Annotated in this window: 49 protein-coding genes and 4 tRNA genes; 2 read left to right on the top strand and 51 right to left on the bottom strand. The window is 64.0% G+C overall.

Features of this window, described 5'->3' with window-relative positions; translation table 11 throughout:
- Positions 1 to 168: 168 nt before the first annotated feature.
- Complete coding sequence (locus ACVOJ1_RS17735) at positions 169 to 1,560, bottom strand: class II 3-deoxy-7-phosphoheptulonate synthase (RefSeq protein ID WP_053519755.1); 1,392 nt, start codon at positions 1,558 to 1,560, stop codon at positions 169 to 171.
- A gap of 219 nt (positions 1,561 to 1,779) precedes the next feature.
- Between ACVOJ1_RS17735 and ACVOJ1_RS17730 the strand changes: the two genes are divergently transcribed.
- Positions 1,780 to 3,906, top strand: a complete 2,127-nt coding sequence (locus ACVOJ1_RS17730; protein WP_346480714.1) for a TonB-dependent receptor — start codon at positions 1,780 to 1,782, stop codon at positions 3,904 to 3,906.
- Between the two features lie 64 nt (positions 3,907 to 3,970).
- Here the strand turns inward: ACVOJ1_RS17730 and ACVOJ1_RS17725 are convergent, their stop codons facing one another.
- The 47 genes from ACVOJ1_RS17725 to ACVOJ1_RS17495 form a co-directional block, all read right to left on the bottom strand.
- A complete protein-coding gene (locus ACVOJ1_RS17725) occupies positions 3,971 to 4,477 on the bottom strand; it encodes a disulfide bond formation protein B (RefSeq protein ID WP_053519753.1) in 507 nt (168 codons plus the stop codon).
- Between the two features lie 231 nt (positions 4,478 to 4,708).
- Positions 4,709 to 5,092, bottom strand: a complete 384-nt coding sequence (gene rplQ / locus ACVOJ1_RS17720) for a 50S ribosomal protein L17 (protein ID WP_053519752.1) — start codon at positions 5,090 to 5,092, stop codon at positions 4,709 to 4,711.
- Between the two features lie 191 nt (positions 5,093 to 5,283).
- The gene (locus ACVOJ1_RS17715) at positions 5,284 to 6,282 is read right to left on the bottom strand and encodes a DNA-directed RNA polymerase subunit alpha (RefSeq protein WP_004145453.1); all 999 of its coding nucleotides are present in this window, start codon (positions 6,280 to 6,282) and stop codon (positions 5,284 to 5,286) included.
- A gap of 55 nt (positions 6,283 to 6,337) precedes the next feature.
- Positions 6,338 to 6,967, bottom strand: coding sequence for a 30S ribosomal protein S4 (gene rpsD, locus ACVOJ1_RS17710; protein WP_004145446.1), 630 nt, complete (start codon positions 6,965 to 6,967; stop codon positions 6,338 to 6,340).
- 15 nt (positions 6,968 to 6,982) lie between these two features.
- The gene (rpsK, locus tag ACVOJ1_RS17705; protein ID WP_004145443.1) at positions 6,983 to 7,372 is read right to left on the bottom strand and encodes a 30S ribosomal protein S11; all 390 of its coding nucleotides are present in this window, start codon (positions 7,370 to 7,372) and stop codon (positions 6,983 to 6,985) included.
- A gap of 11 nt (positions 7,373 to 7,383) precedes the next feature.
- Complete coding sequence (rpsM, locus tag ACVOJ1_RS17700) at positions 7,384 to 7,740, bottom strand: 30S ribosomal protein S13 (protein WP_004154500.1); 357 nt, start codon at positions 7,738 to 7,740, stop codon at positions 7,384 to 7,386.
- Positions 7,741 to 8,087: 347 nt separating this feature from the next.
- Positions 8,088 to 9,455, bottom strand: a complete 1,368-nt coding sequence (secY, locus tag ACVOJ1_RS17695) for a preprotein translocase subunit SecY (RefSeq protein ID WP_005415420.1) — start codon at positions 9,453 to 9,455, stop codon at positions 8,088 to 8,090.
- Positions 9,456 to 9,462: 7 nt separating this feature from the next.
- Entirely contained in the window at positions 9,463 to 9,906 is a 444-nt protein-coding gene (gene rplO, locus ACVOJ1_RS17690) for a 50S ribosomal protein L15 (RefSeq protein ID WP_053519751.1), read from the bottom strand.
- A gap of 6 nt (positions 9,907 to 9,912) precedes the next feature.
- A complete protein-coding gene (gene rpmD, locus ACVOJ1_RS17685) occupies positions 9,913 to 10,104 on the bottom strand; it encodes a 50S ribosomal protein L30 (RefSeq protein ID WP_004145412.1) in 192 nt (63 codons plus the stop codon).
- Positions 10,097 to 10,639: a 30S ribosomal protein S5 gene (rpsE, locus tag ACVOJ1_RS17680; protein WP_005408213.1), complete on the bottom strand. Its 543-nt coding sequence runs from the start codon at positions 10,637 to 10,639 to the stop codon at positions 10,097 to 10,099. The genes rpmD and rpsE overlap by 8 nt, the downstream gene beginning before the upstream one ends.
- Before the next feature lie 160 nt (positions 10,640 to 10,799).
- Positions 10,800 to 11,153, bottom strand: a complete 354-nt coding sequence (rplR, locus tag ACVOJ1_RS17675) for a 50S ribosomal protein L18 (protein ID WP_053519749.1) — start codon at positions 11,151 to 11,153, stop codon at positions 10,800 to 10,802.
- Between the two features lie 31 nt (positions 11,154 to 11,184).
- Positions 11,185 to 11,709 (bottom strand): 50S ribosomal protein L6, encoded by a 525-nt coding sequence (rplF, locus tag ACVOJ1_RS17670; RefSeq protein WP_053519748.1) that lies wholly within the window; start codon positions 11,707 to 11,709, stop codon positions 11,185 to 11,187.
- A gap of 18 nt (positions 11,710 to 11,727) precedes the next feature.
- Complete coding sequence (gene rpsH / locus ACVOJ1_RS17665) at positions 11,728 to 12,126, bottom strand: 30S ribosomal protein S8 (RefSeq protein WP_005415417.1); 399 nt, start codon at positions 12,124 to 12,126, stop codon at positions 11,728 to 11,730.
- A gap of 256 nt (positions 12,127 to 12,382) precedes the next feature.
- Complete coding sequence (rpsN, locus tag ACVOJ1_RS17660; protein ID WP_053519747.1) at positions 12,383 to 12,688, bottom strand: 30S ribosomal protein S14; 306 nt, start codon at positions 12,686 to 12,688, stop codon at positions 12,383 to 12,385.
- 18 nt (positions 12,689 to 12,706) lie between these two features.
- Positions 12,707 to 13,249: a 50S ribosomal protein L5 gene (gene rplE, locus ACVOJ1_RS17655; RefSeq protein WP_053519746.1), complete on the bottom strand. Its 543-nt coding sequence runs from the start codon at positions 13,247 to 13,249 to the stop codon at positions 12,707 to 12,709.
- A gap of 11 nt (positions 13,250 to 13,260) precedes the next feature.
- Positions 13,261 to 13,578, bottom strand: a complete 318-nt coding sequence (gene rplX, locus ACVOJ1_RS17650; protein ID WP_053519745.1) for a 50S ribosomal protein L24 — start codon at positions 13,576 to 13,578, stop codon at positions 13,261 to 13,263.
- Between the two features lie 16 nt (positions 13,579 to 13,594).
- On the bottom strand, positions 13,595 to 13,963 hold the full coding sequence (gene rplN, locus ACVOJ1_RS17645) for a 50S ribosomal protein L14 (protein WP_010483978.1): 369 nt from the start codon (positions 13,961 to 13,963) through the stop codon (positions 13,595 to 13,597).
- 12 nt (positions 13,964 to 13,975) lie between these two features.
- Entirely contained in the window at positions 13,976 to 14,245 is a 270-nt protein-coding gene (rpsQ, locus tag ACVOJ1_RS17640) for a 30S ribosomal protein S17 (RefSeq protein ID WP_053519744.1), read from the bottom strand.
- Positions 14,246 to 14,256: 11 nt separating this feature from the next.
- On the bottom strand, positions 14,257 to 14,442 hold the full coding sequence (gene rpmC / locus ACVOJ1_RS17635) for a 50S ribosomal protein L29 (protein WP_004154487.1): 186 nt from the start codon (positions 14,440 to 14,442) through the stop codon (positions 14,257 to 14,259).
- Positions 14,442 to 14,855, bottom strand: a complete 414-nt coding sequence (rplP, locus tag ACVOJ1_RS17630; RefSeq protein WP_053519743.1) for a 50S ribosomal protein L16 — start codon at positions 14,853 to 14,855, stop codon at positions 14,442 to 14,444. The genes rpmC and rplP overlap by 1 nt, the downstream gene beginning before the upstream one ends.
- 5 nt (positions 14,856 to 14,860) lie before the next feature.
- Positions 14,861 to 15,595, bottom strand: coding sequence for a 30S ribosomal protein S3 (gene rpsC, locus ACVOJ1_RS17625; protein WP_004145350.1), 735 nt, complete (start codon positions 15,593 to 15,595; stop codon positions 14,861 to 14,863).
- An 18-nt stretch (positions 15,596 to 15,613) separates the two neighbouring features.
- Positions 15,614 to 15,949: a 50S ribosomal protein L22 gene (rplV, locus tag ACVOJ1_RS17620; RefSeq protein ID WP_080375339.1), complete on the bottom strand. Its 336-nt coding sequence runs from the start codon at positions 15,947 to 15,949 to the stop codon at positions 15,614 to 15,616.
- A gap of 12 nt (positions 15,950 to 15,961) precedes the next feature.
- Entirely contained in the window at positions 15,962 to 16,231 is a 270-nt protein-coding gene (rpsS, locus tag ACVOJ1_RS17615; RefSeq protein ID WP_005415413.1) for a 30S ribosomal protein S19, read from the bottom strand.
- A 6-nt stretch (positions 16,232 to 16,237) separates the two neighbouring features.
- On the bottom strand, positions 16,238 to 17,065 hold the full coding sequence (gene rplB / locus ACVOJ1_RS17610) for a 50S ribosomal protein L2 (RefSeq protein ID WP_065182869.1): 828 nt from the start codon (positions 17,063 to 17,065) through the stop codon (positions 16,238 to 16,240).
- Positions 17,066 to 17,075: 10 nt separating this feature from the next.
- Positions 17,076 to 17,375: a 50S ribosomal protein L23 gene (rplW, locus tag ACVOJ1_RS17605; RefSeq protein ID WP_004145338.1), complete on the bottom strand. Its 300-nt coding sequence runs from the start codon at positions 17,373 to 17,375 to the stop codon at positions 17,076 to 17,078.
- Positions 17,372 to 17,977, bottom strand: coding sequence for a 50S ribosomal protein L4 (gene rplD / locus ACVOJ1_RS17600; protein WP_053519740.1), 606 nt, complete (start codon positions 17,975 to 17,977; stop codon positions 17,372 to 17,374). The genes rplW and rplD overlap by 4 nt, the downstream gene beginning before the upstream one ends.
- Positions 17,978 to 17,989: 12 nt before the next feature.
- On the bottom strand, positions 17,990 to 18,640 hold the full coding sequence (gene rplC / locus ACVOJ1_RS17595) for a 50S ribosomal protein L3 (protein WP_004145336.1): 651 nt from the start codon (positions 18,638 to 18,640) through the stop codon (positions 17,990 to 17,992).
- Positions 18,641 to 18,651: 11 nt separating this feature from the next.
- A complete protein-coding gene (gene rpsJ, locus ACVOJ1_RS17590; protein WP_005408208.1) occupies positions 18,652 to 18,963 on the bottom strand; it encodes a 30S ribosomal protein S10 in 312 nt (103 codons plus the stop codon).
- Between the two features lie 333 nt (positions 18,964 to 19,296).
- On the bottom strand, positions 19,297 to 20,487 hold the full coding sequence (tuf, locus tag ACVOJ1_RS17585) for an elongation factor Tu (protein WP_065176003.1): 1,191 nt from the start codon (positions 20,485 to 20,487) through the stop codon (positions 19,297 to 19,299).
- A 52-nt stretch (positions 20,488 to 20,539) separates the two neighbouring features.
- A complete protein-coding gene (gene fusA / locus ACVOJ1_RS17580; RefSeq protein WP_049470847.1) occupies positions 20,540 to 22,681 on the bottom strand; it encodes an elongation factor G in 2,142 nt (713 codons plus the stop codon).
- 138 nt (positions 22,682 to 22,819) lie between these two features.
- Positions 22,820 to 23,293 (bottom strand): 30S ribosomal protein S7, encoded by a 474-nt coding sequence (gene rpsG, locus ACVOJ1_RS17575; RefSeq protein ID WP_053519957.1) that lies wholly within the window; start codon positions 23,291 to 23,293, stop codon positions 22,820 to 22,822.
- A gap of 12 nt (positions 23,294 to 23,305) precedes the next feature.
- Positions 23,306 to 23,680, bottom strand: coding sequence for a 30S ribosomal protein S12 (gene rpsL / locus ACVOJ1_RS17570; RefSeq protein ID WP_004145320.1), 375 nt, complete (start codon positions 23,678 to 23,680; stop codon positions 23,306 to 23,308).
- Between the two features lie 333 nt (positions 23,681 to 24,013).
- Positions 24,014 to 28,237 carry a DNA-directed RNA polymerase subunit beta' gene (gene rpoC / locus ACVOJ1_RS17565; protein ID WP_053519956.1) on the bottom strand — a complete coding sequence of 1,408 codons (4,224 nt, stop codon included), beginning with the start codon at positions 28,235 to 28,237 and terminating at the stop codon, positions 24,014 to 24,016.
- A gap of 89 nt (positions 28,238 to 28,326) precedes the next feature.
- Complete coding sequence (rpoB, locus tag ACVOJ1_RS17560; RefSeq protein WP_053519955.1) at positions 28,327 to 32,481, bottom strand: DNA-directed RNA polymerase subunit beta; 4,155 nt, start codon at positions 32,479 to 32,481, stop codon at positions 28,327 to 28,329.
- Positions 32,482 to 32,802: 321 nt separating this feature from the next.
- Positions 32,803 to 33,171, bottom strand: coding sequence for a 50S ribosomal protein L7/L12 (gene rplL, locus ACVOJ1_RS17555; protein ID WP_053519954.1), 369 nt, complete (start codon positions 33,169 to 33,171; stop codon positions 32,803 to 32,805).
- A gap of 63 nt (positions 33,172 to 33,234) precedes the next feature.
- On the bottom strand, positions 33,235 to 33,765 hold the full coding sequence (gene rplJ / locus ACVOJ1_RS17550; protein ID WP_053519953.1) for a 50S ribosomal protein L10: 531 nt from the start codon (positions 33,763 to 33,765) through the stop codon (positions 33,235 to 33,237).
- 388 nt (positions 33,766 to 34,153) lie between these two features.
- On the bottom strand, positions 34,154 to 34,852 hold the full coding sequence (rplA, locus tag ACVOJ1_RS17545; protein WP_004154350.1) for a 50S ribosomal protein L1: 699 nt from the start codon (positions 34,850 to 34,852) through the stop codon (positions 34,154 to 34,156).
- Between the two features lie 4 nt (positions 34,853 to 34,856).
- Entirely contained in the window at positions 34,857 to 35,285 is a 429-nt protein-coding gene (gene rplK / locus ACVOJ1_RS17540; RefSeq protein WP_004145248.1) for a 50S ribosomal protein L11, read from the bottom strand.
- 231 nt (positions 35,286 to 35,516) lie between these two features.
- Positions 35,517 to 36,080: a transcription termination/antitermination protein NusG gene (nusG, locus tag ACVOJ1_RS17535; protein ID WP_053519952.1), complete on the bottom strand. Its 564-nt coding sequence runs from the start codon at positions 36,078 to 36,080 to the stop codon at positions 35,517 to 35,519.
- A gap of 10 nt (positions 36,081 to 36,090) precedes the next feature.
- Positions 36,091 to 36,504 carry a preprotein translocase subunit SecE gene (secE, locus tag ACVOJ1_RS17530; RefSeq protein ID WP_053519951.1) on the bottom strand — a complete coding sequence of 138 codons (414 nt, stop codon included), beginning with the start codon at positions 36,502 to 36,504 and terminating at the stop codon, positions 36,091 to 36,093.
- A gap of 48 nt (positions 36,505 to 36,552) precedes the next feature.
- Positions 36,553 to 36,628, bottom strand: a tRNA-Trp gene (locus ACVOJ1_RS17525).
- Positions 36,629 to 36,731: 103 nt separating this feature from the next.
- Positions 36,732 to 37,922 (bottom strand): elongation factor Tu, encoded by a 1,191-nt coding sequence (gene tuf / locus ACVOJ1_RS17520; protein ID WP_065176003.1) that lies wholly within the window; start codon positions 37,920 to 37,922, stop codon positions 36,732 to 36,734.
- A gap of 39 nt (positions 37,923 to 37,961) precedes the next feature.
- Positions 37,962 to 38,037 (bottom strand) — tRNA-Thr (locus ACVOJ1_RS17515).
- A 48-nt stretch (positions 38,038 to 38,085) separates the two neighbouring features.
- Positions 38,086 to 38,159: transfer RNA gene (locus ACVOJ1_RS17510), tRNA-Gly, on the bottom strand.
- A gap of 25 nt (positions 38,160 to 38,184) precedes the next feature.
- Positions 38,185 to 38,270, bottom strand: a tRNA-Tyr gene (locus tag ACVOJ1_RS17505).
- Positions 38,271 to 38,407: 137 nt separating this feature from the next.
- Positions 38,408 to 39,424, bottom strand: a complete 1,017-nt coding sequence (locus tag ACVOJ1_RS17500; RefSeq protein ID WP_065182867.1) for an isoaspartyl peptidase/L-asparaginase family protein — start codon at positions 39,422 to 39,424, stop codon at positions 38,408 to 38,410.
- An 88-nt stretch (positions 39,425 to 39,512) separates the two neighbouring features.
- The gene (locus ACVOJ1_RS17495; protein WP_053520321.1) at positions 39,513 to 40,535 is read right to left on the bottom strand and encodes a cyanophycinase; all 1,023 of its coding nucleotides are present in this window, start codon (positions 40,533 to 40,535) and stop codon (positions 39,513 to 39,515) included.
- Between the two features lie 169 nt (positions 40,536 to 40,704).
- Here ACVOJ1_RS17495 and ACVOJ1_RS17490 point away from each other — a divergent pair, with 169 nt between their 5' ends.
- On the top strand, positions 40,705 to 43,443 hold the full coding sequence (locus tag ACVOJ1_RS17490) for a TonB-dependent receptor plug domain-containing protein (RefSeq protein WP_346480713.1): 2,739 nt from the start codon (positions 40,705 to 40,707) through the stop codon (positions 43,441 to 43,443).
- A 74-nt stretch (positions 43,444 to 43,517) separates the two neighbouring features.
- Here the strand turns inward: ACVOJ1_RS17490 and ACVOJ1_RS17485 are convergent, their stop codons facing one another.
- The 3 genes from ACVOJ1_RS17485 to pth all read right to left on the bottom strand — a co-directional run bounded on the left by ACVOJ1_RS17485 (position 43,518) and on the right by pth (position 46,597).
- Positions 43,518 to 44,213: a hypothetical protein gene (locus ACVOJ1_RS17485; RefSeq protein ID WP_193396241.1), complete on the bottom strand. Its 696-nt coding sequence runs from the start codon at positions 44,211 to 44,213 to the stop codon at positions 43,518 to 43,520.
- A 611-nt stretch (positions 44,214 to 44,824) separates the two neighbouring features.
- Entirely contained in the window at positions 44,825 to 45,916 is a 1,092-nt protein-coding gene (gene ychF / locus ACVOJ1_RS17480) for a redox-regulated ATPase YchF (RefSeq protein WP_053520317.1), read from the bottom strand.
- A 102-nt stretch (positions 45,917 to 46,018) separates the two neighbouring features.
- The gene (pth, locus tag ACVOJ1_RS17475; RefSeq protein WP_053520316.1) at positions 46,019 to 46,597 is read right to left on the bottom strand and encodes an aminoacyl-tRNA hydrolase; all 579 of its coding nucleotides are present in this window, start codon (positions 46,595 to 46,597) and stop codon (positions 46,019 to 46,021) included.
- Positions 46,598 to 46,693 lie beyond the last annotated feature (96 nt).

Genomic DNA, 46,693 nt, shown 5'->3' with positions numbered 1-46,693 from the left:
GTGTCGTAGTGCGGGGTGTCAGCCGCATGGATGCGGCTGCCAAGCCTCCATGGACGGATTCACGGCGTCCCCGCACTCCGACACTGCCCCGCCATCCCAAGGAATGCCCGCATTTGACGTCGACGTTGACTCCGCAGGTGCAGGGCTGCAAGCCCTGCCGAAAAACCCTTAGCGCACCTGTTCCTGCTTGCGCACGATCGCCATCGCGATCTCCAGCGACTGCTCGTAGTTCAGCCGCGGATCGACCGTGGAACGGTACGCGCGCTCAAGATCACGCTCGGTGAGCTCGCGCGCGCCACCGGTGCATTCGGTCACGTCCTCGCCGGTCAGCTCCAGGTGCACGCCGCCCAGGCGCGTACCTGCCGCGGCGTGCAGATCGAACGACAACTCCACCTCGCGGCGCACGTTGTCAAAGCGGCGCGTCTTGAAGCCATTGGCGGTGCTCTCGGTGTTGCCGTGCATGGCATCGCACACCCACAGCACGCGGCGGCCATCGCGCTTGACCGCTTCCAGCAGCGACGGCAGCTTTTCGGCTATCTGCGTCGCGCCCATGCGGTGAATGAAGGTCAGGCGCCCGGGCTCGTCGTCCGGATTGAGTACATCGATCAGGCGCAGCAGCTGGTCCGGCGAAACCGACGGCCCCACCTTGATCGCGATCGGATTGCGCACGCCCCGCAGGTACTCCACGTGCGCGCCGTCGAGCGCCGCCGTGCGCATGCCGATCCAGGGATAGTGCGTGCTCAGGTTCAACCAGCCCTGCTGGCGCGGCACCTGCCGGGTCAGCGCCTGCTCGTAGGGCAGCAGCAGGGCCTCGTGCGAGGTGTAGAAGTCGATGCGGTTGAGGTTGTGCACCCGGGCACCGGCCAGGGTTTCCATGAAGTGCACGGCATCGCCGATCGATGCCACCATCTTCTGGTACTCGGCGGCGAGCGGCGAGTGCCGCACCCAGTCCAGGTTCCAGTACTCGGGGTGGTGCAGGTCGGCGAAGCCGCCATCGATCAGCGCCCGCACGAAGTTCATCGTCATCGCCGAATGCGCGTGGGCCTGCAGCATCCGCTTCGGGTCGGGCAGGCGCGCGGCTTCGGTGAAGGCCGGCGCATTGATCACATCGCCCCGGTAGCTGGGCAGCGTCACCCCATCACGGGTCTCGGTATCAGCCGAGCGTGGCTTGGCGTACTGGCCGGCGAAGCGGCCGACGCGGATCACCGGCTGGCGCAGGCCATGCACCAGTACCAGGCTCATCTGCAGCAGCACCTTCAGCCGATTGGAGATGGTGCCGGACTCACAGTCGCTGAAGTTCTCGGCGCAATCGCCGCCCTGCAGCAGGAAGCGCTTGCCCTCCTGCGCCTCCGCCAGCTGCTGCTTCAGCGCCAGGATCTCCCACGAGGTCACCAGAGGGGGTAGCCGCTTCAGCTCATGCAGGGCAGCATCCAGCGCCACCGGGTCGGGATAGGTCGGCATCTGCAGTGCGGTCTTGCCGCGCCAGCTCTCCGGCGACCAGGCAGCACCCGCAGCGGTTGCGGCAGGATCGGGAACCGGTGAAACGGCGGACAGGCTCATTGCAGACTTCCGGGGTGGGGGACGGTCATGGTCGCAGAGCCGGCCGCCGCCGCAAAGGGCCAGCCCTTCCGGCCCGATGCCTGAACGCCAGGGAAAGCACGCGCCGAGCAGCCACAGACCGCATGGTCGGCGGCGCCGCCAGAGGCGCATGATCTGTTACGGAGTAACACTCACCGTCATGGACCGGCCCCCTCCCCGCCCCAGGCCCTGCTCTCTCCCATGAAGCCCTCACGCCTCGCTACCAGCATCACCTTCGCCCTGGCCCTGGCCAGCACGCCCCCCCTTGCCGCAGCCGCGGATGACGCCGGGCCCGCAGTGAAAAACCTGGATGCGGTCACCGTCAGCGCCCACCTCGACCAGGCCCGCAACGCGCTGTCGCCGGACATCGGCAGCAGCCAGTACCAGATCACCGCCGAGGACATCCAGAAGCAGCCGCTCGGCGCCTCCGCCGCACTCAGCCAGGTGCTGCTGCAGGCCCCGGGCGTGGTCCAGGACTCCTACGGCGGTGTCCATGTGCGTGGTGATCACGCCAACCTGCAGTACCGCATCAACGGCGTGCTGCTGCCCGAATCGATCTCCGGCTTCGGCCAGACCCTGGATGCGCGAACCATCAGGAGCATCCGGCTGATGGATGGCGCACTGCCGGCGCAGTTCGGCGAACGCACCGCCGCAGTGGTGGACATCACCACCCGCAGTGGCGCCGAACTGGGCAACGGCGGCAGCGCCGGACTGACTGCCGGGTCGTTCGGCAAGGTCAATCCCAACGCCTCCTGGTGGGGCAACCAGGGACGCTGGAGCTGGTTCCTGACCGGCAACTACGACCAGAACGAGGTCGGCCTGGAGAACCCGACGAACTCGCGCCGGCCGCTGCACGACGACACCCACCAGGGCAAGGCGTTCGCCGACCTCACCTATCTGCTGGACGAGAACACGCGCGTGAGCGTGTTTGCCGGCATTGCCAACAACCGCTTCCAGATTCCGGTGAACCCGGGCCAGACACCGCAGTTCGGCTACCTCGATACCTCCACGTTCGACTCCAGCCAGCTGGATGAGACCCAGCGCGAGACCACGCGCTTCGGCATGCTGGTGCTGCAGGGGACGCTGGGCGCCAGCGCGTACCAGCTGTCGGCCGGCCAACGCTACAGCGATGTCGGGTTCAATCCCGATGTGGCGGGCGATCTGGTATTCAGCGGTGTTGCTTCACAGGTCCAGCGCAGCAACCGCGCCAACACCGTGCAGGCCGACGTTTCCACCCCGCTGGGCAGCGATCACACGCTGCGCTATGGCCTGTACGGCAATCATGAGACCGCGCGGGCCCACAGCAGCAGCTGGGTGTTCCCGGTTGACGACGCCGGCCAGCAGGCCAGCACCACGCCCCTGCTGATTCCCGACCGCAGTGCTTTCCACGCCAGCACGCTGGCGCTCTACGTGCAGGACGAGTGGAAGATCGGAGACAACTGGACGGTCAACTATGGTCTGCGCGGCGACCGCTACACGGCCTTCGGGCGGACCGAAGGCCAGCTCAGCCCGCGCCTGGGCGTGGTCTGGAATGCCGGCGACAGCACCACCCTGCACGCAGGCTATGCGCGCTACTTCACACCACCGGCCAGCGAGCTGATCGCCTCCGACGACATCGCGCTGTACGACGGCACCAGCAACCAGCAGCCCAGTGATGGCAACGCCACGCCACTGGCCGAGCGCAGTGACTACTACGACCTCGGCATCTCGCAGCAGATCGGCGAGCACCTGACACTCGGCGTGGATGCGTATGACCGGCGTGTCGCCCGCCTGCAGGATGAAGGCCAGTTCGGCGCCGCCTACCTCTATTCAACGTTCAACTATCGTCGCGGCCACATCCGCGGCCTGGAGTTCAGCGCCGACTACAGCGACGGACCGTTCAGCGCGTACTTCAACGCTGCATACAACAAGGCGATCGGCACCCAGGTGATCACCGGCCAGTACAACCTCGACCCGGACGCCCTGGCCTACGTGGCCGACCATTGGATCCACCTGGACCACGACCAGAAGCTGACCTCGTCGGGCGGCGTCAGCTATGCCTTCGCCGGACACAACCGGATCGGTGCCAACTACGTGTTCGGCAGTGGCCTGCGCTCGGACACCGAAAGCGTACCCAATGGGGGCGAGCTGCCGTCCTACCTGCAGGTGAACCTCAGTGCTGGCCACGATTTCAACGCCGACAGCGGCCATCCGCTGCATGCACAGCTGGCGTTGATCAACGCGCTGGATCGCAGCTATCAGCTGCGTGATGGCGGCGGCGTAGGCGTGTTCGCCCCGCAGTGGGGCCCGCGACGCGGCGCCTATCTCAGCCTGCAACAGGATTTCTGATCGATGTCGCCGCCCCCCGGCAGAGCCGAGCCCATGCCCGGCTCTGCCGGGGCGCGTCAGTTACTCAGCGCCTGACCCTGCGCAGCGGCACCAGCAGTGCCCACAGCCCCAGCAGCACGAACCACACGCCCGACCACATCGGCATGGTCAGTCCGAGGAAGGTCCAGTCGATGTTGCCGCAGTTGCCGGTACCGGTCAGCACCGTGCGGAACACCTCGAACGGGCCCATGGTCTCGCGCAGGAAGCTCAGCGGTGGGCCACAGGTGGCACCCATTTCCGGCGGCAGCATCTGCACGTAGACATGGCGCGCGGCGATGCCGACGCCGACGGCGGCCGCAATAAAGGCAAGGATGCCGTACGTCACCCGTCCCGGCCGGTTCGACGGGCCGTGCAGTGCGCCCAGCAGGAACAGCAGGCCGAGCGCGGCAAAGGCCAGCCGCTGGAAGATGCACAGCGGGCACGGCTCCAGCCCCATCTTCAGCTGCAGGAAAATCGCATAGCCCAGCAGGCCCACGCAGATCAGGAAGCCCAGCAGGAACTGGGCGCGGAAGGGCCAGCGCAGAGGATTCATCGTGAATGCTCGAATGGATCAGGCGCCAAGCGTAACCGACCGCGCCTGCCATTCGAACCGCTGCCGGTGACGCTCGTCGGAACGGTGCGGGCCACTTCCCTTCGCAGGTAGCGCCGGGCCATGCCCGGCGAGTGCAGCGGAAACGTAAACGCCGGGCATCGCCCGGCGCTACCAGAACGCAAAAGCCCGGCAGATGCCGGGCTTTCACTGTGTCGCGTTGGAGCGGTCCGATTACTCGGCCACTTCCTCGGCCACGGCCGGACGGTCGACCAGCTCGACGTAGGCCATCGGAGCATTGTCGCCGGCGCGGAAGCCGCACTTCAGCAGACGCAGGTAGCCGCCCGGACGGTTCGCGTAGCGCGGGCCCAGGATGGTGAACAGGTTGCCCACGGCTTCGTTGTCACGCAGGCGGGCAAAGGCCAGACGGCGGTTGGCAACGGAATCGACCTTGGCCAGGGTGATCAGCGGCTCGGCGACGCGGCGCAGTTCCTTGGCCTTCGGCAGGGTGGTCTTGATCAGCTCGTGCTTGAACAGCGAGGCGGCCATGTTCTTGAACATCGCTTCGCGATGGGCGCTGGTACGGCTGAACTTACGGCCAGACTTCTGGTGACGCATGGTGATGTTCCTTGGTTAATGATGTGGCTGTGTGGATCGTTGTCGCCATCCTGGCGTTGCTGCACGGACTGCGGATGGTCCTGGCCGCCCGTCCTGGACGACCTGCCCGCGAACCTGCGGTTCGTCATGGCATCTTGCGGTGAAGGCTCCACCGCTGACGGTGGAGCCTTCGGGTACAGCAGGAGGCTTTATCAGCCCAGCATGCCGTGGCTGGCGACGCCGGCCGGCGGCCAGTTCTCCAGCTTCATGCCAAGCGACAGGCCACGCTGGGCCAACACTTCCTTGATCTCGGTGAGCGACTTCTTGCCCAGGTTCGGGGTCTTCAGCAGCTCCACTTCGGTCTTCTGGATCAGATCGCCGATGTAGTAGATGCTTTCAGCCTTCAGGCAGTTGGCCGAACGCACGGTCAGCTCCAGATCGTCGATCGGGCGCAGCAGCACCGGATCCACGCCGTTGTTGGCCGGCTTGGCCGCACCGCGGTCGCGGTGGGTGAAGTCACCGAACACCGACAGCTGGTCGCTGAGGATGTCGGCGGCGGTGCGCACGGCTTCCTCGGCATCGATGGTGCCGTTGGTCTCGATATCGATGACCAGCTTGTCCAGGTCGGTACGCTGTTCGACGCGGGCCGCTTCCACGGCATAGGCGACGCGGCGGACCGGCGAGAACGAGGCATCCAGGACCAGGCGGCCGATGGCACGGGTTTCTTCGTCCGGACGACGACGCGCAGCAGCCGGCTGGTAGCCGAAACCACGCTCGATCTTCAGACGCATGTTCACTGCCGTATCCTTGGTCAGGTGGCAGATCACATGGTCGCCGTTCAGGATCTCCACATTGTGGTCGACCTTGATATCGGCAGCGGTGACAACGCCCGGGCCCTGCTTGGACAGGGACAGGGTGGCGCTGTCGCCGGAGTGCATACGGATGGCCACGTCCTTCAGGTTCAGCAGGACTTCGAGCACGTCCTCCTGCAGACCTTCGACCGTGGTGTACTCATGCAACACGCCGTCGATTTCGACTTCCGTGATGGCGAAGCCCGGGATGGACGACAGCAGCACGCGACGCAGGGCGTTGCCCAGCGTATGCCCGTAACCCCGCTCCAAAGGTTCGATAACGACCTTTGCACGGGTGTCGGTAAGGCGTTCGATCTGCGGACCGCGAGGACGCAGAACCTGGTTGGCGGTAACCGTCATGTTGCGGGTTCTCCTAGTGAACCCCCGGCCGTCGCCGGGGGCTCTCCAATGTGAATTACTTCGAATACAGCTCGACGATCAGCGCTTCGTTGATGTCCGCAGGCAGATCCGAACGATCCGGAACCGCCTTGAAGATGCCGGTGAACTTGCCGGAATCCACTTCAACCCACGACGGGCTCAGGTCATGCTGTGCGGCGACGGTCAGGGCTTCCTGGACGCGCAGCTGCTTGGCAGCCTTCTCGGACAGCGCGATGGCATCGCCAGCCTTGACCTGGTACGAAGCCAGGTTGACCGACTTGCCATTCACGGTGACGCCGCGGTGCGACACCAGCTGGCGGGCAGCCGGACGGGTCACGGCGAAGCCCATGCGGTAGACGACGTTGTCCAGGCGGGTTTCCAGCAGCTGCAGCAGGTTCTCGCCGGTGTTGCCCTTCTTGGTCGAGGCCTTCTTGTAGTAGTTGCGGAACTGACGCTCCAGCAGGCCGTAGATACGCTTGACCTTCTGCTTTTCACGCAGCTGGGTGGCGTAGTCGGACAGCTTGCCCTTGCGGGCAGTGGCGCCATGCTGGCCGGGCTTCTGCTCCAGCTTGCACTTGGAGTCCAGCGCACGCGCCGGGCTCTTCAGGGACAGGTCGGCGCCTTCGCGGCGGGCGAGCTTACAGGTAGGACCGATATAACGAGCCATTTCTTATCGCTCCCTTTAGACGCGACGCTTCTTCGGCGGACGGCACCCGTTGTGCGGGATGGGCGTCACGTCGATGATGTTGGTGATCTTGTAGCCGACGTTGTTCAACGAACGCACGGCCGACTCACGGCCCGGACCCGGGCCCTTGATGCGGACTTCCAGCGACTTCACGCCGTAGTCCAGCGCAGCACGACCGGCCTTCTCGGCAGCCACCTGGGCAGCGAACGGGGTCGACTTGCGCGAACCGCGGAAGCCAGCGCCACCGGAGGTCGCCCACGACAGAGCATTGCCCTGGCGGTCGGTGATGGTGACGATGGTGTTGTTGAACGAAGCGTGGACGTGGGCAACGCCGTCAGTGACGACGCGCTTGATCTTCTTCTTGGTCTTAGCAGCGGGCTTAGCCATTTCTCAGTCCCTTACTTCTTGATCGCCTTGCGCGGACCCTTGCGGGTGCGGGCGTTGGTACGGGTGCGCTGGCCACGCAGCGGGAGGCCACGACGGTGACGCAGGCCGCGGTAGCAGCCCAGGTCCATCAGGCGCTTGATCGCGATGCCGATCTCACGGCGCAGATCGCCTTCCACGATGTACTTGCCGACTTCGGCGCGCAGGCGCTCGATTTCCGGCTCCGACAGATCGCGGATCTTGGTGGTCGAAGCGACGCCTGCGACTTCGCAGACCTTCTTCGAACGGGTACGGCCGATGCCGTAAATGCTTTGCAACCCGACCCAGACATGCTTCTGGGCTGGCAGGTTGACGCCTGCAATACGCGCCATGACGCGGTTCTCCAGCTGAGTGATGGCCGACAGCGCGCCTCGGGCACGCCAATCCGGCAGGATGGATCAAAAAAGTGAACTAGCGATATTAACAAGGTTCCGGTTTACATGGAAGCCCGTGAAACCAGAGGTTTCATGAACCCGGCCTGGGGAGTGTGCCCAGGCTCCGGCGCCGGATGGGGTTGATCCCGGGAGGTCTCCCGGGGCCGCCCGCGCTACTCCTGCGCGGGACCACCTCATCACACCCCCACCCGGAACCGCTGCGGGGGCCGCCCTTCGTTTGTGTGGCCGGAGTCCGCGAAGCGGAGGGACCATCACGTCAGGAAGACGAAAGTATAACAGGCGAATCAGCCGCGGGCAAAACCGCCGCGGTTGCCACCCTTCAGGTTGGCCTTCTTCAGCAGGCTCTCGTACTGGTGGGACATCAGGTGCGCCTGCACCTGGGCGATGAAGTCCATCACCACCACCACCACGATCAGCAGCGAGGTACCGCCAAAGTAGAACGAGGCGTTCAGCTGCGTGCGCATCAGTTCCGGCAGCAGGCAGACGATCACCAGGTAGGCCGAGCCGGCTGCGGTCAGGCGGGTCAGCACGCCGTCGATGTAGTCGGCAGTGGCCTTGCCCGGACGGATGCCCGGAATCAGCGCGCCCGACTTCTTCAGGTTGTCGGCGGTTTCCTGCGAGTTGAACACCAGCGCGGTATAGAAGAACGCGAAACCGGTGATCAGCGCAGCGAACACGATCATGTGCAGCGGCTCGCCCGGACCCAGCGCGTTGGCGACCTTCTGCAGGACCTGGCCGAAGCTGCTCTGGTTGGCCGCCTGGCCGGACCACATGGCCAGGGTGGCCGGGAAGGCCAGCAGGCTCGAGGCGAAGATCGCCGGGATGACGCCGGCCATGTTGAGCTTCAGCGGCAGGAACGAGGTCTGGTTCATGTACGCATTGCGACCGCCCTGGCGGCGCGCGTAATTGACCGTGATCCGGCGCTGGCCGCGCTCGACGAACACCACGAAGAAGGTGAAGGCGAGAACGACGATGGCGATCAGCAGCAGCTGGATGAACTGGATGTTGCCGTCGCGGTAGGCATCGAAGGTATGGATGACCGCGCCCGGCAGGCCCGCCACGATACCGGCGAAGATGATCAGCGACACGCCGTTGCCGATGCCGCGCTCGGTGACCTGCTCACCGACCCACATCAGGAACATGGTGCCGGCGGTCAGCGCGACCACGGCGGTGAGCACGAAGCCCATGCCCGGCGCGTACACGACCGGAGCGCCCGACGGCGAGACCTGGCCCTGCAGGGCCAGAGCGATCGAACCGCCCTGCACCACTGCCAGCAGCACGGCGCCGATGCGCGAGTACTGGGTGATCTTGCGGCGACCGGACTCACCTTCCTTCTGCATCGCCTTCAGGGCGGGGAAGATGTGCACGGCCAGCTGCATCACGATCGATGCCGAGATGTACGGCATCACGTTCAGCGCGAAGATGCTGAAACGGTGCAGGGCGCCGCCCGAGAACATGTTGAACATGTCCACGATGCCGCCGCCCTGCTGCTGCATCATGGCAAGCATGGCATCGGGATTGACGCCCGGCACCGGCACGTAGCAGCCGATGCGATAGACGATCAAAGCCCCGACGACGAACAGCAAACGTTGGCGAAGTTCAGTGAACTTGCCCATTCCGCCCGCGAGGTTACCGATGCCAGCTTGCGCCATGATTTTCTTACTCCGTTACGCTGCCGCCGGCAGCTTCGATCGCAGCCTTGGCACCGGCCGTGGCAGCAACACCCTTCAGGGTGAACGCCTTGGTCACTTCGCCCTTGACGACGACCTTGGCCTTCTTGGCAGTGCTCGGGACCAGCTTGGCGGCACGCAGGGCGGCGAAGTCGATCTCGCCGGCCGGCAGCTTGTCCAGCTGGTACAGCAGCACTTCAGCGGTGTCCTTGGCGATCGGCGAACGGAAGCCGATCTTCGGCAGACGACGCTGCATGGGGGTCTGGCCGCCTTCGAAGCCGGCCTTGATCTTGCCGCCACCCTTGCGGGCGAACGAACCCTTGTGGCCGCGGCCGGCAGTCTTGCCCAGGCCCGAGCCGATACCGCGACCGACGCGGGTGCGCTCGGTACGGGCGCCCGGTGCCGGGCTCAGTTCATTGAGACGCAGAGTCATGATCGATTACTCCTCAACCTTGACGAGGTAGTGAACGGTATTGATCAGGCCGCGAACCTGCGGGCTGTCCTTCAGTTCACGCACATCGTTGAGCTTGTTCAGACCCAGGGCACGCACCGACAGGCGGTGACGCGACTGAGCACCACGCAGGCCGCGCACCAGGCGCACCTTCACAGTCTTGTTGGACTCATTAGCCATGGTTGAGTTCCTCCACCTTCTTGCCGCGCTTGGCCGCGATGCGGGCCGGCGACTGCGCTGCAGACAGGCCCTTCACGGTGGCACGCACCAGGTTGATCGGGTTGCGCGAACCGGTGGCCTTGGCCAGCACGTTCTTCACGCCAACCGCTTCCAGGACGGCGCGCATGGCACCGCCGGCGATGACGCCGGTACCTTCCGAAGCCGGCTGCATGAACACGCGGGCTGCGCCATGACCATCCTTGATGGTGTGCCACAGGGTGCCGTTGTTCAGGTCAACGCTGACCAGGTTCTTGCGGGCCTGTTCCATCGACTTCTGGATGGCGACCGGCACTTCGCGGGCCTTGCCATAACCGAAACCGACCTTGCCTTCGCCGTCGCCGACCACGGTCAGGGCGGTGAAGGTGAACTGGCGACCACCCTTGACGGTCTTGCTGACGCGGTTGACCGCGACCAGCTTTTCGATCATGCCGTCGTCGATCTTCTCTTCGCGGTTACGGTCGCGATCGCGACCCCGCTGCTGACGCTCTTCTGCCATGTTGATTCCTTGGTTGTTGGGTATGTACGGCTCAGGGCCGCTTATGGTTGTGGAATGACGCGTCGTTCCGGTGGGCCACTACAGAAGAATGGCGCCGTCCAGCCTCGCTCAGGCTGGCGAGCAGGCGGACAGGGGGCCATCGGCCCCCTGCCCCGATCCCTTAGAACTGCAGGCCGGCTTCGCGGGCAGCCTCTGCCAGGGCCTTGATACGGCCGTGGTAACGGTAACCCGAACGATCGAAGGCAACCTTCTCGACGCCGGCGGCCTTGGCACGCTCAGCGACGATGCGGCCAACCTTGGCGGCGGCATCGACATTCTTGCCGCTCTTCAGGCCTTCCTTGACGTCGGTCTGGGTGGTGTTGGCGGCAGCCAGCACCTTGGAACCGTCGGCGGTGAAGACCTGGGCATACAGGTGCTGGCCGGTGCGCAGCACCGACAGGCGGGCGACGCCGAGCTCACGGATGTGGGCGCGGGTCGACTTGGCGCGACGCAGGCGGGCGATGTTCTTGTTCATGATGTTTTTCCTATGAAAGCGGAAGCGCCTATTAGGCCTTCTTGGCTTCCTTACGGATGATGACTTCGTCGGAGTACTTCACGCCCTTGCCCTTGTACGGCTCCGGCTTGCGGAACGCACGGATCTTGGCGGCAACTTCACCGACGGCCTGCTTGTCCGCGCCCTGGACCAGGATCTCGGTCTGGGTCGGGGTGGACAGCGTGATGCCTTCCGGCGCCACGAACACGACCGGGTGCGAGAAGCCCAGCGACAGGCTCAGGTCCTTGCCCTGCATGGCAGCGCGGTAACCCACGCCGACCAGCTCCAGCTTGCGCTCGAAGCCTTCGGACACGCCCTTGACCATGTTGGCCAGGATCGCACGCACGGTACCGGTCAGTGCGACCAGTTCGACGTTCTCGGTGCTCAGGGTGGCAACGCCGTTGTCGACGTTGATGGCAATACCGGCCGGCTTGGCCAGCGACAGGGTGCCCTTCGGGCCCTTGGCGGTGACGCTTTCCGACTGGACGTTCAGTTCAACCTTACCCAGGTCGATCGGCTTCTTGGCTACGCGGGACATAGTTCTACTCCTTTCGCCTTAGGCCACGAAGCACAGGACTTCGCCGCCGACGCCCAGCTGGCGCGCCTGCGCATCAGTCATGATGCCCTTGGAGGTGGAAATGATGGAGATGCCCAGGCCGTTCATGACCTTCGGCAGCTCGCTCTTGCCGCGGTACTGGCGCAGGCCCGAACGCGAGAAGCGCTTCAGGGTCGCGATGACCGGCTTGCCTTCGAAATACTTCAGCACGATTTCCAGCTCGGCCTTGTTGTTCTCCAGCTGGGTAACGCGCAGGTCGGTGATGTAACCCTCGTCCTTCAGGACCTGGGCGATCGCAACCTTGATCTTGGACGACGGGGCTTTCACCGTCTGCTTGCCAACCGCGGCCGCATTCTTGATGCGGACCAGCAGGTCGGCGATGGGATCAGTCATGCTCATATGAGTACCTTTGAGTGCACCGATATCCGCTTTCGCGAAAATCTGTTGTCTCCTGGAAACGGGCCAGGTCCCTTGATGCAGCGGACCTGTGGCCCGCCCTACAACCCCGTCTGCACAGGGCAAGACGCGGGAGTATACGCCAAAAGAGCCCGACTTGCGTCGGGCTCTTCGGGTTTTTTGCGAAAGGGAGGCTGAATGCCTCCCCTCCCCGGTTCAGGAACCCCCGGGGGGCGCCTGATCGCAGGACCGGCTGGGATTACCAGCTGGCCTTGCGCAGACCCGGGACGTCGCCACGCATGGTGGCTTCACGCAGCTTGTTGCGGCCCAGGCCGAACTTGCTGTAGACGCCACGCGGACGGCCGGACAGTTCGCAGCGGTTGCGCTGGCGGCTCGGCGACGAATCGCGCGGCAGCTTGGCCAGCTTGGCAGCAGCTTCGATCTTCTCGTCGTAGCTCGCGTCCACCGAGGACACGATCTTCTTCAGAGCAGCACGCTTCTCAGCGTACTTCTTGGCCAGCTTTTCCCGCTTGATGTCGCGGTTGACCATGGAGGTCTTTGCCATTTCGGTTTCCTCGACGGATCAGTTACGGAACGGGAACTTGAACGCTGCCAGCAGCGCCTTCGCTTCCGCGTCGGTCTTCGCAGTGGTGGTGATGGCGATATCCATACCGCGGATCGCGTCGACAGCGTCGAAGTCGATTTCCGGGAAGATGATCTGTTCCTTCACACCCATGTTGAAGTTGCCGCGACCGTCGAAGGAACGACCAGAGACACCACGGAAGTCGCGCACGCGCGGCAGCGAGATGTTGATCAGGCGATCCAGGAACTCGTACATCTTGTGGCGACGCAGCGTGGTCTTGCAGCCGATCGGCCAACCATCACGGATCTTGAACGACGCAACCGAAATACGCGACTTGGTGACAACCGGCTTCTGGCCGGAAATCTTGGTCATGTCGCCGACGGCGTTTTCCAGGATCTTCTTGTTGGTGGCCGCTTCGCCGACACCCATGTTCAGGGTGACCTTGACGAGCTTCGGCACTTCCATCGGATTGGTGTAGCCGAACTGCTTCATCAGCGCCGGCACCACTTCGTCCTTGTAGAACTTTTCGAGACGGGAAGTCATCTTCTCATTCCTCAGGCGTCGAGCGCCTCACCGCTGGAGCGGAACACACGCAGTTTGCGTCCATCCTCCAGCACCTTGAAGCCAACGCGTTCGCCCTTGCCCGAAGCCGGGTTCAGCACATTCACGTTGGAGATATGGATCGAAGCTTCACGCTCGACCACGCCGCCGGCAACGCCTGCCTGCGGGTTCGGCTTGGTGTGGCGCTTGACGATGTTCACGTTGGCGACGACCACACGGTCGCCGTCGACGCGGACGACTTCGCCCTGCTTGCCCTTGTCCTTGCCGGTGTTGACGACGACCTGGTCGCCCTTCTTGATACGGTTAGCCATGATTATCTCCTGTCGCTCACAGCACTTCGGGAGCGAGCGAGACGATCTTCATGAACTTCTCCGAACGAAGTTCACGGGTCACCGGCCCGAAGATACGGGTACCGATCGGCTCCTGCTTGTTGTTCAGCAGGACGGCAGCGTTGCCGTCGAAGCGGATCAGCGAGCCGTCGGCGCGACGCACACCCTTGCGGGTACGCACCACGACGGCGTCATACACTTCACCCTTCTTGACCTTGCCGCGCGGAATCGCATCCTTCACGGTGACCTTGATGATGTCGCCGATGCCGGCGTAACGGCGCTTGGAACCACCCAGCACCTTGAAGCACATCACCTGCTTGGCACCCGAATTGTCCGCGACGTCAAGGTAGCTCTGCATCTGGATCATGATTCAGACTCCTTATTCAGCCGCACGCGTGATGACTTCCACCACGCGCCAGTTCTTGGTCTTGGACATCGGAGCAATCTCGGTCACGCGGACGACATCGCCTTCCTTGCAGGCGTTGTCGGCATCGTGGGCGTGCAGCTTCGTCGAGCGCTTGATGTACTTGCCGTACAGTGCGTGCTTGACCTGACGCTCAACCAGGACGGTAACCGTCTTGTCCATCTTGTTGCTGACGACACGGCCTTCGACCGTGCGCAGCGTCTTGTTTTCAGTATTGTCGCTCATAGCGGCCATCCTTACTTCGTGCTGCCGAGCAGGGTCTTGACGCGAGCAATCTCGCGACGGACCCGGCGGATGTCGTGGGTCTTCGGCAGCTGGCCGGTGACCTGCTGCATACGGACAGAGAACTGTTCCTTACGCAGGTCGATCAGGTGGGCCTTGAGTTCGTCAGCCGACTTTTCACGGAGAGTTTTGATATCCATCAGCGCACCGTACGGGTCACGAAAGTGGTGGTGACCGAGAGCTTGGCGGCGGCCAGGCGGAACGCCTCGCGAGCCACTTCCTCGGAAACACCCTCGATTTCATAGATCATGCGGCCGGGCTGGATCTGGGCCACCCAGTATTCCACGTTACCCTTACCCGAACCCATTCGAACTTCGATGGGCTTCTTGGTGATGGGCTTGTCGGGGAACACGCGGATCCACATCTTGCCGCCGCGCTTGACGTAGCGGCTGATCGAGCGGCGAGCCGCTTCGATCTGACGCGCGGTCAGCTGACCGTGTGCGGTTGCCTTCAGGCCGTATTCGCCGAAGCTGACAGCGTTGGCGCTCCAGCTCAGGCCTTCGTTACGGCCCTTGTGTACCTTGCGGTACTTGGTTCGCTTGGGTTGCAACATTGTCGTTACCTCGCTTCACGGGCCGGGCGCTGACGGTCACCACGGTCGCCGCGATCGTGACGATCGTTGCGCGACGGGGTGTCGTCCTGCTTTTCCTGGCCAACCTGGGAGAAATCGAAGACCTCGCCCTTGTAGATCCAGACCTTGATGCCGATGATGCCGTAGGTCGTCTTGGCTTCAGCGAAGCCATAGTCGATGTCGGCACGCAGGGTGTGCAGCGGCACGCGGCCTTCGCGGTACCACTCCGAACGGGCGATTTCAGCACCGTTGAGGCGGCCACCCACGTTGACCTTGATGCCCAGGGCACCCAGGCGCATCGCGTTGCCCACCGAGCGCTTCATTGCGCGGCGGAACATGATGCGACGCTCCAGCTGCTGGGCGATCGACTCGGCAACGAGCTGCGCGTCCAGTTCCGGCTTGCGCACTTCGGTGACGTTGATGTGCGCCGGAACGCCCATCATCTCGCTCACTTCCTTGCGCAGCTTCTCGATGTCCTCACCACGCTTGCCGATCACCACGCCCGGACGGGCGGTGTGGATCGTCACGCGCGCGGTCTTGGCCGGACGCTCGATCAGGATCTTGCTGATGCCGGCCTGAGCCAGCTTCTTGCGCAGCATTTCGCGAACTTTCAGGTCGGCTGCCAGGTAACCAGCGAACTCGGCCTTGTTGGCGTACCACTTGGAGTTCCAGTCCTTGGAAATACCGAGACGGATACCAATCGGATGAACTTTATGACCCATGGTCTTTTCCTTATCCGCTTACTTGCCGGCGCCCACAACCACAGTGATGTGGCTGGTGCGCTTGAGGATGCGGGTACCGCGGCCTTTCGCCCGCGCCATGAAACGCTTCAGGGTCGGACCTTCATCAACCATGATGGTCTGAACCTTCAGCTCGTCGACGTCGGCGCCCTGGTTGTTCTCGGCGTTGGCAATAGCCGACTCCACCACCTTCTTGATCAGGTGGGCAGCCTTCTTGTCCGAGAACTTCAGCAGATTGACCGCACGTTCGGCCGGCAGACCGCGCACCTGGTCAGCGACCAGGCGAGCCTTCTGCGGGGAGATGCGCGCAGTGCGCAGGATGGCTTTCGCTTCCATTGTCATCTCTCCTTACTTGCCCGACTTCTTGTCACCACCGTGACCCTTGAAGGTCCGGGTGATGGCAAATTCGCCGAGCTTGTGGCCGACCATGTTCTCGTTGACGAGAACCGGGATGTGGTTCTTGCCGTTATGCACGGCAATGGTGATGCCTACCATGTCAGGCAGGATCATCGAACGGCGCGACCAGGTCTTGATCGGCTTCTTGCTGCCCGCAGCGGCCTCCACCTTCTTGACGAGGTGGTGATCGACGAACGGGCCCTTCTTGAGTGAACGTGCCATGGTCGATTAGCCCCTACGATCGCGGACGATGAACTGCTGAGTGCGCTTGTTATGGCGCGTCTTGTAACCCTTGGTCGGGACACCCCACGGGGTGACCGGATGCGGGTTACCCTGGCCGGCCTTGGCCTCACCACCACCGTGCGGGTGGTCAACCGGGTTCATGGCAGCACCACGAACGGTCGGGCGGACGCCGCGCCAGCGCTTGGCACCGGCCTTGCCCAGCTTTTCCAGGCTGTGCTCGTCGTTGCCGACTTCGCCGATGGTGGCGCAGCACTCGACCGGAACCTTACGCATTTCACCCGAGCGCAGACGCAGGGTGGCGTAGACGCCTTCACGGGCGACCAGCTGCACGGCAGCACCTGCAGCGCGGGCGATCTGAGCGCCCTTGCCCGGCTTCAGCTCGATGCAGTGGATGGTGGTACCGACCGGGATGTTGCGCAGCGGCAGGGTGTTGCCCGCCTTGATCGGGGCATCCGAACCAGCGATCACCTGATCACCGGCCTTCAGACCCTTCGGGGCGATGATGTAGCGACGCTCGCCGTCGACGTAGCACAGCAGGGCGATATGGGCGGTGCGGTTCGGATCGTATTCGATGCGTTCCACGCGCGCCGGGATGCCCAGCTTGTTGCGCTTGAAGTCGATGATGCGGTAGTGCTGCTTGTGGCCACCACCGACGTGACGGGTGGTGATGCGGCCGTGGTGGTTACGACCACCCGAGCGGCTCTGCGACTCGACCAGCGCAGCGTGCGGAGCACCCTTGTGCAGGTCGGGCGTAACCACGCGCACGGCCGAACGGCGGCCGGGGGAAGTGGGCTTGAATTTCATCAATGGCATGGGATGTACCTCAGGCCTTGGCCGTTACATCGATCGACTGGCCATCGGCCAGGCGAACGTACGCCTTGCGCCAATCGCCGCGGCGGCCAGCACGGTTACGGAAGGACTTGTTCTTGCCCTTGACGTTGACCACGTTGACGGCTTCGACCTTGACGTCGAACAGCTGCTCAACCGCGGCCTTTACATCGGCCTTGGTGGCTTCGTTCGAAACTTCGAAGACATACTGGTTGGAGAGTTCCTGCAGGCGCGCGGTCTTTTCGGAGACACGCGGGGCACGCAGCACGCTGAAGATTTTTTCGTTGCTGTTCATGCCAGCCACTCCTCGACCTTCTTGACCGCGTCAGCGGTGATGACGACCGTGTCGGCACCGACCAGCGACACCGGGTCCAGGCCCTGCACGTCACGCACCTGCACGTACGGCAGATTGCGGGCGGACAGGTACAGGTGCTCGGAGGCTTCCTCGGTGACGATCAGCGGGCGCTTGCCCACTTCCAGGCCGGCCAGCTTGGCGATCAGACCCTTCGTGCTGGTCGCTTCGACATCGAAGGCCTCCACGATGGTCAGACGGCCCTGACGGTTCAGCTCGGACAGGATCGCGCACATGGCGGCACGGTACTGCTTACGATTGACCTTCTGCTCGAAGCTGCGCGGCTTGGCCGCGAAGGTGACACCGCCGCCGACGAAGATCGGAGCCGTCAGTGCGCCATGACGCGCGCCGCCGCCCTTCTGCTTCTTCGACTTCTTGGTGGTACCAGCCACTTCGGAGCGAGTCTTCTGTGCCTTGGTGCCGGCGCGACCGGCGTTGCGGTAAGCAACGACGACCTGGTGGACCAGATCTTCGCTGAAATCGCGACCGAACACGGCGTCGGAGACCGAGACCTTGTTGTTGCTACCCGTGATAACGAGTTCCATCGTCATCTCTCCTTATGCCTTGCTCGCCGGACGGACGATCACATCGCCACCCGCCGCGCCAGGAACGGCGCCGCGAACCGCAATCAGACCGCGCTCGACGTCGACCTTGACCACTTCCAGGTTCTGGGTGCTCTGCTGCACCGCGCCCATGTGGCCCGACATCTTCTTGCCCGGGAAAACGCGACCCGGGGTCTGGCGCTGACCCAGCGAACCCGGCGCGCGATGCGACAGCGAGTTACCGTGGGTTGCATCGCCCATACGGAAGTTGTGGCGCTTGATGGTGCCCTGGAAACCCTTACCCTTGGTGACACCCTGGACGTCGACGATCTGGCCGACTTCGAAGATGTCCGCCTTGACTTCGCCGCCGACGGCGAAATCGCCGAGCTGCGCGTCTTCAACGCGGAATTCCCACAGGCCACGACCCGCTTCCACCTTCGCCTTGGCGAAGTGGCCGGCTTCCGGCTTGTTGACCAGGGCAGCGCGACGCGCGCCGACGGTCACCTGCACGGCGCTGTAGCCGTCGGTTTCGACGGTCTTGATCTGCGCGATGCGGTTCGGGGTGGCTTCGATCAGGGTCACCGGGATGGAACGACCATCTTCGGTGAACACGCGGCTCATGCCGGCCTTGCGGCCCACGAAGCCCAACGAATACTTCTTCGTCATGGTCGTAGTCCTCAGGTCAGCTTGATCTGAACGTCGACGCCGGCAGCCAGTTCGAGCTTCATCAGCGCGTCCACGGTCTTGTCATTCGGGTCAACGATATCGAGCACGCGCTTGTGCGTGCGGGTCTCGTACTGGTCACGCGCGTCCTTGTCGACGTGCGGGGAAACGAGAACGGTGTAACGCTCGATCTTGGTCGGCAGCGGGATCGGGCCACGCACTTGCGCGCCGGTCCGCTTTGCCGTTTCAACGATCTCGCTGGCCGAACGGTCGATCAGACGATGATCGAACGCTTTCAGCCGGATCCGGATCTTTTGGTCCGCCATGGCGGTAGGTTCCTTCGTTAAAAGAGCGACAGACAAAGCCTCTGGGTTGCTTTGCCCCATGAAATTCCTGCATACGGACGGCCCGCACTCCTGCAGGCCGACAAGGTCAATCCGTAGACCTCAAAAACGTAGGCAGACCAGTTTCCCAGCCTGCCCAGACGTAGAAGCATAATGGCACGCCAGGCAGCTGTCAACAGTCTCCTGTTGACGCCGCCTGAATGGCCTTGACCCTTCCTGGTCCGGGGAACACAAGGCACATCCTGTGCCTGCTTTCCCATTTTGATACGCCCCGATGCCCTACCCAGGCAACATCGGGGCGCAGAGTCTAACAGATTACTTGATGATCTTCGAGACCACGCCGGCGCCGACGGTGCGGCCACCTTCGCGGATGGCGAAGCGCAGGCCTTCGTCCATCGCGACCGGGTTGATCAGGGTCACGGTCATCTTGACGTTGTCACCCGGCATCACCATTTCCACGCCTTCCGGCAGCTTGGCAGCGCCGGTGATGTCGGTGGTGCGGAAGTAGAACTGCGGGCGGTAACCGTTGAAGAACGGGGTGTGACGGCCGCCCTCGTCCTTCGACAGCACGTACACTTCGCCTTCGAACTCGGTGTGCGGGGTGATCGAACCCGGCTTGGCCAGAACCTGGCCACGCTCGACGTCGTCACGCTTGGTGCCGCGCAGCAGCAGACCGGCGTTGTCACCTGCCTGGCCCTGGTCCAGCAGCTTGCGGAACATTTCCACGCCGGTCACGGTGGTCTTCTGGGTCGGACGGATACCGACGATTTCGATTTCGTCACCAACCTTGATCACGCCGCGCTCGATACGACCGGTCACCACGGTGCCGCGGCCCGAGATCGAGAACACGTCTTCCACCGGCATCAGGAACGGCTTGTCGATCGCACGCTCCGGCTCCGGAATCCAGGTGTCCAGCGCGTCGACCAGCTTCAGGATCGCCGGCACGCCGATCTCGCTCTGGTCGCCTTCCAGCGCCAGGCGGGCCGAACCCGAGATGATCGGGGTGTCGTCGCCCGGGAACTCGTACTTGCTCAGCAGTTCGCGCACTTCCATTTCGACCAGCTCGAGCAGCTCGGCGTCGTCGACCATGTCAGCCTTGTTCAGGAACACCACGATGTACGGCACGCCGACCTGACGCGACAGCAGGATGTGCTCGCGGGTCTGCGGCATCGGGCCGTCAGCGGCCGAGCACACCAGGATCGCGCCGTCCATCTGGGCAGCACCGGTGATCATGTTCTTGACGTAGTCAGCGTGGCCCGGGCAGTCAACGTGGGCGTAGTGACGGGTCGGGGATTCGTATTCGACGTGCGCGGTCGAGATCGTGATACCACGAGCCTTTTCTTCCGGTGCGGCGTCGATGGCGTCATACGCCTTGAACTCGCCACCGAAGCGCTCGGCGCCGATCTTGGTCAGCGCGGCGGTCAGCGTGGTCTTGCCGTGGTCGACGTGACCGATGGTGCCGACGTTGACGTGCGGCTTGGTGCGCTCGAACTTACCCTTTGCCATTGTTATATACCTTGATTGTTCGTAAGTGGTTTCAAGAGAGGCTGAGCGAGGCTCAGCCCTTCTTCATGACGGCTTCGGCGATGTTGGTCGGAGCCGGCTCGTAGTGATCGAATTCCATGGTGAAGGTGGCGCGGCCCTGGGTCTGCGAACGCAGCGCAGTGGCGTAGCCGAACATTTCACCCAGCGGGATCATCGCGTTGATGATGCTGGCCGAACCGTCACCGGTGGTGTCGGAACCCTGCAGCACGCCGCGACGACGGCTGACGTCGCCCATCACGTCACCCTGGTAATCCTCCGGGGTCACGATCTCGACCTTCATGATCGGCTCCAGCAGCACCGGCTTGGCCTTGGCGAAGCCCTGCTTGAAGGCCATCGACGAAGCCAGCTTGAACGCCATTTCCGAGGAGTCGACGTCGTGGTACGAACCGAACACCAGCTTCACCTTGACGTCCACGACCGGGAAGCCAGCCAGCGGGCCACTGGTGATGGTTTCGCGCAGGCCCTTCTCGACCGACGGAATGAATTCCTTCGGGATCACGCCGCCGGTGATGTCGTTGATGAACAGGAAGTCGTCCTTGATGGCCGGAGCCAGCTTCGGATCGGCACGGTCTTCAGCGGTGATCGGCGACAGCTCGATCACGACGTGACCGTACTGACCCTTACCACCGGACTGCTTGGCGTGCTTGTAGTCCGACTTGACGTCGGCCAGGGTGATCGTTTCGCGGTAGGCCACCTGCGGCGCACCGACGTTGGCTTCAACGTTGAACTCGCGCTTCAGGCGGTCGACGATGATGTCCAGGTGCAGCTCGCCCATGCCGGAGATGATGGTCTGGCCGGATTCTTCGTCGGTCTTGACGCGGAACGACGGATCTTCCTGCGCCAGACGACCCAGGGCCAGACCCATCTTTTCCTGGTCCGACTTGGTCTTCGGCTCGACGGCCATCGAGATCACCGGCTCCGGGAACGTCATGCGCTCCAGGATGATCGGGGCGTCCACGGCGCACAGGGTGTCACCGGTGGTGGTGTCCTTCAGGCCCACGGCCGCAGCGATGTCACCCGCCAGAACTTCCTTGATTTCCTCGCGGTTGTTCGAGTGCATCTGCAGGATGCGGCCGATGCGCTCCTTCTTGCCCTTCACCGAGTTCAGCACGGTGTCACCACCGTTCAGCGTGCCCGAGTAGACGCGGAAGAAGGTCAGCGCGCCGACGAACGGGTCGGTGATGATCTTGAAGGCCAGCGACGAGAACGGCGCCTTGTCGTCCGACTTGCGGGTCATCTCGACGGTATCGTCGTCGACGTCCACGCCCTTCACGTCCGGCACATCGACCGGCGACGGCAGCAGCTGGATCACGCCGTCCAGCATGGCCTGCACGCCCTTGTTCTTGAACGCCGAGCCGCAGTACATCGGCACGATCTCGGTGGCCAGGGTGCGGGTACGCAGCGCGTTGATGATTTCAGCCTCGGCCAGCTCTTCGCCGCCCAGGTACTTCTCCATCAGCTCTTCGCTGGCTTCGGCAGCGGTCTCGACCATGAACTGGCGGGCTTCTTCAGCAGCCGCCTGCAGTTCAGCCGGGATGTCGCTGTACTCGAACTTCATGCCCTGCGAGGCTTCATCCCAGTGGATGGCCTTCATCTTCAGCAGGTCGACGACGCCCTTGAAGTTGTCTTCAGCGCCGATCGGCAGCTGCATCGGCACGGCAACCGCGCCCAGCTTGGCCTTCAGCTGGCCGACGACCTTCTGGAAGTTGGCACCGGTACGGTCCATCTTGTTGACGAACGCGATGCGCGGCACGTGGTACTTGTTGGCCTGACGCCACACGGTTTCCGACTGCGGCTGCACGCCACCGACGGCACACAGCACGAACACCGCACCGTCGAGCACGCGCAGCGAGCGCTCCACTTCGATGGTGAAGTCGACGTGCCCGGGGGTGTCGATGATGTTGAAGCGATGCTCCGGCAGGGACTTGTCCATGCCCTTCCAGAACGCGGTGGTGGCAGCGGACTGGATCGTGATGCCACGCTCCTGCTCCTGCTCCATCCAGTCCATGGTGGCGGCGCCGTCATGCACTTCACCGATCTTGTGGCTCTTGCCGGTGTAGAACAGGATGCGCTCGGACGTGGTGGTCTTGCCGGCATCGATGTGAGCCATGATGCCGAAGTTACGGTAACGCTCGATGGGAGTGGAACGGGCCACGGGGAGCCTCTCAGATTTCTTGGATTTCGGATGGCCGAACGCCGCCTTTCGGCGGCCTTCGGGTTGGCGCAGTCCTTCTGGGACCGCGAGGCAGCACCTAGGTGGTGCTGCCCTGCCTGTTTTGCAAGGCCGTCAAACTCACCAGCGGTAGTGGGCGAATGCCTTGTTGGCTTCGGCCATGCGGTGGGTTTCTTCGCGCTTCTTGATGGCGCCACCACGGTTTTCCGAGGCGTCGATCAGTTCAGCAGCCAGCTTCTTCGGCATGGTGTTCTCACCACGCTTGCGCGCGGAGTCGATCAGCCAGCGCATGGCCAGAGCCATCTTGCGCGAGGCACGCACTTCGACCGGCACCTGGTAGGTGGCACCGCCGACGCGACGCGACTTGACTTCGACCGCCGGAGCGACGTTGTCCAGCGCCTTCTGCACCAGCTCGATGGCGTTGGCGCTGCTGTTCTTCTCGGTGATCACGTCCATGGCGCCGTACACGATCTTTTCGGCGACGGACTTCTTGCCGCTCTGCATGACCATGTTGATGAAGCGGGCGATGGTTTCGCTTCCGTGCTTCGGATCGGGCAGGACGGAACGCTGCGGAGTATTACCCTTACGCGACATAGTGCTCTCTCCTTAGGCCTTCGGACGCTTGGCGCCGTACTTGGAACGGGCCTGGCGACGCTTGGCAACGCCGGCGGCGTCGAGCGAGCCACGAACGGTGTGGTAACGCACACCCGGCAGGTCCTTGACGCGACCGCCGCGGATCAGGACCACGGAGTGCTCCTGCAGGTTGTGGCCTTCACCACCGATGTAGGAAATCACTTCTTCCTGGTTGGTCAGGCGGACCTTGGCAACCTTGCGAAGGGCCGAGTTCGGCTTCTTCGGAGTGGTGGTGTAGACACGGGTGCAGACGCCACGGCGCTGCGGGCACTTGTCGAGCGCCGGCGAGGCACTCTTGTAGGTGGTCGCTTGCCGCGGCTTGCGGACCAGCTGGTTGATCGTCGCCATCAGTAGGTTCTTCTGATTGGTGGCCGGAAAATCCGGCCAGAGATGCGGAAATGTTAAAGCAGGCCAAAATTCTGGCCTGCTGAGACAGACGATTGTAGCAACCTGCCAGGAACGACGTCAAACGCGCCCTGTCAAGCCCGTCCCTGATCCCGGAACGTTACTGGGGGGCCTCCATGTACCCCGTTCAGGTTCGACCGGCCCTCCACGGATGGAGCCGCCTGCCGCTACAGCCAGGTCGGACGGCCTGCGCCGCCCTGCCCTTCAAGCCCGCCCGGGCATGTCCCCGGGCGTTACCGCAAAGGTGGGTCCGGCCTTGCGGCCGGACCGGTCACCTCATTCCTCGCCCGCAGCCTGTTCGGTCTCGGCTTCCACTGCCGGAGCCTCGACCGCCGCCGGGGTGCCGGCCAGGGTCTGCATCTCCGACTCGGTGAGGCCGGACGCGCCACGACGGCGCTGGCTGTGGTACGCCAGACCGGTACCGGCCGGAATCAGACGGCCGACGATGACGTTTTCCTTCAGGCCACGCAGGTTGTCCGAGGTGCCGCGCACGGCCGCTTCGGTCAGCACACGGGTGGTCTCCTGGAACGACGCCGCCGAGATGAACGACTCGGTGGCCAGCGAGGCCTTGGTGATGCCCAGCAGGACCGGATCGAACCGCGCCGGCAGCTCGTTGCGGGTCGACAGGCGGGCATTCTCCTCGATAACGCGCTGGCGTTCGACCTGCTCGCCGTTCAGGAACTTGCTGCTGCCCTGATCGGTGATCTCGACCTTGCGCAGCATCTGGCGGGTGATCACCTCGATGTGCTTGTCGTTGATCTTCACGCCCTGCAGGCGGTACACGTCCTGGATTTCCTTGACCAGGTAGGCCGCCAGCGGTTCGACACCCAGCAGGCGCAGGATGTCCTGCGGGCTCGGCTCGCCGTCCACGATGGTTTCACCCTTGGTGACATGCTCGCCTTCGAACACGATGACCTGGCGGTACTTCGGAATCAGCTCTTCGTGCTCCGAACCATCGGTGTCCTTGATGATCAGGCGCTGCTTGCCCTTGGTGTCCTTGCCGAAGCTGATGATGCCCGAACGCTCGGCCAGCACCGCCGGATCCTTCGGCTTGCGCGCTTCGAAGAGGTCGGCCACGCGCGGCAGACCACCGGTGATGTCGCGGGTCTTCGAGGCTTCCTGCGGGATCTTGGCGACGACGTCGCCCACGCCCACCGGGGCGCCATCCTGCAGGTTGACGATCGAGCGCGGCGGCAGCAGGTACTGCGCCGGCAGATCGGTGCCCGGGATCGACAGGTCGTTGCCCTTGGCGTCGACGATGCGCACGATCGGGCGCAGGTCCTTGGCCTGGGTACCACGACGCTTCGGATCGGTGATTTCGCGCGAGGCCAGGCCGGTCAGCTCGTCGGTCTTCTCGATGACGGTGATGCCGTCGACGAAGTCGATGAAGCGGATGAAGCCGGCCACTTCCGACACGATCGGGTGGTTATGCGGATCCCAGTTGGCCACGGTCTGGCCAGCCTTGATCGCATCGCCGTCCTTGGACGTGATGGTCGCACCGTACGGCAGCTTGTAACGCTCACGCTCACGGCCGTGGGCATCGAGCACCGAGATTTCGCCCGAGCGCGACACTGCCACCAGCGAGCCGTTGGCATGCTCGACCGACTTGAGGTTGCTGAACTTGACCGAGCCGGTGGTCTTGACGGTGATGTTGTCGACCGCAGCAGCTCGCGACGCCGCACCACCGATGTGGAAGGTACGCATGGTCAGCTGGGTACCCGGCTCACCGATGGACTGGGCGGCGATGACGCCGACCGCTTCACCGATGTTGACCAGATGACCACGGGCCAGATCGCGGCCGTAGCAGCGAGCGCAGACACCGAAGGCCGATTCGCACGAAATCGTCGAACGCACCTTGATGCTCTGCACGCCGGCATCTTCCAGCTTGGCGACCCACTGCTCGTCCAGCAGGGTGTTGCGGGTGACGATCGGATCTTCGTCGTTGCCCGGCAGGAACACGTCCTCGGCAACCACGCGACCCAGCACGCGGTCCTTCAGCGGCTCGACCACGTCACCGCCTTCCACGATCGGGGTCATGATCAGGCCTTCGGTGGTACCGCAATCCACCTCGGTGATCACCACGTCCTGCGCCACGTCGACCAGTCGACGGGTCAGGTAACCCGAGTTCGCGGTCTTCAGCGCGGTATCGGCCAGACCCTTACGGGCACCGTGGGTGGAGTTGAAGTACTCCTGCACGTTCAGGCCTTCGCGGAAGTTCGCCTTGATGGGCGTCTCGATGATCGAGCCGTCCGGGCGGGCCATCAGGCCGCGCATGCCGGCCAGCTGACGGATCTGCGCCTGGCTGCCTCGTGCACCGGAGTCGGCCATGATGTACAGCGAGTTCATCGACTTCTGATCGATGGTCTCACCCTTGGCATTGACGACCTTCTCGGTACCGATGGTGTCCATCATCGCCTTGGCGATGCGCTCGTTGGTGCGCGACCAGATGTCGACCACCTTGTTGTAGCGCTCGCCAGCGGTGACCAGACCCGACTGGTACTGCTCCTGGATTTCCAGCACTTCGGCTTCGGCCTCGGTGAGGATGCCGCGCTTTTCGTCCGGGATCAGCATGTCGTCGATACCGATCGACACGCCGGCGCGGGTTGCGTAGGCGAAGCCGGTGTACATCAGCTTGTCGGCGAACACGACCGTGTCCTTCAGACCCAGCTGACGGTAGCTGGAGTTGATCAGGCGCGAGATGTTCTTCTTGGTCAGCTCGGTGTTGGCCAGCGCGAACGGCAGGCCTTCCGGCAGGATTTCAGCCAGCAGGGCGCGACCGATCGTGGTATCCACGATCGAGGTCTTGTTCTGCTTGTTGCCTTCCTCGTCGGTCACCACTTCGGTGATGCGGACCTTGACCTTGGCGTGCAGTTCCACCACGCGGTTGTCGTAGGCGCGCTTGACTTCGGCGATGTTGGCGAAGGCCATGCCCTCGCCCTTCTTGTTTTCCAGCGAGCGGGTCATGTAGTACAGACCCAGCACGACGTCCTGCGACGGCACGATGATCGGCTCGCCGTTGGCCGGCGACAGGATGTTGTTGGTCGACATCATCAGCGCACGCGCTTCCAGCTGGGCTTCCAGCGAGAGCGGCACGTGGACGGCCATCTGGTCACCGTCGAAGTCGGCGTTGAACGCGGTGCAGACCAGCGGATGCAGCTGGATGGCCTTGCCTTCGATCAGCACCGGCTCGAACGCCTGGATGCCCAGACGGTGCAGGGTCGGCGCGCGGTTCAGCATCACCGGATGCTCGCGGATGACCTCTTCCAGGATGTCCCAGACTTCGGCTTCTTCGCGCTCGACCAGCTTCTTGGCGGCCTTGATGGTGGTGGCCAGGCCACGACGCTGCAGCTTGGCGAACACGAACGGCTTGAACAGCTCCAGCGCCATCTTCTTCGGCAGGCCGCACTGGTGCAGGCGCAGGTACGGACCGACCACGATGACCGAACGGCCCGAGTAGTCCACGCGCTTGCCCAGCAGGTTCTGACGGAAGCGACCCTGCTTGCCCTTGATCATGTCGGCCAGCGACTTCAGCGGGCGCTTGTTGGTGCCGGTGATGGCACGGCCACGGCGACCGTTGTCCAGCAGCGCATCGACCGATTCCTGCAGCATGCGCTTTTCATTGCGCACGATGATGTCCGGCGCGCTCAGTTCGAGCAGGCGGCGCAGGCGGTTGTTGCGGTTGATGACGCGGCGGTACAGGTCGTTCAGGTCGGACGTCGCGAAGCGGCCACCGTCCAGCGGCACCAGCGGACGCAGGTCCGGCGGCAGCACCGGCAGCACGGTCATCACCATCCATTCCGGACGGTTGCCCGACTCCAGGAAGGCCTCGATCAGCTTGATGCGCTTGGTCAGTCGCTTCAGCTTGGTTTCCGAACCGGTCGCGGCGATCTCCTCGCGCAGGCGGGTCATCTCCGACTGCAGGTCGATCGTACGCAGCAGTTCGTACACGGCCTCGGCGCCCATGGCGGCGTCGAAGTCGTCACCGTGCTCCTGGCGGGCCTGCAGGTACTGTTCTTCGGTCAGCAGCTGGCGGCGCTCCAGGGCGGTCAGGCCCGGCTCGGTCACCACGTAGGCTTCGAAGTACAGCACGCGCTCGATGTCGCGCAGGGTCATGTCCAGCATCAGGCCGATGCGCGACGGCAGCGACTTGAGGAACCAGATGTGCGCGACCGGCGAGGCCAGGTCGATGTGGCCCATGCGCTCGCGGCGCACCTTGGCCAGGGTCACTTCAGTGCCGCACTTCTCGCAGACCACGCCGCGGTGCTTCATGCGCTTGTACTTGCCGCACAGGCACTCGTAGTCCTTGACCGGGCCGAAGATGGCGGCGCAGAACAGGCCGTCGCGTTCCGGCTTGAAGGTACGGTAGTTGATGGTTTCCGGCTTCTTCACTTCGCCGAAGGACCACGAGCGGATCAGGTCCGGCGAAGCCAGCGCGATCTTGATCGCGTCGAAGTCCAGCGTCTGGCGCTGCTGGTTGAAGAGATTGAGCAGGTCTTTCATGGTGTTCTCCAGAAGGAGGAATGCTGTGTCGATGGGCTTTCAGGTCACTGCCAGCGGCGCGGCGGAGAGAGCCGCCGCGCCGGCATGGATCAGTTGTCTTCCAGTTCCATGTTGATGGCCAGCGAGCGGATTTCCTTCACGAGCACGTTGAAGGATTCCGGCATGCCCGCGACCATCTCGTGCTCACCGTCGACGATGTTCTTGTACATCTGGTTGCGGCCCTGCACGTCATCGGACTTCACCGTCAGCATTTCCTGCAGGGTGTAGGCCGCGCCGTAGGCTTCCAGCGCCCAGACTTCCATTTCACCGAAGCGCTGGCCACCGAACTGCGCCTTGCCGCCCAGCGGCTGCTGGGTGACGAGCGAGTACGGACCGGTCGAACGCGCGTGCATCTTGTCGTCGACCAGGTGGTTCAGCTTCAGGTAGTGCATGTAACCCACGGTGGTGTGGCGATCGAACGCTTCACCGGTGCGGCCGTCGTACAGCTGGGTCTGGCCACTGCTCGGCAGATCGGCCAGTTCCAGCATGCGCTTGATTTCCGCTTCGGTGGCACCGTCGAACACCGGGGTGGCCATCGGCACGCCGTCGGTGAGGTTACGGGCCAGGCGCAGCAGCTCCTCGTCGCTGAACTGCGACAGGTCGACACGGTTGGCCACGTTGGTGTCATCGTGGTTGTAGATGTCGTCCAGGAACCGGCGCAGGTCGGCAACGGCCGCCTGGGCTTCCAGCATTGCCTGGATCTTGCGGCCCAGGCCCTTGGCGGCCCAGCCCAGGTGCACTTCCAGGATCTGGCCGATGTTCATACGCGACGGCACGCCCAGCGGGTTCAGCACGATGTCCACGGTTTCGCCCGAGGCCATGTACGGCATGTCCTCGACCGGCACCACGTTGGACACCACGCCCTTGTTGCCGTGGCGACCCGCCATCTTGTCGCCCGGCTGGATGCGGCGCTTCACGGCCAGGAACACCTTGACCATCTTCAGCACGCCCGGAGCCAGGTCGTCGCCTGCGGTGATCTTGCCGCGCTTGTCGGCGAAGCGACGCTCGAATTCCTTCTCGTGCGCCTGGATCTGCTTCTGGGCGCGCTCGATGGCTTCCGAAGCGTCCTCGTCCTTCATGCGCAGCACGAACCAGTCAGCCTTCTTCAGGCCGTCCAGGTACGCGTCGGTGATGACGTCACCCTTCTTCAGGCCGGCACCGCCGTTGACCACCTTGCCGACGATCTGCGAACGCAGACGCATGTAGATGGCGGCTTCCAGGATGCGGAACTGGTCGTCGAAGTCCTTCTTGACGCGCTTGATCTCCGACTCTTCGATCTGGCGCGCACGCTTGTCCTTCTCGATGCCGTCGCGGGTGAAGACCTGCACGTCGATGACGGTGCCGTCCATGCCCGGCGGAACGCGCAGCGAGCTGTCCTTAACGTCCGAAGCCTTCTCGCCGAAGATCGCGCGCAGCAGCTTCTCTTCCGGGGTCAGCTGGCTCTCGCCCTTCGGCGTGACCTTGCCGACCAGGATGTCGCCGGCGCGGACTTCCGCACCGATGTACACCACGCCGCTCTCGTCCAGGCGGTTCAGCGCCTGCTCGGAAACGTTCGGGATGTCGGCGGAGATTTCCTCCGGCCCCAGCTTGGTGTCGCGCGCGACGCAGGTCAGCTCTTCGATGTGGATCGTGGTGTAGCGATCCTCTTCCACCACGCGCTCGGAGAGCAGGATGGAGTCTTCGAAGTTGTAGCCGTTCCACGGCATGAACGCGATCAGCATGTTCTGGCCCAGGGCCAGTTCGCCGATGTCGGTGGACGGACCGTCGGCCAGCACGTCGCCGCGGGCGATGACGTCACCCACCTGGACCAGCGGACGCTGGTTGATGCAGGTGTTCTGGTTGGAACGGGTGTACTTGACCAGGTTGTAGATGTCGACGCCGGCATCGGTGGCACCGACGATCTCTTCCTCGACCACCTTGACCACGATGCGGGCGGCGTCGATCTGCACGATCTCACCACCACGACGGGCGTTCACGGTCACACCGGAGTCACGCGCCACGGCGCGCTCGATGCCGGTGCCGACCAGCGGCTTCTGCGAACGCAGGGTCGGCACGGCCTGACGCTGCATGTTCGCGCCCATCAGTGCGCGGTTGGCGTCATCGTGCTCCAGGAACGGCACCAGCGCGGCCGCGATCGACACGGTCTGCATCGGCGAGACGTCCATGAAGTGGACCTCCGCCGGCGGCTTCAGCAGCGACTCGCCCTGGTAGCGGCACGGCACGAACTGCTCGGTCAGCATGCTCTTGGCATCGGTCAGGGCGTTGGCCTGGGCGATGACGTACTCGTTTTCCTCGATCGCCGACAGGAACTCGATCTCGTCGGAGACCTTGCCGTCCACGACCTTGCGGTACGGGGTCTCGAGGAAGCCGTACTGGTTGGTGCGGGCGTACACGGCCAGCGAGTTGATCAGGCCGATGTTCGGGCCTTCCGGCGTTTCGATGGTGCAGACGCGGCCGTAGTGGGTCGGGTGCACGTCGCGCACTTCGAAGCCGGCGCGCTCACGGGTCAGGCCGCCCGGGCCCAGGGCCGAGACGCGACGCTTGTGGGTCACTTCCGACAGCGGGTTGTTCTGATCCATGAACTGCGACAGCTGCGAGGAGCCGAAGAACTCCTTGATGGCGGCAGCGACCGGCTTGGCGTTGATCAGTTCCTGCGGCGTCAGGCCTTCGGACTCGGCCATCGACAGGCGTTCCTTGACCGCGCGCTCGACGCGGACCAGGCCGACGCGGAACACGTTCTCGGCCATTTCACCGACCGAACGCACGCGACGGTTGCCCAGGTGATCGATGTCGTCGACCACGCCGCGACCATTGCGGATCTCGGTCAGGACCTTGATCACGTCCAGAATGTCGGAGCTGTCGCCATGGGCAGCGACCAGGCGCTTGGACTCTTCGTCGTTGCGCTCACCGAAGTACTTGCTGTCGTACAGCACGGCTTCGCCGGTGGTTTCCTTGCGGCCCACGCGACGGTTGAACTTCATGCGGCCGACCGCGGACAGGTCGTAGCGCTCGAAGGTGAAGAACAGGTTGTGGAACAGGTTCTGCGCGGCGTCCTTGGTCGGCGGCTCGCCCGGACGCATCATGCGGTAGATCTCGACCAGTGCTTCCAGCTGGGTCTTGGTCGGATCGATGCGCAGGGTGTTGGACAGGTACGGACCACGATCCAGGTCGTTCACCCACAGGGTACCGACCGCATCGACGCCCGCCTTGCGGAAGTTCTGCAGCTGCTCTTCGCTGATCTCGTCATTGGCCTGGGCCAGCAGTTCGCCGGTCGAGGCATCGACCACGTCGTGCGACAGGATGCGGCCGACCAGGTAGTCGTCCGGCACGGCCAGGGCCGCAATGCCCGAGGCTTCCAGCTGCTTGATGTGGCGCGCGGTGATGCGCTTGCCGGCTTCCACGATGACCTTGTCGCCGTCGGCGAGGTCGAAGCCCAGGGTTTCGCCACGCAGGCGCTCCGGCACCAGCTCCAGCTGGACGCCTTCATCCGGGTTGATGTGGAAGGTGTTGATCTCGAAGAACTCGGCCAGCATCTCTTCGTTGCTGTAGCCAAGCGCGCGCAGCAGGATCGACACCGGCAGCTTGCGGCGGCGGTCGATACGGGTGAACAGCGCGTCCTTCGGGTCGAACTCGAAGTCCAGCCAGGAACCGCGGTAGGGGATGATGCGGGCGCTGTACAACAGCTTGCCCGAGCTGTGGGTCTTGCCGCGGTCGTGGTCGAAGAACACGCCCGGCGAGCGGTGCAGCTGCGAGACGATGACGCGCTCGGTGCCGTTGACGATGAAGGTGCCGTTCTCGGTCATCAGCGGGATTTCGCCCAGATAGACCTCCTGCTCCTTCACGTACTTGATGGCCTTGGTCGACGACTCGCGGTCGTAGATCACCAGGCGCACGGTCACGCGCAGCGGAGCGCCGTAGCTCATGCCGCGCTGGCGGCATTCACGTTCGTCGAAGACCGGCTCGCCCAGCTTGTAGCCGACGTACTCCAGGGCGGCATTGCCGCTGTAGCTGGCGATCGGGAAGACCGACTTCAGCGCGGCGTGCAGGCCATGATCGGCACGCTTGGCCGGATCGATGTTCTCCTGCAGGAAATCACGGTAGGAATCCACCTGGATCGCGAGCAGGAACGGCACTTCGAGAATCGAGCGCTGCTTGCCGAAATCCTTGCGGATACGCTTCTTTTCGGTGAACGAATAGGACGTCATGAGGTCTTCCACCTTGTTGTGCGGGCCGTGCGTCCACGACCCTGAAGGGAACTTTGAAATTGTCAGTTGGAAGTCGCTGGTATTGCCGGCACCAGCACGCCTTCTCCCGCTACTTCCAACTGCCAACTCGTCTGCATCTACTTCCCTGCTGCCGCGCGATGCGCGGGCGTGCCGGGATTTGACCGCAGCCCGTGTTGGGCTTTCTACCGCCTGATTCCACCCGCGCAGTACACGGGCCTGCAACAACGACCAAAGGCCGGGGGCTTACGCCCCCAGCCTTGGCTGCATCGCCGAGAATCGATGACGATGCAAAGGAAGTGCTTACTTGACTTCGACAGTCGCGCCAGCAGCTTCCAGGTCCTTCTTCATCTTCTCGGCGTCGTCCTTCGAAGCGCCTTCCTTCAGGACGCCACCGGCTTCGGCCAGGTCCTTCGCTTCCTTCAGGCCCAGGCCGGTGATGGCGCGGACGGCCTTGATGACTTCGACCTTCTTCTCGCCGGCCGACTTCAGGGTGACGGTGAACTCGGTCTGCTCTTCAACAGCAGCGGCCGGGCCAGCGGCAGCAGCCACGGCAACCGGAGCAGCGGCGGAGACGCCGAACTTCTCTTCGATGGCCTTGACCAGCTCCATCACTTCCATCAGGGACTTCTCGGCGATGGCGTCGACGATCTGTTCGTTGGTAAGGGACATGATTAATACCTTTGGATGATTTTCTGGGTTGAGGTTCCGTCAGGAACCACGGTAAGTCGAAACTCAGGCGGTCTCGGCGGCCGGCTCGGCAGCGGCGGTTTCGCCACCACCCTGCTTCTCGCCAACAGCCTTGATGGCGCGGGCGAACATCGTGACCGGCTCGGTCAGGACGCGGGCCAGCATGGCCAGGGCCTGATCGCGGGTCGGCAGCGAGGCCAGCACGTCGACGTGGCTTGCCGGGAACACTTCGCCACCGATGGCGACGACCTTAGCCTTCAGCTTGTCGTTGCCCTTGGCGGCTTCCTTGATCAGGCGACCGGCAGCGCCGGGCTCCTCGAGCGAGAACGCGTACAGCAGCGGACCAACCATCTGGTCCTGGGCCACGGCGAACTCGGTGCCTTCAACGGCGCGCGAAGCCAGGGTGTTCTTGACAACCTTCAAGAAAACACCGGTTTCACGAGCCTGCTTGCGCATCGCGGTCATCTGGGCGACCGTGGTGCCAGCGTATTCGGCTGCGATCAAGGAGTGGGCCTTGGCGGCGACGTCTGCCAGCTCGGCGACTACTTCTTGCTTCTGGGACAGATTGAGAGCCATTGCACTCCTCCAATTGAACTCCGCTTACGGCTCCTGCCGTGTGCGGTCCTGTGCGGCATCCGTCCTGGACGCCGGGAACACCAGGATGATGTTCCGGGGGGTGGGCCGTTCTAGACCTGGAGTGGGCCAACCTGGGAAACCCAGACGTGCGTGAACCAGAAAAACTCCAGAAGGGCACCATCTACGCAGGGTGATTCCGGGGAATCGATTAAGCGTTCATGACTGTTCCGGCGGCGACTCCCTGCCATATCGAGCTTCCGTGCCCGTCGCCGGCCCTGCCACGACCGCGCCTGCGGTCTTTGACGGCTACCGCAGGCGGTGGGCTGCCTGCGATGCCTTCAAATGTCACGGTCACGGCACTCGAAAGTACCGTGACCGCTTGAAACAATTACTTCAGGGTCAGCGACGACTGGTCGACGGTGACGCCCGGGCCCATCGTCGAGCTGACCGAAACCTTCTGCAGGTAGGTGCCCTTCGAGGTGGCCGGCTTGGCCTTGATCAGGTCCAGCAGCAGCGCGGTCAGGTTCGACTTCAGCGCGTCTTCGGCGAAGTCGGCCTTGCCGATGGTGCAGTGGATGATGCCAGCCTTGTCGGTGCGGTAACGGACCTGGCCCGACTTGGCGTTCTTCACGGCTTCACCCGGGTTCGGGGAAACGGTGCCGACCTTCGGGTTCGGCATCAGGCCGCGCGGGCCCAGCACGGTGCCCAGCTTACCGACAACGCGCATGGCGTCCGGGGTCGCGATGACGACGTCGTAGTTCAGATCGCCGGCCTGCATCTTCTCGGCCAGATCATCCATGCCGACGGCTTCGGCGCCAGCGGCCAGGGCTTCATCAGCCTTGGCACCGGCCGGAGCGAACACGGCAACGCGGACCGACTTGCCGGTACCGGCCGGCAGGACGGTGGAGCCACGGACCTGCTGGTCGGACTTCTTCGCGTCGACGCCCAGGCGCACAGCAACGTCGATCGACTCGACGAACTTGGCCTTGGTGGCGCTCTTCAGGATGTTGATCGCGTCCTCGAAGGCGTAAGCCTTGCCCGGAACGACGGCGGCCTTGATGGCCTTCTCACGCTTGGTCTGTGCCATCTTCTTAACCCTCCACCACGAGGCCCATGGAACGGGCAGAGCCAGCGATGGTACGCACGGCGGCGTCCAGGTCGGCGGCAGTCAGATCCGGTTCCTTCGCCTTGGCGATCTCTTCCAGCTGCTTACGGGTGACCTTGCCGACCTTCTCGGTGTTCGGGCGCTTGGAGCCCGACGAGATGCCAGCGGCCTTCTTCAGCAGGGTGGTGGCCGGGGTGCTCTTGGTGATGAAGGTGAACGTACGGTCCGAGTAGGCCGTGATGATCACCGGAACCGGCAGACCCGGCTCGAGCTTCTGCGTGGCAGCGTTGAACGCCTTGCAGAATTCCATGATGTTCAGGCCGCGCTGACCCAGCGCAGGACCGACCGGCGGCGAGGGGTTGGCCTGACCGGCCTTCACCTGCAGCTTGATGTAACCGACAACTTTCTTTGCCATGTGAGTACTCTCCGGGTGCTAGCGCCTTTCGACAACAGGCTCCCCATCGGACCGGGAATCACGCGTCCCGGCATCGCGTTTTGAAATCATGCCGAAGGCCACCTTGCGGTGGCCTCGTCCTGCTGGCTTCCCAGCGGGGAGCCGCGCACTATATCAGATTTTGGGCGCCCTGTCTGAACAGGGAGGGCGACCTGAAGGCTGCCAGCCCGTGGCCGGCAGCATCACCGGGCATCAGCCGGTCTGCTTCTCGACCTGGCCGAACTCGAGCTCGACCGGGGTGGCACGACCGAAGATCAGCACCGAGACGCGCAGACGGCTCTTCTCGTAGTTGACTTCTTCGACCACACCATTGAAATCGTTGAACGGGCCATCGGTGACGCGGACCATCTGGCCCGGCTCGAACAGCACCTTCGGACGCGGCTTCTCGACACCTTCCTGAACGCGGTTCAGGATGGACTCGGCTTCGGAATCGGCGATCGGCAGCGGACGATCGGCGGTACCGCCGATGAAGCCCATCACGCGCGGGGTTTCCTTGACCAGGTGCCAGCTTTCGTTGTCGATGCGCGGAATACCGGCCTCTTCGTGGGTCTCGATCTGGACCAGCACGTAACCCGGGAAGAACTTGCGCTCGGACCGGCGCTTCTGGCCGGCGCGCATTTCGATCACTTCCTCGGTCGGAACCAGGACGTCGCCGAAGCGCTCTTCCATGCCATCACGGACGATGCGATCACGCAGAGCCTGCGCCACCGACTTCTCGAAGCCCGAATAGGCGTGAACGACGTACCAACGCTTCATGCAATTCTCCTTAGCGGCTCAGGAACCACTGAGTCAGTTTCTGGATCAGGAAGTCGAAGCCACCCAGCAGCAGGCTGAGGATGAGCACCACGACAATCACGACCCAGGTCATGCGAACGGCTTCCTGGCGCGTCGGCCAGACCACCTTGCGCAGTTCGAAGCGCGACTCGGAGAGGAATTCGCGGGTGTCGCGCCCCTTGCCGGTCAGCATGAACACGCCGATACCGCCAACCAGACCGACCACGACCGCCAACGCACGCAGCTGACCCGCCCACGCGCCCAGCTGGGCGGCGCGACCGGAGTCGGCGGAGAACCAGAACCAGACGAACAGACCCGCCAGCACCAGCAGGGATGCGGCAACGTACTTGACGATATCTCCACCGCTGGCGGAGGTGTCCTTGGAATGTTCGATCTTGCTATTCATCCGGTGTGTCTGCTTTAGCGGCAAGAGCCGCTGGATAAGGTGGGCAGATGGCACGCCAGGAGGGACTCGAACCCCCAACCTGCGGTTTTGGAGACCGCTGCTCTGCCAATTGAGCTACTGGCGTACGTTTTGAAACTTGCCTTCCCTTAGACGGCGAAGGCGGACCGAGGTTCCCGGCCCGCCACTCGCGCGACCGGCAGCGCTATGCAACCGCCGGTACTGCAGGCTTACTTGATGATCTTCGAGACCACGCCGGCGCCGACGGTGCGGCCACCTTCGCGGATGGCGAAGCGCAGGCCTTCGTCCATCGCGACCGGGTTGATCAGGGTCACGGTCATCTTGACGTTGTCACCCGGCATCACCATTTCCACGCCTTCCGGCAGCTTGGCAGCGCCGGTGATGTCGGTGGTGCGGAAGTAGAACTGCGGGCGGTAACCGTTGAAGAACGGGGTGTGACGGCCGCCCTCGTCCTTCGACAGCACGTACACTTCGCCTTCGAACTCGGTGTGCGGGGTGATCGAACCCGGCTTGGCCAGAACCTGGCCACGCTCGACGTCGTCACGCTTGGTGCCGCGCAGCAGCAGACCGGCGTTGTCACCTGCCTGGCCCTGGTCCAGCAGCTTGCGGAACATTTCCACGCCGGTCACGGTGGTCTTCTGGGTCGGACGGATACCGACGATTTCGATTTCGTCACCAACCTTGATCACGCCGCGCTCGATACGACCGGTCACCACGGTGCCGCGGCCCGAGATCGAGAACACGTCTTCCACCGGCATCAGGAACGGCTTGTCGATCGCACGCTCCGGCTCCGGAATCCAGGTGTCCAGCGCGTCGACCAGCTTCAGGATCGCCGGCACGCCGATCTCGCTCTGGTCGCCTTCCAGCGCCAGGCGGGCCGAACCCGAGATGATCGGGGTGTCGTCGCCCGGGAACTCGTACTTGCTCAGCAGTTCGCGCACTTCCATTTCGACCAGCTCGAGCAGCTCGGCGTCGTCGACCATGTCAGCCTTGTTCAGGAACACCACGATGTACGGCACGCCGACCTGACGCGACAGCAGGATGTGCTCGCGGGTCTGCGGCATCGGGCCGTCAGCGGCCGAGCACACCAGGATCGCGCCGTCCATCTGGGCAGCACCGGTGATCATGTTCTTGACGTAGTCAGCGTGGCCCGGGCAGTCAACGTGGGCGTAGTGACGGGTCGGGGATTCGTATTCGACGTGCGCGGTCGAGATCGTGATACCACGAGCCTTTTCTTCCGGTGCGGCGTCGATGGCGTCATACGCCTTGAACTCGCCACCGAAGCGCTCGGCGCCGATCTTGGTCAGCGCGGCGGTCAGCGTGGTCTTGCCGTGGTCGACGTGACCGATGGTGCCGACGTTGACGTGCGGCTTGGTGCGCTCGAACTTACCCTTGGCCATGGCTGCTTATCTCGAATTCGTCTGGTGTGGTGCTGAAGATGGTGCTCACGAAAGGAATCGAACCTTCGACCTCTTCCTTACCAAGGAAGTGCTCTACCGACTGAGCTACGTGAGCGAGTTTTGCATTATGGCATGAACTCGATAATATTCAAAGTTCATTCAATGGAGCGGGAGACGGGAATCGAACCCGCACCATCAGCTTGGAAGGCTGAGGTTCTACCATTGAACTACTCCCGCACCGGGAAGTGCCACAACGTGAAGCTGGTGGAGGGAGGTGGATTCGAACCACCGAAGGCGTAAGCCAGCAGATTTACAGTCTGCCCCCGTTGGCCGCTTGGGTATCCCTCCGTTTCAACCCCATCCCGTGCCGCCGAAGCGTTGCGGTGTGTGGTGGTGAGCCCGCAATTCTGGAGATGAAGCGGGGGCCTGTCAACGCTTTTTTTCACTTTTTTTCACATGCGTCGCAAACCCTTTGATACGCAAGCCTATTGCCCGGGCAGTGCCAAGGCCTCGTCGGCGAAGATCGCCACATGCGGAACGCCGTCGGCACCGATCCAGCCGCGGTACATGCCCTGCGTGTTGAACGGCGTGGCCGCTTTTCCATCGGCGGAGAGCACGATCGCACCGCCATCCCCACCCATCTGCGGAATCGCCTCGTTGATCACGCCCCTGCCCGCCTCCGCCGGCGACTGGCCCTGGTAGCGGATACGCGCGCAGATCTCGTGCGCGGCAGCGGTGCGGATGTAGTACTCGCCCCACCCGGTTCCCGACACCGCACAGCGTGCATCGGCCCAGGTGCCGGCGCCGATGATCGGCGAATCGCCGACGCGCCCGTAGCGCTTGTTGGTCATTCCTCCGGTGGAGGTCCCCGCTGCCAGGCGCCCCTGCGCATCCAGCGCAACCGCACCGACCGTGCCGAAGTGCCGGGCCGTTTCCAGGTCGGCGTGGGCCTGGCCGCCGGCCTCCTCCTTCAGTGCGCGCTGCAGCTGCTGCCAGCGCTTGTCGGTGCGGAAGTACGAAGGATCGACCAGGGTCATGCCCTGCTCGACGGCGAACGCCTCAGCGCCCTGCCCGACCATCATCACGTGTTTCGATTCCTGCATCACGGCCGTTGCCAGCAGGATCGGGTTGCGTACGCGCTGCACGCCGGCCACCGCGCCGGCCGCCTGGGTGGCGCCATCCATCACGGCCGCGTCCAGCTCGTTGCGCCCGTCGTGGGTGAACACCGCGCCTTTGCCGGCATTGAACGTGGGATCGTCCTCGAGAACGGTGATCGCTGCGGTGACCGCCGCCAGTGCAGGGCGACCGGCTGCCAGCTCGGCATGCCCCTTCAGCAGCGCCGCACGGAGTGCCGCACGTGCCGCCTTCTCCTCGGCGGCGGACAGGTCCTTGCGCTCGACGCCGGCACCGCCATGGATGACCAGCAGGGGCGACGCATCCGGCGCAGCATGGGCGAGCAACGGCAGGGACAGCAGCGCAGACAGCGCCAGATGAAGCTTCATCGATATCTCCGGAAATGGAAGCGATGGCATCGAGCAGGCTCGACGAGATGCCTGAAGGGAAGCGCCGGCGCGCGGCCGGCAGCAGCGGTCAGCGACGGATCAGTTCAATCCGGCCACCGTCAACATCGACCGCTGCGTGATAGTCGGCGTCGGCCTGGAAGTCGTCCAGCCGCATGCGGCCGCCGCTTGCCACCACGGTAACCGGCACAGCATGGAAACGCAGCGGTTCGCCCTGCGTCAGCCGGTCCGCGCCACGGCCCGGGCGGACCACCCAGACCCTGCCATGACCATCGGCGCTGTAGACCTGCGCGCGTCCGTCAGGCTCCACGCACAGCGCGGTGTCTTCGTCCACGCCGATGCCGATCATGTCCGGGTCGCCACTGTCCTGCGCGGCACGGGCAACGAACACGATCAGGCGACCGAGACGATCACGCCGGTCGAAGTGGGTGTCGGTGACCACCCGCTGCAGATAGGGCATCTGCAGGAAGCCACTGTCCATCGTCACCGCGCTGCCCATCGGGTCGGCCAGCGCGGCGGCGGAGGTGACGCTGCCACCGTCAAGCGCGCCGTAGGCATAGCCACCGAGGATCGCCAATCCGGCACTGGTGCCGGCGATCGGTTTGCCGGCACGGACGTGGGCATTGAGCGCGCGGTTGAGTGCGGTCCCCTTCCAGAAGCGGATGTAGCGCGACTGGTCGCCGCCGGCGATGAAGATGGCGTCGGCCGCGGCCACCACCCGCAGTACGGCCGGGTCGTCGGCGCCACGACGGCTGTCGAACACCAGGGTCTGCACGGCGGTGGTGCCGCCGATGTCATGGTGCAGACGCTCCTGCAGCTCGTCGCTGCCGGAGGCGCGCAGGATCAGCACGCGGCCATTGCCGGCCTGCTTCAACCACCACTGGAACGCCTCCGGCACCCACTCTCCGCCGCCCATCAGCATCATCGCCGGCGCCCTCGGCCCCGGTCGCGGGGCATCGAGATCGCCGGTCTCGTAATAGGCGAATCCCGGCCCCTGCAGGTCCTGCGCGGACGCGGCCAGCGGCGAGCCCAAGAGAACCAGCACTGCCAGGCCGGCAAGCACGTGACGCAGCCTTCGATGGAACCGTCGCATCTTGATCTCCCTGAACAGAAACGACCTGCAAGCGTTTTCACTCTTTGCCAGATGGGTCATCAGTAGTCAAGGGCATGAAAAAGGCGTTAAATGCCGGCGCCCATTGCGGAAATCTGAATGGGGGATGGGCCCCTCCTCTGCGGGCCGGCATTACTTCCGGGAACTTCTCATGCGTAGACAGGCGATGGCGTGGTCGATCCAGCTGGCGTTGATGGGCCTTGCCGCTTCTGCGGCGGCCCAGGCTCCGGCCTCCTCTCCGGTACGGCAGCTCGATGCGGTGCAGGTCACCGGCTCACGCATTCCGCGCGCCCAGGTCGAGGGCCCTGCCCCGATCACGGTGATCGACGCCGAACAGATCCGTTCCAGCGGCTTCACCACCGTGCCGGACGTGCTGCGGGCAATGACCCAGAACGGTGGCGAGACGCAGAGCCAGCAATCCTCCAGCGGCGCCGACTTCTCGCCGGGTGCGCAGCAGGTCGACCTGCGCGGGCTGGGGCCCAACCACACCCTGGTGCTGGTCAACGGCCGCCGCATCGCCGATTTCCCGATGCCGTTCCAGGGCCGCAGCAACTTCACCGACGTGTCCAACATTCCGCTGGGCATGATCGACCGCATCGAAGTGCTGACCGGCAGCGCCTCGGCCATCTATGGTTCGGACGCGATCGCCGGCGTGGTCAACTTCATCCTCAAGAAGAAGGCCGACGGCACCACGGTCGACGTGCGCATGGGTACCACCAGTGAAGGCGGTGGCGATTCCTTCGACATGAGCCTGTCCAGCGGGTTCAGCACGGGCCGTTTCAATGCGGTGTACAGCGTGGAGCTGCAGTCGCAGACGCCGCTGTGGGCCTATGAGCGCGACATCCAGGATTCGACCCAGGACGGGCCGACCGAGGGCTCGCGCATCGCCCGCCGTGCCTACCTGCGCACCGACTACAACGATGACTACCTGGATCCGGGCGCGGCCACCTGCGATGCCCTGAGCGGACAGAACCAGGGCAGCACCTACCATGCCTTCCGCCCCCGCTATGGCTACTACTGCGGCAGCGACGCGTCGATCGGCTACGGCACCATCCTCAGCAAGCGCCGCGGCGCCAACGGCTATGCCTCGCTGAGCTATGACTTCGACAACGGCCAGCAGTGGTTCGCCGACGTGCAGATGGGTTACCACACGCTGGCGCTGATGCGCGACGTGACGTCGTGGGGCCGCATGGCCGCCGACGGCGACGAGTCGGGCTACTTCAGCAACGAAGCCACCGGCGAAATCGAGTTCTGGCAGCGTCAGTTCTCGCCCGAGGAAATGGGTGGCCTGCGCAACGCGATGGTGCGCAGCACGCAGAAGACCTTCAGCGTGACCACCGGCTTCAAGGGCAACCTGGCCGGCAACTGGGATTACGAAGCGGCGTTGAGCCATTCGCAGTACCAGTCGCGGATCAGCTGGCCGCAGATCATCGCCGGCAGGGCCAACGACCTGTTCCTGGGCCCGCAGCTGGGCGAGGACGATGACGGCTTCCCGATCTACAACGCTGACCCGTCGCGGCTGTACCGCCCGCTGACCCGCGCCGAGTACGACGCGATCGCCGCACGCACCACCTATACCCCGAAGTCCCGCACCGAGACGGCCGCCCTCACCCTGACCAACGGCTCGCTGTTCGCCCTGCCCGGCGGCGATGCCGGTTTTGCCGCGACCGTGGAAGTGGGCCAGCAGGCCTACGCGCTGAATCCCGATCCGCTGGCGACCCAGTACTACTACTACAGCTGGAAGGATTCCGACGGCAAGGGTTCGCGCAACCGCTGGGCAACGGCCGCCGAGCTGCGCATGCCGCTGCACGAGACGATCAACCTGAGCGTGGCCGGTCGCTATGACCAGTACCGCTACTCCGGCCACACGATCGGCAAGGCGACCTGGAGCGGCGGCCTTGAGTGGCGCCCGGTCGAGAGCCTGCTGGTGCGCGGCTCGTACGGCACGGCCTTCCGCGCCCCGGACCTGCACTACGTGTTTGCCGGCCCCGGCAACGACGAGACCAGCGCCGAGGACCTGTACAGCTGCCGCGCCGAACAGGCCGACGACTGCTCGGACTACGAGCGCAACGTCATCCGCAGCCGCAGCGGCAACCGCGAGCTGGACCCGGAGACCAGCACCTCGTGGAGCGCAGGCTTCGTCTGGTCGCCAGCCGCAGGGCTGGATCTTTCGGTGGATTGGTTCGACATCGACATGCGCAGGCAGGTGCAGGACATGGACGTGCGCACGATCATGGCCAGTGAAGCGAACTGCCGCCTGGGCGACGCCGAGATCACGTCACCGACCTGCGTGGACGCACTGGCGCGGGTGACCCGGACCGCCGACGGCCGCCTGTACGGGGTGCACGTGAATCCGATCAACGTGGCACGCGAGTCGACCTCAGGCATCGATGCGGGCCTGCGCTACCGCCTGCAGACCGGTATCGGTGACTTCATCTTCAACGGCAGCCACACCTGGGTGAAGAAGCACGATTTCCAGCGCTACACCGGCGATACGATCGAGGACCAGTTCGCGGTGAACAGCGGCTTCGACATCCCACGCACCAAGAGCAGCGTCAGTGTGACGTGGGAAAAGGATGCGTGGTCGGCCACCGTGTACGGTTCGCGACTGGGCAAGCTGCCCACCTCGGACAGCTACGACCAGGTGTTCGACTGGGACAGCGGCGACAGCCCGTACATCAGGGCCACGTACCGCTACAACGCGTCGGTGCAGTATCGCTTCGACGACCACTCGCGCCTGTCTCTGTCTGTGGTCAACGTGTTCAACAAGATGCCGCCGAAGGACGCCACATACACGGCGTACCCGTACTACGACGTCTCCTGGTTCGACAGCGTGGGCCGCACGATCAATCTGCAGTACACGCACAAGTTCGGCGGCAGCGCGCTGTAAGGCGTGCCGCTGCATTGAACTCAGGCGGGAAGACGGGGGCGCAGGCCTCCGTCGCCTTCCGCGTGCAGTTCCGCTCAGGACGCAGACTGCACCGGCTCCGCAAAGCGCCAGAAAACACGGACCACATCAAGCATCTGTCCATGCAGTTCGTCGTACCGGGCAATCACCCCCGGCGCGAACGTCGCATTACCATTCGCGTCCAGCGGAACCGGCTCCCCCAGCGCGCGGGCCATGTCGATGTAGAAATAATGCATATCACCGTAGGGACGCTTGCTGTCCATCAGCATCACTGCTCTCCCCAGCGTGCGGGTGTTCATGCTCCGCAGCAGTGCAAGGTGTTCCGGTGACACTGCCACCACTTCATCGCCCCGGGAGCCATCCGTGGCCGCGGTCAGGACGTAGCGACCGGGCTCAAGCCTTCCCCCGACGATGAAGCTGGATGCGATCCGGGCAAGCCGTCTGGCAAGGGCCTGCCCCTCATCGGTGCGTCGTCCTGCTGGCTCCTGGCAGAAACGGCCCAGTGCTGCATAGGCGATCAGTGCCTCTGGATCCTCCGGGTCAACAGAGTCCAGGTAGATACCTCCGCTTTCGCTGAAGTCCGCTTCGGGTCGCAGCCGCTCGCGCATGGCACTCAACAGGCTGACGGCACTGCACTCCGGGGCTGATGCACTCCCTCGTGCAGGCCGCACGACCATGTATTGGCAGCCGTAGGCCAGAAGCAACCCGAGGGCCGCGATCGCCACTACCCACCCATACGTTCGCGTCGTCATCGCAACTCTCCGGATAGCGAACAGGCATGGCGCCGCCCGTGTCAGTGGAAGGGCCGGAGGCCAGCCTGAAGCAGCACCGCGCCGCGCACCATGCAACAAGTCCGAAATCGGAATCTGCTGTTGGCCGTGGTTTTCCACACCACGCGTGGAAAGCGATGGGGGCTTGGTGTGGACAAGTAGGTGCGAGCCTTGTACCGCAGGCGTTTCCATGCGTGGTTATTTTTTGTCCACGGCCGCGATTGTTTTCCACACGGCGCGTGGAAGGCAATGGGAACTTGATGTGGACAAGTGGGTGAGAGCGTTGTCGCGCAGGCGTTTCCAAGCGCGGTGAAATTTTGTCCACGGCGTGCGGACAAGCTTCTGTAGAGCCGAGACCATGCTCGGCTCCGGCTCGCATCAGCCGGGCATGGGCTCGGCGCTACAGCGGCACGCTGGGTTTTCCACACCGCGCGTGGAAAGCGGTGGGGGTTTGATGTGGACAAGTGTGTGCGAACGTTGCGCCGCAGGCGTTTCAGAGCATGGTCAATTTTTGTCCAGCGCAGAGACGGATGTCGGAAACGCGGACGCCCCGCTCGGGGCGGGGCGTCCGCGGTCGATCCGATGCCGCTGGATCAGACGTTGAAGCGGAAGTGCAGCACGTCGCCTTCCTGCACGCGGTATTCCTTGCCTTCCAGGCGCAGGCGACCGGCTTCCTTGGCACCGGCTTCGCCCTTGTACTTGATGAAGTCGTCATACGCGATGGTTTCGGCGCGGATGAAGCCCTTCTCGAAGTCGGTGTGGATGACCGCGGCGGCCTGCGGGGCGGTGGCGCCCTTGCGTACGGTCCAGGCGCGGACTTCCTTCACGCCGGCGGTGAAGTAGGTCTGCAGGCCCAGCAGGCTGTAGGCCGCGTTGATCACGCGGTTCAGGCCCGGCTCGCTCAGGCCCAGGTCGGCCAGGAACGTGTCGCGATCCTCATCGTCAAGCTGCGACAGTTCTTCCTCGATCGCGGCGGACACCGGCACCACCTGCGCGCCCTCGGCGGCAGCGTGCGCGCGCACGGCTTCCAGGTGCGGGTTGTTCTCGAACCCGTCCTCCAGCACGTTGGCGATGTACATCACCGGCTTCAGGGTCAGCAGGAACAGGTCGCGCACCAGCGCCTTCTCTTCCTCGTCCAGACCCACCGAACGGCCGGACTTGCCGTCAGAAAGCGCAGCTTGCAGCTTGGCCAGCACCGGCTTGCGCGCGGCGGCCTCCTTGTCGCCACCCTTGGCAGCGCGCTCGGCGCGGTTCAGCGCCTTCTCGACGCTGTCCAGATCAGCCAGGGCCAGTTCGGTATCGATGGTTTCGATATCCGAAATGGGATCGACCTTGTTGTTGACATGGATGACGTCGGCGTTCTCGAAGCAGCGCACCACGTGGGTGATCGCATCGACTTCGCGGATGTGCGCGAGGAACTTGTTGCCCAGTCCTTCGCCGCTGGCAGCACCGGCGACCAGGCCGGCGATGTCGACGAATTCCACGGCGGTCGGAATGACCTTCTGCGGGTTGATGATCGCTGCCAGCTCGTTCAGGCGCGGGTCCGGCACCGGCACGATGCCGACGTTCGGTTCGATGGTGCAGAACGGGAAGTTCGCCGCGGCGATGCCCGCCTTGGTCAGCGCGTTGAACAGGGTCGACTTGCCGACGTTGGGCAGGCCGACGATGCCGCATTTGATACCCATCTTTGACAACCTCTGGGGTGAAATTGATTGGGAAAACAGCGCGCGCGCCGCTTTCCCAAGCTGTTTCAATCGATCATTGCGGGTGCCAACCGGGGTTGGCAGCTACTTCGGGGTGTTCAGGCGCTTCATCGCTTCATTGAAATCGCCCTGCACGGCCAGCGGCATCACGTCGATCGCATCGTCGATGGCGCGCGCGATCAGCAGGTCGTCGTCCTTGGACGGGCGGCCCAGCACCCAGCCCACCACGCGATCCTTGTGGCCGGGATGGCCGATGCCCACGCGCAGGCGATGGAACTTGCCGTGACCCAGCAGGCGGATGGTGTCACGCAGGCCATTCTGGCCGCCATGACCGCCGTCGAACTTGAGCCGCGCCACACCGGGCGGGAGGTCCAGTTCATCATGCGCCAACAGGGTTTCCTCGGGCTCGATCTTCCAGAACCGCTGCGCGGCGGTGACCGATTTGCCACTGAGGTTCATGAAAGTGGCAGGCTTGAGCAGCCATACCGTCTGCCCGGCGATCTCGACCTTGGCGGTCTCGCCGAACAGCTTGCTGTCCACGTTCCATCGCGCCCCTGCCTTTTCCGCCAGGGCCTCAACGAAATGAAACCCGGCATTGTGCCGGGTCCGGGCGTGCTCCGATCCGGGATTGCCCAGACCGACGATCAGTCGCAGTCCTGCCATTGGATCTTCCTGTAGATGCCGGGGCGGGGGGGGCCCGCGGCGCCCCCCCCCGGGGGGAAAAAAGCGGGCCGGGGGGAGAGAAACAAGGGCCCAGGA

The organism is Stenotrophomonas sp. STEN225 (assembly GCF_056756445.1).
This window is presented reverse-complemented; position numbering and strand designations above follow the sequence as displayed.

Coding starts and splice junctions, on each gene's coding strand:
- rplL (WP_053519954.1), bottom strand. CDS start 33,171: ATGTCCCTTACCAACGAACAGATCGTCGACGCCATCGCCGAGAAGTCC.
- ACVOJ1_RS17735 (WP_053519755.1), bottom strand. CDS start 1,560: ATGAGCCTGTCCGCCGTTTCACCGGTTCCCGATCCTGCCGCAACCGCT.
- rpsG (WP_053519957.1), bottom strand. CDS start 23,293: ATGTCGCGTAAGGGTAATACTCCGCAGCGTTCCGTCCTGCCCGATCCG.
- rplX (WP_053519745.1), bottom strand. CDS start 13,578: ATGGCTAACCGTATCAAGAAGGGCGACCAGGTCGTCGTCAACACCGGC.
- rpsQ (WP_053519744.1), bottom strand. CDS start 14,245: ATGAGCGACAATACTGAAAACAAGACGCTGCGCACGGTCGAAGGCCGT.
- rpsJ (WP_005408208.1), bottom strand. CDS start 18,963: ATGGCGGACCAAAAGATCCGGATCCGGCTGAAAGCGTTCGATCATCGT.
- rpmC (WP_004154487.1), bottom strand. CDS start 14,442: ATGGATATCAAAACTCTCCGTGAAAAGTCGGCTGACGAACTCAAGGCC.
- ychF (WP_053520317.1), bottom strand. CDS start 45,916: ATGGGTATCAAATGCGGCATCGTCGGCCTGCCCAACGTCGGCAAGTCG.
- rpsL (WP_004145320.1), bottom strand. CDS start 23,680: ATGGCGACGATCAACCAGCTGGTCCGCAAGCCGCGGCAAGCGACCACC.
- rplJ (WP_053519953.1), bottom strand. CDS start 33,765: ATGGCTCTCAATCTGTCCCAGAAGCAAGAAGTAGTCGCCGAGCTGGCA.
- rplB (WP_065182869.1), bottom strand. CDS start 17,065: ATGCCATTGATGAAATTCAAGCCCACTTCCCCCGGCCGCCGTTCGGCC.
- rpoC (WP_053519956.1), bottom strand. CDS start 28,237: ATGAAAGACCTGCTCAATCTCTTCAACCAGCAGCGCCAGACGCTGGAC.
- rpsN (WP_053519747.1), bottom strand. CDS start 12,688: ATGGCAAAGACCTCCATGGTCAACCGCGACATCAAGCGGGAAAAGCTG.
- rplR (WP_053519749.1), bottom strand. CDS start 11,153: ATGAACAAGAACATCGCCCGCCTGCGTCGCGCCAAGTCGACCCGCGCC.
- rpsK (WP_004145443.1), bottom strand. CDS start 7,372: ATGGCTAAGCCCGCTGCTAAGACCAAGAAGAAGATCAAGCGCGTCGTC.
- rplK (WP_004145248.1), bottom strand. CDS start 35,285: ATGGCAAAGAAAGTTGTCGGTTACATCAAGCTGCAGGTGAAGGCCGGT.
- rplN (WP_010483978.1), bottom strand. CDS start 13,963: ATGATCCAGATGCAGAGCTACCTTGACGTCGCGGACAATTCGGGTGCC.
- rplV (WP_080375339.1), bottom strand. CDS start 15,949: ATGGAAGCGAAAGCCATCCTGCGCACTGCGCGCATCTCCCCGCAGAAG.
- rpsH (WP_005415417.1), bottom strand. CDS start 12,126: ATGAGCATGACTGATCCCATCGCCGACCTGCTGGTCCGCATCAAGAAT.
- ACVOJ1_RS17725 (WP_053519753.1), bottom strand. CDS start 4,477: ATGAATCCTCTGCGCTGGCCCTTCCGCGCCCAGTTCCTGCTGGGCTTC.
- ACVOJ1_RS17485 (WP_193396241.1), bottom strand. CDS start 44,213: ATGACGACGCGAACGTATGGGTGGGTAGTGGCGATCGCGGCCCTCGGG.
- rpsC (WP_004145350.1), bottom strand. CDS start 15,595: ATGGGTCATAAAGTTCATCCGATTGGTATCCGTCTCGGTATTTCCAAG.
- rpsM (WP_004154500.1), bottom strand. CDS start 7,740: ATGGCGCGTATTGCAGGCGTCAACCTGCCAGCCCAGAAGCATGTCTGG.
- rplA (WP_004154350.1), bottom strand. CDS start 34,852: ATGGCACAGACCAAGCGTGAGAAGGCCATCAAGGCCGCCGTCGTTCCG.
- rplW (WP_004145338.1), bottom strand. CDS start 17,375: ATGAACAGCAACGAAAAAATCTTCAGCGTGCTGCGTGCCCCGCGTGTC.
- ACVOJ1_RS17715 (WP_004145453.1), bottom strand. CDS start 6,282: ATGACGGTTACCGCCAACCAGGTTCTGCGTCCTCGCGGTCCGCAGATC.
- rplD (WP_053519740.1), bottom strand. CDS start 17,977: ATGGAACTCGTTATCACGGGTAGCAACAACAAGGTCTCGGTCTCCGAC.
- rplF (WP_053519748.1), bottom strand. CDS start 11,709: ATGTCCCGCGTAGCCAAGAAGCCGATCGACCTGGGTAAGGTTGAACTG.
- rplO (WP_053519751.1), bottom strand. CDS start 9,906: ATGACTCTGCGTCTCAATGAACTGAGCCCGGCACCGGGCGCCCGTACC.
- rplQ (WP_053519752.1), bottom strand. CDS start 5,092: ATGCGTCACCAGAAGTCTGGCCGTAAGTTCAGCCGTACCAGCGCCCAT.
- tuf (WP_065176003.1), bottom strand. CDS start 20,487: ATGGCAAAGGGTAAGTTCGAGCGCACCAAGCCGCACGTCAACGTCGGC.
- secE (WP_053519951.1), bottom strand. CDS start 36,504: ATGAATAGCAAGATCGAACATTCCAAGGACACCTCCGCCAGCGGTGGA.
- rplE (WP_053519746.1), bottom strand. CDS start 13,249: ATGACTTCCCGTCTCGAAAAGTTCTACAAGGACGAAGTGGTGCCGGCG.
- nusG (WP_053519952.1), bottom strand. CDS start 36,080: ATGAAGCGTTGGTACGTCGTTCACGCCTATTCGGGCTTCGAGAAGTCG.
- rpoB (WP_053519955.1), bottom strand. CDS start 32,481: ATGACGTCCTATTCGTTCACCGAAAAGAAGCGTATCCGCAAGGATTTC.
- rpsE (WP_005408213.1), bottom strand. CDS start 10,639: ATGGCAGAAGAGCGTCAGCAGCGGGGTCGCGATCGCGACCGTAACCGC.
- ACVOJ1_RS17495 (WP_053520321.1), bottom strand. CDS start 40,535: ATGCGACGGTTCCATCGAAGGCTGCGTCACGTGCTTGCCGGCCTGGCA.
- rpmD (WP_004145412.1), bottom strand. CDS start 10,104: ATGGCTAATGAGTCCAACAAGACTGTGAAGGTGCGCCTGGTGCGCGGC.
- ACVOJ1_RS17500 (WP_065182867.1), bottom strand. CDS start 39,424: ATGAAGCTTCATCTGGCGCTGTCTGCGCTGCTGTCCCTGCCGTTGCTC.
- rpsD (WP_004145446.1), bottom strand. CDS start 6,967: ATGGCTCGTTATATCGGTCCTACCTGTAAGCTCGCCCGCCGCGAAGGC.
- tuf (WP_065176003.1), bottom strand. CDS start 37,922: ATGGCCAAGGGTAAGTTCGAGCGCACCAAGCCGCACGTCAACGTCGGC.
- rpsS (WP_005415413.1), bottom strand. CDS start 16,231: ATGGCACGTTCACTCAAGAAGGGCCCGTTCGTCGATCACCACCTCGTC.
- ACVOJ1_RS17490 (WP_346480713.1), top strand. CDS start 40,705: ATGCGTAGACAGGCGATGGCGTGGTCGATCCAGCTGGCGTTGATGGGC.
- rplP (WP_053519743.1), bottom strand. CDS start 14,855: ATGTTGCAACCCAAGCGAACCAAGTACCGCAAGGTACACAAGGGCCGT.
- ACVOJ1_RS17730 (WP_346480714.1), top strand. CDS start 1,780: ATGAAGCCCTCACGCCTCGCTACCAGCATCACCTTCGCCCTGGCCCTG.
- pth (WP_053520316.1), bottom strand. CDS start 46,597: ATGGCAGGACTGCGACTGATCGTCGGTCTGGGCAATCCCGGATCGGAG.
- rplC (WP_004145336.1), bottom strand. CDS start 18,640: ATGACGAAGAAGTATTCGTTGGGCTTCGTGGGCCGCAAGGCCGGCATG.
- secY (WP_005415420.1), bottom strand. CDS start 9,455: ATGGCGCAAGCTGGCATCGGTAACCTCGCGGGCGGAATGGGCAAGTTC.